This window comes from Rubritalea sp. (assembly GCF_051252225.1).
GTDB lineage: Bacteria > Verrucomicrobiota > Verrucomicrobiia > Verrucomicrobiales > Akkermansiaceae > Rubritalea.
In genome coordinates this window covers 1-57,671 of record NZ_JBPOGE010000002.1, presented here as the reverse complement: position 1 = coordinate 57,671, position 57,671 = coordinate 1, and the positions used below count along the sequence as shown (strand labels likewise).

Below are 57,671 nucleotides of genomic sequence, written 5' to 3'. Positions count from 1 at the left end.
AGTGAGGTATTTCTGGAAGGTATTCGTAGCTGCGAGCACGGACACCATAGTAGCTGATACCATTTTGTGGGTGGTAGGCTTGAGCGACTTCTCGCGCTTTACGTGAAACGAGTTTTTTGAGTGAGTCGAAGCCTTTTTGGGTTTCGACCTCTTTTAAACTATTAGGGTTTTCGGCTAATTGGGAGGCTAGTATTTTACCGATTTCACGTGCGCCGAGAGGATTTAAAGCTAATCCATCATAGGTGTACTTTTTGTCAGTTCCTTGGAAAAGCTGTTTTGTTGGTTGGTAGAGGTCAACGAAGGTGACTCCCTGACTTTCCGCAACGGATCTCATGATCGAGGAGTATTTTTCAAGCTGAGCATTGCGCTCTGTTAGATCTGGGAGCATGAGACTGCTCACTTGTTCTGCCGCGATGGGTGAGACGAGTATGTACTCGCTCTTCGGGTGGCGTTTCTTGATGAGCTCGATGTAGGAAGTGACTTGAGCTTCAAAGTCTTTGATCCCTTCTACACCGTCAAATGCCTCGTTTCCTCCAAATGCCATGATCACGCGATCTGCTGGCCATTGCTTCACAAGGTAGTCTAAATGGGTGCCGAAGCGGGATGCGCGGATACGGAAGTCCACTTGATCACCCATGTAGGCCAGTGAGCGAAACTGGATTTTTTGTCCTTCACTGGATGCCTGCATCAGTGCTTCAAAGGTACCTTCTTCCTGGAGTCTCTCGATGAGGGTGTTGCCGTACATGACAGTCATGCCATCATTGGCAATCTGGACATTAGGGAGGGTGTCCTTTGAGTTCTGAGAGGAGATAGGTGCTTTTTTGCCTTTAGGAGAAGCTTTCGCTGCCCATACTGAGTGGGAGCAGAGAAGCGTGGCAACGAGTGCGATGTTAAATAGTTTCATAGATGAATGGTGACAGGTTTTGCGAAAGATCGAGCCGAAGTACTGGTTGTGGGATGAGGAGCCTTCTACAGATCTTTGAGTCTTTGCTTGATGGTTCCTAAAATGACAAAGGAGTAGAGAATTGCCTATCCATCGTTTGGGGGATAGTACTTTAATCCATAGAGAGATATTTCATCTATAGGATGATGCGCTCTCAGCAGCCCAAACTTACCAACCTTTTAATGAACCTCGCACCCTTCATATTCATCGTTTGTTTACTCGGGAGCTGCGTGGGCTACTCAAGCCAAGATGAGGAGAGAAAGGCTGTGGAGATGATGTCTCTGCCTGAGCTTGAAGTTGAGGCTGTTAGTATACAGACGGAGCTTGGCGAGCTGGCTAACTACACTTTACGCGGGAGCGTGGGGTCGGTGGGGTATCGCTCATCTAGCTATGCGAGTGCTCATCGAAAGCTTTTACTGGAGGTAGATCTTGAGACCGAAGAGGTGATTGACCAGGTAGTTCTAGTGCCCTCTTTGTGGCGCGATACTCAGGTGGGAGTTCGTTCAGAGGGATTCCCAATTGCGTTTCGCGTCATAGTGGGGACTGAGGATGAAAGTCAGGAGGTGGCATCGTATTCAGTGGAAGATCAATTGCTGCCACGCATTGCTCCTTTGGTGGTCTCATTTTCTCCCCGAACTGCATCATGGGTGAGGATTGAAGTGACTGAGATGTCTTTGCTGATTTCAAAAGAAAAACATGTCTTCCAGTTGTCTGAAATCTTTGTCTTCAGTGGTGCAGAAAATGTGGCCCTCCAGAAAAAGGTGCTCGCGCAATTTAGCTCAAAAAGGGAGCAAGTGAGTTCCCTAACGGACGGGTTCACGCCATATCTTATGGATGCAGCAGGTGGAAGTCTGAGTAAGACACGAGTGATGTCGATTGCAGAGATTCCGCCTTTGCCTACTCTGACGTTAGATTTGGGTAAGGAGTATCCTATAAATCAGATTAATTTACATGCCGCCCACACCTCCCTATCGATCCCCATGAAAACACTAGGTACGTACAGTATGCCAAGCTATGTACGTATTTCAGGGGCGAAAGATGCTGAGTTTTCTGATGAAGTTTTTCTCTGTAAGTACGACCAGCGTAGTCCGTTCAACACAGGTCCAGTGATCATGCGGCGCTTTGATGAAAAAGTCTGCCGTTACATCAAACTGACGATTGTAGAGAGTCAACCTGTAGCTAGCTTTATGGGGGAAACGAGAGCTATCGCTTTCTCGGAAATTGAGGTTCTCTCTAGGGGAGGGACTGTGTCTTTCGGAGCTGAAGTGGTGGCGAGTGAAAACTTAAGGTATTGGGAGCAAGCTGTGGAGCTTATGACGGACGGTCTGAATTACTACGGTGAAATTCTGCCTACGAGAGTGTGGTTAGAGCAGCTTGCTAGGCGCCATGATTTGGAGGCTATTCAGCCGGTGATTTCAGCCGAGCTTACGCTACGCTATGAGCGCCAGAAAACCTATCTTCTATCAGCTATCTGGGTGGCTGTAGCTCTTGCTGTAGGGATTGCTTTTACTTTTATGATCGTGCGCTATCGTCATCTGAGAGAGCTTGCGGCATTTAAGGAACGATTTGCGGCTGACCTTCACGATGAACTCGGTGCGAACCTCCACACTATCGGCATGTTGAGTGATCTAGCAGATGCGTCTAAAGAATCTCCTGAGGAAATGTCGGGGTATTTGGAACGTATTCGTACTATGACAGAACGCTCCGGTCACGCTGTGCAATATGTGACGACTCTGAATGAGTCTAGCGAGTTGTTCTCTGAGCTTAAAACAGACATGCGGCGCACCTCTGAGAGGATCCTCACGCAGCTTGAGCACGATTTCTTAGTTGAAGGGGAAGAATATTTGTCACGCCTGAAGCCCCGAACGAGTGTGGATTTATTTCTCTTTTACAAGGAATGTTTGGTGAATACTTGTCGCCACTCGAATGCGACACAACTTAAGACTCGGCTTGTCGCCACTCCTCGAGAAGTGTGCTTGCGTATTGAAGATAATGGTAAGGGGATCGAGCAATCTAGTGGAGTGCCAAAGTCACTGAGAAGACGGGCACGGCTTTTGAAAGCGAAGCTTAATGTGGAGAGCTCTGCCGAAGGTGGCACGGCTATTTGCTTGAAGCTACGCAACGGAAAATAACTATCAAAAAGGAATATGAAGGATCTAATCAAAGTGATGTTAGTCGAAGATAGCCCAGAGTACCGAGAGGTGGTTGGTTTGGCTATGCAGCGAGAAAGTGACATTGAGTTGGTCAAGACATTCGGCACTGCTGAGGTGGCTCTAAGAACTCTACAAGGGCTCGCAGCTGGAGCGGTCCCGGATTTAATTTTGTTAGATTTAAACTTGCCCGGAATGAGTGGGTTGGAGGCGATTCCTTGGATACAGAAGTATTGTCCTCAAGTAAAAATCATTATGCTTACTCAGTCAGACCGTGAAGCTGATGTGCTCAAAGCTATAAACTTAGGGGCATCTGGATACTTGCTTAAAAAATCTAGGGTAGTTCAGCTGATGGAGGGGGTGCGCAGTGTGATAAGTGGGAACCACCTGTTAGATGGTGATGTGGCTCGTTATATAACGATGGCGCTGCAATCAAAACCTTCCGCGCTGCCTATAGAGAAGCCACTCTCTGAACGAGAAATGGAAATTCTTATTTTGTTAGGCGATGGACTAGTGAAGAAAGAAATAGCGAAGGAACTCGGGATCGGCTTTTCGACAGTCGCATCTCATATTCGTCATATCTATGAAAAGCTCCAGGTCGAGAATGCGCCGGCGGCTATATCTAAAGCTTACAAGAGTGGCTTGTTAGAGTGATCGAACCAGCTGTCTTTAGCCAAGCTCCACGATTGTTCTGCTGTTGGTGTTATTGAAGTCATTTTCTGCAATGCCAAACTTCTGAGCGATGGTGTAGTGGAGGTTTGAGAAATTGATGAGTAGATCGAGGATCCTCACAGTTTAACCGTGGCGGACTTTGATCAAGATGGGGACCTAGATGTAGCTAGTTGTGGTTTTGGAAGCGAGTGGGTTCGCTGGTATGAAAATGATGGGAAAGGGAACTTTTCCATCCACACGATTGATGAGTCGCAGCAAAGCTACGACTTACGCTCCGTCGATATGGATGGTGATGGGGACTTAGACTTGCTCAATGCAGGGAGAGCCTCAAACAATGTCGTGTGGTATGAGAATCTCTTGAAGTGAGACTATGTTGGAATGATCTAATGTTCAGGCTCTTTAAAGGGTGTGGGGGCTTTTGTCGTGAAACTTACGTGTTCGAAGTCATCGATCTTCGTGAACTTTAAGTCTGCGCCGACACCTCGGGGTTGAGACTTGCTCGACTGACTGAGCGTACGATTTTTTTTGTCCGTTAACTTCGCCTTCGTGTTCTGATTGACGATGGCGTTGGATTTGGAGTTTTTGAGAATAAAGAGGTTATTGAGTAACTCCATGGTGGCTGGAGGCTTCTTCCAGTTGCCGATGAGCACGCCATCGTCATTGGGGCTATCAAAGGTGTTGTTCTGAATGAGGTAGTGGTCGCCACCTTTCGTATTAATATACATGCCGGATTTACCCGGGTTTCTGACGAGGTTGTTTTCTATATTCACCTTACCATATCCAAAAACGACAAATCCATTTGATGGGCAGGTGTCGATGAGGTTGTCGTAGACCTTCGCCTGAGTGCCGGCTCCGATTTGCATGCCATTGTCTTGGTATTCAGCAAAGGGGCTGACGCCTGAATTAAGGATGGTATTGTTATAGATTTCACAGTCTTCGGATGCACTTCCTACTTGGATACCTTCGCATCCTGTGTCTTTACAAATGTTGTTATAGAGGCGAAGCCCTTCGATGAGGTGAGGCATGGTAGGCTTGCCAGTTTTCTTAGGATCGTAGCCATCGTAAAAAGTATGGCCGATGTAGAATCCTTCGCCTTTCACATCGTGCACGTAGTTATCGTGTAGTGCGATGTTACGCATGGTGAATTGGTCACGAGTGGTCTTGTGCTGCATACTCGGTTCGTCTTTGACGTTGAATCCTGCAAAACCTGCACCGAAGACTTCGATATGGTCGATTTCGATCGAGCTACTGCGACCTATGACATTTACCGCATGGGGTCCTTTCTTTCCACAAGCGGCTCGGATGCCGTAGCGGTTTTGTGTGTCGCCAGAGCCTGTGAGTCGGATGTGTTTACAGCCGGAAATAGTGAGGGCTGAGTTGCCTTTTTCACGACTATCAAACTCAGCAATGCCACCTGAGTTGATGAAGGTGATCGGGGCGTCTGCTGATCCTTGGAAGTTCTTGATGGTCAGTGACGAGTACTTGCCATCCTTGATTTTGAAAACATCACCAGGTCGATGCTTGATTTTCGAGCCATCGAGTGTGGTCGTTTCTTCGAGCCGCAGCGTTGTTTGCTTCGCTGATAAAGTACCGGCGTAGAGGAGTAGAAGACTAAGAGTGATGCAGAGTTTGCGGATAACCATGGTCATGGCATTTAGCAATTTGCATCACTCGAGTCAACGAGGCTCTGAAATGGGAGGACTACTTTAAGAGACCTATTTTTGATTGGTCGATAGGCTTGAAGCCCATTTTAAGCGCTGGAGAATCAGGCTGGAGTTGGAAGTTTCCATTGGCTGGATCTACAAACATTGGGTCTGCTGCGATACTTCCTTTTCCTGTTCCTAGGGATTCCAGCTCTGCGACTGCAGCCTGCGCTAACTCTGGAGTGGCTGCTGAGTAAAAGAGGTTTGCTCCTGTATCTGCATCTTGTACTCGCGCCACAGCTCTACCGCGACGATCCTCGGTGCCTCCAGCTCTTTTTCCATCGAGCTCATTGATGAAGTCGTCTACAGAGCTAGTGGAATAGAAGATGTTGTGCTTAATACTAGCACCAGTGAGTGGTCCCTCACGCAGTGAGAGGTAGTAGCCGCGGGGTGGGTAGATGACATCTGCAATGATGTTATTTTCAAATGTTGTATCGAGTTTGAGCATCATGCCCTGAGACGTACATTTGTAGATGATGTTTTCGTTAATGATCGTGCCGCGCTGACCACCGTCTGTGCGGATAGCGCACTGCATGATCATTGGGGTAACTAGGTGGTGCACGTAGTTGCGTCTGATGATATTGTTCGGGCCCGCACCACGGATGTAGATCGCATTTCCATCGCCGAGTTTCTGCATGGAATGGCTGATCTCGTTGTACTCAATGATGTTGTCATGTGAGTGCCAAAACGGGATGGCGTCTTCATCTGTTTTGATTTGCTTGGTGTTACCTATTTCATGCAGGCGTAGTGTTCTGCCGAGTTCGCGTCCTCTTTTTTGGAAGAAATCAATCATGCAGCCTGACAGGATAAGGCCGGTGTAGTTGGTGTGGTGAATGAAATTGTTTGAGATCTGATTCTCTCCACTTTGCCAAATGAAGAGGCCTGGCGAATGCCAGTAGATTTCTCCGACATGGTGGATGTGGTTGTTGGAAACGAAGTTCTTTCGGTTCACATCTTTGGTGCCTGGGCCATAGCCGCAGAGAAGGATGCCGCCACCACCGAGGTGCTCAATGTGGTTTCCTGAGATTTCGTTGAGCATGCCGTGGAGGTCGACTCGGATAGCACCGCTGCCGCTGTGGAGGAAATGCGAGTTCTTAATAGCACATTGTTCGGTTCCTCGGAAACGAACGAGAGCATTGTCTTTGTCTAGCATGTCCCAGTCGTGTTGAAGGCCTGCATCGTCTTTAGTGAGGGTATAGCGCTCGCCGTGCATGAACGTTAGACCGTCAAAGGTAAGGTTTGTGACTGGGGTGTCTTCAGGCCCCTTGAAATCGATGTCGCCTTCGACGCGAATGATTTCGTTGAGCTGTGGGTGGTAGACATTCGTGTCATTTCTAGGCCAGAGATAGAGTTTTCCTTCAGTAGGGTTGAGCACCCATTCACCTGGCTCATCGAGTTCTTCGATGGAGTTTTCGACCCAGCAGTTCGGTGTGTCCTTGAGGAAATGCAGTGGGTTGGTAACGTAGGATGCGTCAATCGATGTTTCGATCGTAGCCTTTTTATAATCAAGCTTAGTTACAGGTAGGACGTTTCTGATCCATGCGTGATGTGGTCTAACCATTACTTCTAGACCTTCTACGTTAGACCAATTTTTCAGAGCATCCTTTGGGATGAGTATTTTGTTGCGGCCACCGCCTTCACGGGTGATGAAGCCTTTAGAGCTCGCTCTAGGGAGAATGCCTTCAGCGTCATAAAGTGTTCGAAAGTCTGCTGTAACATCAGCGACGAGCACATTGCCTTGAGCTTGTGTTGGGAGTCCTTCGATTTCTGTTTGGGCGAGTTGCAAGTTGGTGATTTCATTTCCAGCACTCAAAATGGGAGTTTCACCAGGATAGGCGGCATAAGTGATCGTTCCGTCTGCTGAGCCTGAGTCGTCTAAGCTAAATACTAGGGTCTCGGAAAATTCGTAGCGACCGCCTCTAAGGAGAACCCGGATGTTTCCTGAATTTGTTTTCTTTAGCTCTCTTACGGCGTCTTTTGCTCGTTGAAGGCTTGCAAATGGAGCTGTAAACGTCCCAGTGTTTTTGTCATCACCATCGGGAGCAATGTAGAAATCAGCTTCTGCAATGACTTCCTGTGCTTTGGCTGGAGCTTCAGTTTCTTTTTTGACTTCTGGTGGATTGACCACTTCAGAGATCTTAGTAGCTAGCTGCTCATATGTCATCTGATCCTGAGTAAGGAAGTACACAGCTGCTACGATGAGCAGAGATGCGAAAATGCTAAATGTCCATTTCATGGGTATTGATTTTGAGTGGTGTTGAATGATTGAGATAACCAATATTTCTCATGCGATAGATCTAAGACTCTCTTCGCAAAGTCATGGTTAAATGTAATGTGTAGCTACCGATAGTGAGCGATGTTCCTATCAGTGAACAGTCACTATTTGTCGTTTCTTTTGAGTTTTTCAATCCTGATCTGCTCTTTAGTGATAGATCGAGTAATAATTTGCGTATTTAGGTGTCATTCTGCGTAGATGCACTCTGTATGTGTTATGAACAATTGTCTCTCAGCTCATCGATTTGTGGGTTCTGTAGGCTTCACTTCTAGATGATAAAATGAAAACGATCGTAAAAATAATTTTAGCGGCTGGGCTGTGTTCCCATATTTTCGCTGCCGAGAAGCCAAACGTAGTGGTGATTTTTACCGATGATCAAGGCTATGCTGACCTCGGATGTTTTGGTGGGAAGCAATTGCTAACGCCAAATATTGACCAAATGGCAAAAGAGGGTGCGAGGCTCACAAGTTTTTATGTGGCTGCTCCTGTCTGTACTCCATCTAGAGCGGCCTTGATGACGGGTTGCTATCCTCAACGCGTCGACATGGCCCCGGCATCAAGTCTCGAAGTGAAGTTATCGCACATTCCCGCTGGAACGAGATTTCCAGTGTGTCTGGCAGGTGATGGGCAAGGTCTCAATCCGGATGAATTTACCATCGCTGAAGCTGCACAGTCGGCTGGTTACAAGACTGGGATGTTTGGGAAATGGCACTTAGGGGATCAGCCTGAATTTTTACCAACACGACAGGGCTTCGAGGAATTTTTTGGCATACCCTATAGCCACGACATCACTCCGAAGCATAAAAATAATAAGGCGTTCAACTTCCCTCCATTACCGGTGTTAGAGGGTGAAGAAGTGATCGAGTTGAGCCCGGATCCACGTTACTTGACGCGTCGAATCACTGAGCGTGCAGTAGGTTTCATTAAGGAACATAAGGATGAAAACTTCTTCATGTACGTGGCTCACCCATTGCCGCACGGCCCAGTTGTCGCATCTCCTGAGATCTCAAAACAGTACGCAGAAGAACTGAAAAAGCCTGAGAATAAGAAAAAGTCATCGAAGATCTATCCGACAGCTATTCATGAGATTGATTGGTCGGTGGGTGAGATTCTTAATGCCTTAAAGGAACAGGGGATCGATGAGAACACGATTGTTCTCTTCACTAGTGACAATGGCCCCGCTTCTGGGTCGGCAAGACCTTTGAGTGGCAAAAAGACCAAAACGCTTGAAGGCGGGATGAGGGTGCCGACCGTGATTCGCTGGCCGAAAGGAATTAAAGCGGGAAGTGACAATGACACCTTAATGACAGCGATGGATGTATTACCGACCTTTGCCAAGCTGATGGGTGCCAAGCTGCCGGAAGATAAGACGATTGACGGCAAAGACATGATGCCGGTGCTGGTGGATGGAGCAGAAAGCCAACATGAATATTTCTTTTATAATTACTGGGGGACTACCGAGGCGGTGCGTTGGAAATCTTGGAAGCTACGTGAAGTCGATGGCAAGGTAGCTCTGTACAACCTTGCTGAAGATATCTCGGAGAAAAAGAATCTAGCGGCGCAGCACCCAGAGATCGTTCAAAGGCTTAAAGAGGCTGTTTCGCAATTTGATACTGAGATGGCCAAAGAAGTTCGCCCAGCTGGTCGTGTAGAAAATCCGAAAGAGCTCACTCTCAAGAACTAAGTCTTCTGGCCAAGAGTGGATTCTAATATGGGTATTGCGGAAAAGCAAAATGTTGCGAAGAATCCGCAAGCAATAGTGGGTGTAGAGAATCCACAAATTTTACTATTAGACCAATAAAAGGGTCTAATTCAAACCGCTATGAAAAAACTATTTACGATCCTTTCTTTTGTCGGCGTGTCACTTATGCCGATAAGTGCTGCAGAGAAACCTAATGTTGTCGTGTTTTTAGTCGATGACCTCGGCTACATGGACATCGGAGCCAATAATCCTAACTGTTTTTACGAGACTCCGAATATCGATGCGTTAGCAAAAAGCGGGATGTTATTTACGGATGGGTATGCAAGCTGCCCGGTATGTTCCCCATCACGCGTGAGTATGCTTACTGGCAAATACCCAACTCGTATCGGAACAACGCACCTTTTCCCTGGGAATAAAAAAAGTAAAGGGAAGAGCGGGACTTACAATCCAGCACCATTTCTTGCAGAACTTCCATTAGAGGAAACGACTCTAGCTGAGGCTCTTAAGTCTGAGGGGTACGCGACTTTTTTTGCTGGGAAGTGGCACCTCGGCTACGGCCCAGATTTTCGACCACAGAAGCAGGGATTTGATGTGAATATAGGAGGTCACGATAGAGGTGGTCCCTACACCGGTAAGAAGTACTTTGCTCCTTATAATAATCCTGAAATTAAAGAAGAGGGTCCAGCTGGTGAGCATCTTCCCGCGCGTTTGGGCAAAGAAACTTCTCAATTTATCATCGAGAATAAGGATACGCCATTTCTTGCCTATCTTTCATTTTACTCAGTCCATACGCCATTGATGGGTCGAAAGGATCTCATCGGTAAATATAAAGAGAAAGCGAAGACGCTCGGGATCAAGCCATCGAAGGAAGATGACTTAGCTCAGGTAATGGGGGCGAGTGGCAAGAAATCACAGATTCGTACCAAACAAACCCATTTCACATATGCGGCGATGGTCGAAGCGATGGACATAGCGATTGGTTCCGTGATCGATACGATCAAAGCTGAAGGACTCTGGGATAATACGATCATTGTTTTTACTTCTGACAACGGTGGTCTCTCGACTTCTGAAGGTCTTCCTACCAGTAATAAGCCTCTCAATGGTGGTAAAGGCTGGATGTTCGATGGCGGGATTCGTGAGCCTTGGATTATCCGTTATCCCTCTGTGACTACAGCTGGTAGCGTGTCAGATGTACCTATCTCAGGAATCGATCTTTATCCAACGATAGCCACAGCGGCTGGTTATAAAGTGGAGCCAGAAGTAGATGGAGTGGATCTGAAACCTCTTCTTGCAGGTGGAGAGCTCGAGCGTGATGCGATTTACTGGCATTACCCACATTACAGTAACCAAGGTGGAATTCCTGGTGGAGCGATCAGAATGGGCGACTTCAAGCTTCTCGAAAATTACGAAGATGGAAGTGTGGCACTTTACAATCTCAAGGATGACATTGGAGAGCTCAATGACCTGTCCAAGCTGTACCCAGAGAAGGTGGCCGAAATGAGAGCACAGCTCCATACTTGGTACGAATCTATGGATGCAAAGTTCCTCGAGTCAAAGGGTGGTAAAGAAGCCTGGAGACCAGCCTACTTCGATAAGAAGTAATCATTTTCCGTATTACCAAATAGTTATGAAAAAAATTCTATCCTTAGTTTTCGCCCTCTCTTCCTTTGCCGGTGCAGAAGAAAAACTTCCCAATATCGTCTACATTTTAGCTGATGATATGGGCTACGGAGATGTGAAAGCGCTCAATCCTGAGAATGGCAAGATCGCGACTCCTGCGATGGATAAGCTAGCGAAAGAGGGGATGATCTTCACAGATGCGCATACCTGTTCTTCTGTGTGCACACCTACTCGTTATGGCCTGCTTACAGGGCGCTATAATTGGCGCACGACAAAGCAGCGCGGTGTTTTAAATGGGACCTCGGGACCACTTATACCGACTTCTCGAACCACTGTTGCAAAGGTGCTGCAAGATGCTGGATACACCACCGCGATGGTGGGTAAATGGCATCTTGGATTAGGTCTTCCTAAAAAAGGGAAGAGTTTTGATTGGACGGGTGAAGTCACTAAAGGGCCGGTCGATCTTGGTTTTGATTACTGGTATGGCATTTCAGCTTCTTTGGATTTCCCTCCCTACATTTACATTCACAACAACAAGTTTGTGGGTGAAGCCACGGCTAAAAAAGCATTTCACCGCCCAGGGCCTGCGGAGCCAAGCTTCGAAGCTGTCGAGGTGCTCGATGAACTAGCGGAGAAGTCAGTCGAGTACATTCAGTCACAAAAAGATGGAGAGAAACCGTATTTCCTCTATGTGCCACTCACTTCACCACACACGCCGATTGTTCCTTCAGCGGAATGGCAGGGGAAGAGTGGACTTGGTGACTACGGTGACTTCATGATGCAGACTGATGCGATCATTGGTGAAATAATCGAGGCTGTTAATGAAAGTGGTAGTGCTGAGAATACGCTGGTCATTGTCTCCAGTGATAATGGCTGTTCGAATAAGGCAGATATCCCAGATCTTATCAGTAAGGGGCATTACCCAAATGCCCAGTATAGAGGGCATAAAATGGAACTATGGGACGGTGGGCACCGCGTGCCACACATCGTGCGTTGGCCAGCAGTAGTGAAAGCTGGCAGTTCCTCAGACGAGATTATTTGCTTAAATGACTTCATGGCGACTTGTAGCGAGATCACAGGCCGTAATCTAAAGGATACTGAAGGTGAAGACAGTGTGAGTTTCCTGCCAGCACTCAAGGGCGAGAAAATTGAGACCGAGCGTGCAGGCATAGTTCATCATTCCTTTACAGGGAAGTTCGCGTACCGCTCTGGTAAGTGGAAGTTGATTCTAGCGAAAGGTTCCGGAGGTCTCGATAAGGGGATCACTCAAGAAGAATGGGCTGCAGCTCCCAAAGGTCAGCTTTACGATATGGAAAGCGACGATGGCGAAACTAAAAACCTCTACACTGAGAAACCAGAGGTAGTTGAGCAGTTACTCGCTATGCTCGAGCAGGAAGTGCAGCAAGGGCGTAGCACGCCAGGCGAAGCTCAGAAGAATGATGCTAAGAAGGTCAAGATCTGGTAACTAGAGTTTATTTATACCGATGCCCCATTTCAGCGATTGTCTGGAATGGGGCATTTTTTATGCGTAATCAAGGGGGCGACCTAGCTATGATTTCTGGAACAGGAGATAGTTTGGAGCTGCCCAGCTTGACGTTTCATCCTCATGACTAGCATGCTACCCCTAATAATAGGGGGTTACCATTTTCGGTGATTTCATTTAATCGCATAGGAAGCATGTATAAAAAAATTCTAGTTTTTATAGCCCTAAGCATTTCTGCAGTCTCCGCATCGGAGCTTAGATTTTGGACCACTGACGATGGCACATTTTTCAAGGCTAAGTATGAAAGTTTTAGCAATGGAAACCTAAGTCTGACCAATGAAGCTGGGAAACAGGCTCGATTTTCTGTGAAGGACATGGGGGTGGCCGATCGTTTCTACCTTCATGAAGAGCATGACATCCCCTTGGCGGATCTAGAAGGCGGGGATATCCTTAGTGTCGAGGAAGATGTTTCGATCAGAGCGAGAGATTTTGAGGAAATCGATAGGATTGAACTTAAGGGTGATGGATACGAGGTCGTCTTGGATGGATATTTGACGCCTCGATACGTAGTGCTGTACGAAAAAGGGCTGAAGGTGGAAGAGTTTGTTGAAGCTCTTGAAAGGATACACTTCAGCCACTCTTATAGGCATCCCAGACAGAACGAACTCGTGTCAGGTCAGCGCAAAGCCTATCTCTTCATGGAGGATGGGGGGGTGTATGATGATCTGGGTACAGCCTATGTAGATGATTTACGGGAAAATGGTAAGTTGGAGGAACGTGAAATCCTGCAAATCGAAGCGGATTGGTCGATCCTTCGTGGGCATAAGCCTTGGCAGCTCCCTGAAGAATACCAAAAGAAGTTTAATACAAGTCCGCGTGCAGACATTCAATTTCCTGACTCAAAGAAGAGTGATAGAGAGTCGCAGGTGATTGGCTTTTATAACCAAAAATGGTGGATTGATTGGCCGCATAGGATGCGTATCCACGCACGTGTTCCTGGTTCCGGCGCTAAGCATATCAAGGATGATCGTGAGAACTCGATTGCTTTCTCTTTGACCACCGCGCTGCAAATGAATAACGACATTAGAACATTTGGGCGGAGTACTAAAACGTTTGGCTCAGCATTAGAAAACTCTACTGCACTTATCACTGGAAGGTTTGGTGATTCGAAGAAGTGGACATCAGAGCTCGCAGATAAAGTGAAGTCAGGAGATGTCACTGCGGACTTCAGTATCTTCTATAACGCTCCAGAAAACATCCCGCCGACGACAAAAGAGGAGTATCAAAACTTTGGTCTGCTAGTCGCGGGAGCTGGCCGATTTATGGAGCACGACCTCGAGCATATGTTTGGCGTATGTAGGCTTACAGAATACATGCATGCGCATAATAAACTTCCAGCGGAGTCGGAATTGCCTGCAATCTTAGGTTACGATTCTATGGAGGAACTGAATGCAGCTTTCACTGAGTTCTTGCTGAAAGAGAACCGAAAGATGAAGCCTTAGTTAAGAAGGCTCAGGAGATGCCGAGCCCCACTGCTCCTATCGATTTTTCATCAAATCGCTGAGGAGAACATCTCCTAGGAGATACATGAATTTGTAATTATGTGCTTTGGCATTGGCCGCCAGCTCTTTGACTATTTCATGGTCTTTACGGTTGAGCTTCCGGCCCTTTCCATACTCGGCGATTTTAACGATGAAGTTGTAGGCGAAAATGTCTTTGTCTTTTAGAAGTGCTTTCTTGAAGCCTCGAATGTCATCAAACTTGGTTCCAAGAAAGACTCCAGATGGATCAATTGTTGAGTTTTTACCGTAGCTATCCCTATAGCGACCAATGATATCAAAGCTCTCTAGAGCCAAACCGGGAGGGTCCATGTTCTTGTGACAGGCGAAGCATTTAGGATCTTCGCGGTGTTTCACTAATAGATCTCTTGGAGTGTTCACATTGTTTAGGTCTGGAACAATCGCGGGCACCTCTTCTGGTGGCGGTGGCGGCGGTGTTCCCATTAATTCATCAAGCACCCAATGACCGCGAGTTACCGGTAGAGTCTCTACTCCGTTAGAGGTAATAGCGTGGATGCTCGCTTGACCAAGTAGCCCACCTCTGACCGAGTCTCTGGGTAAGTTTACCATCACTAGCTCATTGCCTCCATCAAATGGAATCTCGTATAAATCCGCGAGAGCTTTGTTGAGGAACGTGTAGTCCGAGTCTAGAAAGTCAGTGATCGGCTGGTTTGTGAAGAGAATATGCTCAAAGAAGGATAGGGTCTCAGATCTCATCGCTTGTTCTAAATTATTTCGGAAGTAGATCGCATGTTGTTTGTCGTCTTCTGCTGGTCGCATAGTCCCGAGTTCATCGATGGATAACCATTGAAGAGCGAAGCCTTCGACAAAGTTTCTGGATTTTGGGTCTTTAAGCATGCGGCGCAGCTGATCTTTATAGACTTCAGGGTCGAGTAATTCACCTGAGTTTGCCAGCTTGAAGAGCTCCATATCCGGCATGCTACTCCAGAGTAGATAGGAAAGCCGGTTAGCTAGCTGGAACGGATTCAACTCTCCGACATCTTCTTTAATATAAAGGAAATCAGTGGAGGCCATGATAGCCGCAAATGTTCGGATAAACGCCTGATGCCAGCTGTTGCTCTCACTGTATTGGTCTTCTAAATATCTGGTGTAGCGAATTCTTTCTTCATTATTCACTTGGCGCCTGAACGCTCTGGAAATGAAGTTACGTAAAATCTGATCTCGCATCCCCCTTAACTCTAGGTCGGGCATTTCATTGACCTGGAATGCGGTTTTGTAGGTTCGAGGTGGCCATTCCAGTTTGAGTGGGCCTTCCATGGTGAATTTACCAACAGCCAAGCCTGGAGGGGTGATGGGTTTCAGATTTCGGCGCACTCTCATTCGGTTGATATTTCTTGGCTTTTTCGTACCGTTAATGAACTGAACGTAAGGTAGAGCTCCCTTTTCTAACCAAACGACACCTTCATAGTTCATCAACTTTTGATCTTTGATGTCAAACTCATGATAGATGTGAGAGACGCCATTGTAGAAAACTCCTATTCCCATCTGGAAGGGGCGGCCATCTGCGGGTGCACCTCCGTATTCGCCCTGAGATCGGTCAACCCCTGCAGCTGTTGCCGCGATTCGGTAGTATCCGGATGTCTTTACCTTATTGGCAATGTCTTTACCAAAAACCATGCCTTTCTTGACACGGCTGATGACATAATCAGGAGTTTTTCCATCGAGGTACGCTGTCACTTCAATATTTTTAGGGCCGTAACTGTCGGTATTACTTTCCGGCTTAGTATAGTCCTCGGTATACAAGGCCGCATTGAGGCTGAAGGACGCCGAGTTGAGATATTCTAACAGCAGTTCGTTGGAGATATAGAGGCTCTCACTATTTGTATCGAAACCTTTTTCTACTTCATCGTCGAAAATGTAAGTGCCCGGATTGAAGAGTTTATCTGAGAGTCCTAGTAAGTCTCTGACCGTATTTGTATACTCACGCTTATTCATACGGCGAAAGCCTGTCGCTATGGTAAAGCGTTCGTCACGCGAGATCGCATCAACGAGTTTGAGGATTTCAGCAGTGTGTTCTTTTGTCGGGTGAATGTCAGCCTCTTCTGGTGGCATGTCTCCGAATTCCATTTGCTCATAGATCTCGATCCAAAGGTCTGCACCTATGTCGGCCACGTCGTCGAGACGTACATCTCCCTTTTGCTTATCGGAGCCATGGCATTCGACACAGTATTTCTGCAGGAAGGGGACGATGGGCTTGTACTCGCCTTGTCCCATAAGCTGAGACGCAAAAGCGAGTATTAGTCCTAGAATAGGGAAAATTCTCATCATGTGTGGCTTAACTTAAGATGTGGTTGAGGTCCCCAGTCGCGGTATTGTATTTTTCCACTTCGAGTCCAAAGTTTTGCAGCATGGAGGTGTACAAATTGTTCAGAGGAGTCGAAGCTTTATTAAATTGTTGAGCATCATAGTGGCCTCTATGCTTAAAGCCTCCACCTGCTGCGATGATTGGGAGGTTTCTGTTAGAGTGTCTTGCTGCATCACTGAGCGCGCTGCCAAAGAGAATCATGGTGTCGTCAAGAAGGTTGCCCTGTTCGCCTTGGGTGTCTTGGAGCTTTTCCATGAATCTAGCCATCTGGTTGACATAAAATGACTCGATAATTTCGAGCTCTTTTAGCTTATCAGGTCTCTTCCCGTGATGGGATAATGTGTGGTAGCCTAGAGTTACTCCATCGAGGTCGATTCTTTTATTATGCATACCGTAAGCAACGGTGAACACACGGCTGGAGTTCGTTTGGATAGCTAGGTGGAATAAATCGAAGAGAAGTGAGCTTTCACCGAACAGGCCTTCTGGATCACCATGTCTGTCTGTAGCTTCGAGCTCGGGCATTTTCATGTTTGGCTTAGCCACGGATCTCCAGCGTTCTTGGCCTTGGAGTTGGATTTCGGCGTCTCGGATAGCAGTAAGGTACTCATCGAGTTTCGCTTTATCTACGTGATTCACCTTGCTCTCAATAGACTTTGCTTGGTCCTTAATGAGATCAAGAATACTGCCTTGTTGCTCGATCTCTACCTTTAAGGCATTTTTAGCAGCTTCGGAATCATTCACAAAGAGCTGCTTAAAGAGCTCCTGGCTGCTACCAGTCTCGCGGACTTTCGTGCCTGATAAACTGTAGGACGGGGAGCCTTTTCCGCCGAGAGAGCAATGGATGGATGGGTAACGTGTATCATAGCCTACAGCGCTGGCGGCGACTTGATCCACGGTGGTGAGAGTCCTGTCACCACGGCCAGAACCATTGAGGAAAGAAGCCAGCCCCCCGTGTCCGGAAAACACATTGGGATGATCCATGTTTGAGAAAACGGTGTATTTCCCCTGATGCTTCATCATCGACTTAAGTACAGGGCTGGCGGTGAAATTTAATCCAAAGTCTTTAGGGAAGAATTGGCCAGGATACATTCCTAAGCCAGTATTTATGAACACCATTCTCTTGCTAGAACTAGGAAGACTCCATTTTGCCTGCCCAAATGAGGGTAAAGAGTGCAAAAAAGGTAAGCCGATGCTTACTCCTGCTCCTTTTAGAAAATGGCGTCTAGTTAAACTCATAGGGTGGGGTTTTAGGTGAAAAGATAGAATGGAAGTTTGGGTGAACAGGGATCAATATTGAAACCTTAAGATGTTGATATTGAGTAGTTAAATGTGGATTTCATCCAGTATGGAAATACTGTGGATGAGGTGATTCTACCTTCACACTACGCTTAGCATAAACGCGTTCTTTCTTATAAAAACCGAGGTGAGCTCAGATCCTAGTATATTTCGCTAGACTGGTTTTTCTACTGCAGTGCTATTTTATGAGTGAAAGATCACCTAGTTTAGCTACGTTCCTATGGGCGGTCTTAGGTGCCCACTGTGAAACACAGAAACTTTTAAAACACACATTGTGAAAACCACTCTATTTAATAAATGTATCGGACTTTTGTTCATTGCTCCTGCTATCATGCAGGCCGACGATAAACGTCCAGAGAAGCCCAATGTCTTAGTTCTACTCACCGATGACCTCGGTTGGCAGGATGTTGATTGTTACGACATTGATGAGCCGAACGCGTACGTGACACCTAACATCGATGCTTTTTCTAAAAAAGGAGTGCAGTTCTGGAGAGCTTATTCGCCAGCGCCGACATGCGCGCCGTCGCGTTGTGCTATCGTAAGCGGAGTCCATCCTGCTCGAGCACAGAAAACACACATCAAAGGTGGGACACCACCTAAGCCTTTAGCTAAGGGAGCTCGGATGATGTCTCCATGGTTCAGTGCAAGGACACCAGTGGGCGATTACACAATGGCTTCTGCGATGAAGGATAATGGTTACGCTACTGGCCATGTTGGCAAATGGCATATTTCCTACTCTGAGCCTAAAGCTACTGAGCTAGGTTTCGATGTGAGCTACGGAAGTCGCATTTCAAAGGCATTGATGAAGGACCGGCTTAAAGACTTTGCCACGAACGATGTTAAGGATCCTTACAAGCTCGATGCAAATGGGTTTCCACACAACCAAACTACGGAAAACGCCCTCAAGTTTCTTGGTGACAATAAGGCGAAACCTTTTTTCCTCTATTACGCAACATGGCTTGTGCACGCACCTATTCAGACGCGTTCTGAGGAATTACTGAAAAAGTATGCTGCAGAAATGGGGATAGACCCTGCCGATAAGAAGAGCTTTGACGGGAACTCGATAGGCCAGAAGAACCCATTCTACGGGGCAATGGTTGAAGAACTCGATTACAACATCGGCCGCGTCTTTGATTATTTAGACAACACCGATGATCCGCGCTGGCCTGGGCACAAGCTGAGCGAGAATACTTTTGTCATTTTCACTTCCGATAATGGCGGGACTGAGGGGAAATCCTATGAACGTTATACGGATAACACACCACTAGACTTAGGTAAGACTTCGGTCAAAGAAGGTGGTGTTAGAGTACCATTCATCGTTGCTGGTCCTGGCATTCCAGCGGGTGTAGAAACTGACGTGTTAGTGAATGGTCTCGATATTTATCCTACCGTTCTCTCCATGGCTGGCGCTAAACAGCCAGACAAGCAGCTCGATGGTCTCGACCTCTATCCGCTCCTGACCAAAGACCCAACGAATCCTGAATTGGTGAAAGACGCTAACGGCGAGTCACGTGACGAAATGATGTGGCACTTCCCACACACAGCCTTGGAAAGCGCGATCATCGATGGCGACTTCAAGTTGGTTAAAAATTACGATTTCGTTAAAAATCCACAACAAAAGGAGTTCGAACTCTTTCAGCTCTATGTGAGTAAGGACGGCAAGAAGGAACGTCTAGACATAGAAGAATCCAAGAACCTCGCTGATTCCATGCCAGAGAAAGTGCAAGCGATGGATGCAAAACTCACAGCTCAGCTGACTGAGATGAAGGCGAGCTACCCTCACTACAATCCAGAGTCTTCTAACGAGTTACCTCACCAAGCGTCAGTGCCGACCGTGCTTAAGCATAAGCTCGACGGTAAAGTACTCACTGTGGATTTTAAAGAAAATGGAGCAAAGGTAACTAAGGCGAACCTTATCTACACCACCCAAGAAAAGAACGCCGGATATCAGGAGTGGTTTCCGGTTCCGATGAAACTTAGCGGGTCTACAGCTACTGTGAAGCTGCCTAAAGGTGCCAAGTATCTTTACGTGAACCTCATCGATGAAAATAACTTCCTCGTGAGTTACCCTAAGTCTAGTTCATCTGACAAGGCGGGCAAAGTGGGTAAGAAAAAGTCCTCACCCACTGACCTAGCTATTTCTGTTAAGTCTAAGTAAGGTTCTATCGCGTTCTACTTAGATATGTAGCTACTTAATTTTATAGGGCACTCTGTTGAAAAGCAGAGTTGCCCTATTTTTTTTACACTTCATCTCATTTACTGATGGGGGTGAACTGTTCATCTCTAGTATTGGTGTAGACTGGGATGAATTGTGAAAAATGTATTTTAGCTGTCCTCTTGGAGCTTAGGTCTCTGTATTGTATCGTATGATCAGCTTGCAAAAATATTTAACCAGATGCGCCATTGGGCTTTCTTTTGTCGGGGGAGTTATTGCGCAGGAGAAGAAGCCAAATTTCGTGGTTATTTTTACCGATGATCTAGGTTATCAGGATATTGGCTGCTTTGGGTCTCCAAAGATTAAGACTCCGAATATCGATAAAATGGCAGATGAAGGGATGAAGTTTACCTCATTTTATGCCCAGCCAGTTTGCGGTCCATCTAGAGCTGCTTTGATGACTGGCTGCTATCCACTGCGTCTATCGAGAAATGATAATGGGGAGATTCCTCACCCGAAGCTAGCATTGTCAGAAGTGACCGTAGCTGAGGTTTTGAAGGATGCTGGCTATAGAACAGGAGTTTTTGGTAAATGGGACCTCGCTGGTCATAGCCAGACTCAATTCAATTATGACTTAGCACCTACTAAGCAAGGCTTCGATACCGCTTTTTGGACTCCTGGAAGTAACGATTCTGTAGTGAATCTGCTACGGCAGGATGAGATGATCGAATCCGCAGCAGACATGAAACAAATCTCACGCAGATGGACTGATGAGGCCATTTCCTTTATTGATCAAAATTCTGAGAAACCCTTTTTCATCTACTTGGCCCACTCGATGCCGCACACAAAACTCGCGGCTGCTCCTCCTTTTTTAGGGAAGTCTGAGCGTGGTCTTTATGGTGATGTAGTTGAAGAGATCGATTTTCATGTGGGACGTTTGTTAGATAAGATTAATGAAGAAGGACTGGATGAGAATACCTACGTGATTTTCACCAGTGATAATGGCCCGTGGTGGATCAAAAAAGATGAGGGTGGGAGTGCTCTTCCTCTGCGTGGAGTAAAATGTTCATCCTATGAAGGTGGTTCTAGAGTGCCATTTGTAATCAGAGCGCCAGGGAAAGTGCCCGCTGGTAAAGTGAGTGAGCAGATTACTGCAACGATCGATATTCTGCCCACATTCGCTAAATTAGCAGGTGGAGAAGTGCCGTCTGATCGTGTCATCGATGGCGAGGACGTGAGCTCGCTTTGGCATGGAAGCGAGGATGAACTTGATCGGACATTTTATTACTATGAGCATACTAGGTTACGCGGTGTAAGACAGGGGAAGTGGAAACTTTTGGTTCCCCATACTGACACTGACAAGAAGGTAGAGTCTCTGAAGAAGTGGCCAAACATGATTCCACCTGCTGACCGTGGCTGGCAGACTGAAGTAGTACTGTATAATCTTGAGGAAGACATCTCAGAAGAGGTTAATGTCGCAAAGTCTCACCCAGAGGTAGTCGCTGAACTACAGAAACTCGTCGATTCGATTCGTGAAGATATCGGGGATAGTGCCAAGCGCGGAGTGAACGCGCGACCACTCGGAGATGAGCCCTATAAGACTCTAGGAAATGAACATGCTGTCCCCATTAAATCTGCGAAGGGCGGAAAGAGAGCCAAGAAATAAGCCCCCAATAGAAAACATAAAATTTATTATGAAACTTAAGAAAACATTTGTAGGACTTTTGCTTGGACTTGGGTCACCGCTATTGGTGGCGAATGACTTGCCAAACATTGTGCTCATCAACGCTGACGATCTAGGCTATGGAGACCTTTCGTGTTATGGCGCGACAAAAATACAGACGCCTAACATTGATAAGCTGGCTAAAGAAGGCACGCGCTTCACTGACGCGCATTCACCATCAGCTGTGTGTTCGCCATCGCGCTATGGTCTACTTACCGGCAACTATCCTACGAGGATCAATCTATGGGGGCCTACTACAGGCTTCTCGCCACTAACGATAAAGACTGATCAGCCAAACATGGCGAGTGTCTTGAAAAAGGCGGGATACTCCACAGCGATTATTGGGAAATGGCATTTGGGTCTCGGTGAGAAGGCAACCAACTACAACGAAACACCAGTCTCTCCTGGCCCAAATGATATCGGTTTTGATTATAGTTATGTGATTCCATCTGCTAATTCGGTTCCTCCTTTTATCTTTATGGAAAATGGCACCGTCGTTGGGCATGATCCTAATGACCCTATCAAGAATGGTGGTAAAGTGTGGGCAAAAGCTTTGCCACCAGGTAAAGGCGCTGGTCGCATCGGTGGAGGCAAGGTCGCGCATGAACTTTATGACGATTTCCAGATCGGAAATGAATTTGTCGCACTAACTACTAAGTGGCTCGGTGAGCAGAAAGAGGATAAGCCTTACTTTCTTTACCTAGCGACTAGCCATATTCATCATCCATTTACCCCTGATCCGCGTTTCAATGGCACAAGCGAGTGTGGGAAGTATGGTGATTTTGCTCATGAGCTCGACTGGATGGTCGGCGAAGTAGTGAAGGCTGTAGAAGCTTCAGAGGGAAAAAATGGGCGTGAGACGCTGATCATTTTCACCTCAGATAATGGCGGAATGCTGAATGATGGTGGACAGAAAGCATGGACAATGGGGCACAGATTAAACGGTGAGCTCCAGGGTTTTAAGTTTGGCGTTTGGGAAGGAGGGCACCGCGTCCCAATGATTGTAAAATGGGATGGAACTGTACCAGCAGGTAGAGAGTCTAGCAATCTGATGAGTCAGGTCGACTTGCTTGCTACCTTTGCTGAGATTACGGGGCAAGAGCTTCCAGATGACCTAGATAGCGTGAGCCAGCTCGATGAGCTGAAAGGTGAGGTGGAGAAACCAATTCGAGAGGAATTAGTAGTTCTTTCCAATAGCTCGAACCATGTGTCTATCCGCACCAAGAAGTGGCTCTACATTCCTGCGCGCGACACTGGTGGTTTCGTTCATGGCTGGGGGAAACACGCCGTGGGTGGTGTGAGAGTTTTCCCGCATACTGGGCAGCAGAATAGCGACGTGGTGAATGGGAAATATAAGAAAGACGCTCCAAAGGCTCAGCTCTACGACTTAGAGAATGACCTCGGTCAGACGAAAAATGTGATCAATGATTTCCCTGAAATAGCGAAGCAACTTAGCGACAAGGTGCTGGCACATAAGGCTGAGATCCCTAAAACTAAGAAGCTTGGCTGGATCGCCGATAAGGGTGGAAAGAAGAAATAACTTTCTGACTAGAAGATAGAAAAAGCCTAGGTGGATATCCATCTAGGCTTTTTTCTTGTCTATAAAGGTCGAGGAGTACGCTCACTAGTTAGTGAGAACTGGAGGATGACGTCGCTATGCCTCAACGCTTTCAGCTCTGTTGTTTTTTGTAGAGCAGCTTTCCTTAGAATAAGTCACCTGTGAAAGGTTGCGATTGAAGCTCGTCTTCTAATTCAGGAATTTCTAGTTCCTTTTTCTTATTTTCTCTGACTGGAGGATTTTTGGGAACCGCTGGTTTATCTTTAAGTACAGGAGCAGTTTGAGGTTCCACTCTTTCTTCTACCTTCAGAACTGGTGAGGACTCACTTTTCGGGAAACTAGCAAGAGGTGCTACGAGGTTTGCTGGGAGCGGGAATTGCTTTTGTTGGATTCCAGGAGCGAGTTCTGGCGCTGCATTGTAGGCCTGCTTGAACATCTCGTACTTAGCATCGAGGTTGTCGATGTAGTGGAGAGCGATTGCTTCAGGAGTACGCGGAAGCGTAGGCGAGCCAAATTCGTAGGTGCCGTGGTGACTTGCTATGAGATGCAGTAGGTGAATGCGAACATCGTCGTTAAGAGGATAGAGGTCGTTCCACATCTTAGGAGCGTTCTGCATCATTTCGCTCCAGAGTCTTCCGCAGAGGTCGATGCCTAGTGGGATGTGTCCAAGCATTTCACCTTGAATGTCGAAGGGCTGGGCGAAGCCAGTTTCTGGATAAGTATTTTCCCACATTTTCCCACTGTCGTGGAATAAGACACCAGAGACGAGAAGGTCGGTATTGAGATCAGTATAGACGCTAGAGATAGCAACGGCACTGCGCATCATTTGTGCAACGTGCTCCACCAACCCGCCGCGACGTGCATGGTGGTTTTTTCTAGCAGCAGCTGTGCGCTGGAAATGAAGTCCGTGCTTTTCGATGAAGAGTTGGCAGAGGGTGTGGAGGCGTGGGTCGGAAATATCGCCTGTGAGCTGTAGAATGGTTTCCCAATCTTTTTTCTGTTGAGCACTTGTTTCTGGGTCACCAGTAAGGAGGTCGGCGACTTCTCTCTCAGTGAGTGGGCGGAAGTCCCAGCGTTGGGCATCGAGTCCGTATTGGTTTTGAGTCCAATCACCAGCCAAGCGCAGGAAGGATTCAGTCGGGAGATCCTGAGCGAGCTTGAATTGCGGTAAGTTCTCCCAGATTTTTAGAGTAAATTGGTCAATCGAGTCAGCGAGCACGAGCTCGAGATAGGGTTTGCCCGACTTGGTCGTTTTAGTAATGCAGGACTGGAGTTGAACATCGACTGACGCTGTGACAGGGGAGTCGCCTGCAGTCTGTTTAAGTTGGGTAATAGTAAGCTGATCCACAGAGCTACTCTAAATCTGGTAGGTGGGATGTGGACAATAAAAAAGCGAGCCGGAGCTCGCTTTTTCTAAAGTAATATCTGATGGGATCAGTCTGGAGGAAGAATAAGTTCGTCACCTGGCTGAATGTCGACGGTGCCACCTAGGAAAGTACCAACCAGTGGATCAGCGATGCCTTGATTGCGGTCCGTCATCCCTATTGTTAGGCGACCGATGATGCCAGAGTTACGACGAATGCCGAGCGTGTCACCAGTGTTGACATTTCCTACGCGTTCAATGTGGATGCCTGCGACTTTATTCACGTTGTCGTATTCAGTGATACGAGCCATGACTAAGGCTGTATCGATCAAGTTGGAACGTTTTCTGTCGGGAGCTGGAGAGCTGTTAGCGAGCGCATCCGCGATGACTTCGCCAGCTTGTTCTTCTATAGAGTCACGTTCCTTTTTAAGGTGTTGAAGTTCAGCTCTTACTTTCTCAAGTTCATTGCGGTTTGGCTTTTGGGTAAACTGGTTAGGTGCTGTTTCGAACTGAGACGTGTAGCCTTGTTGTTCGGCTTGGCCTTTAATAAGTGCGGACTCGAGTTGAGCCTGACGTTTCTCGAGTTGGGCGATTTCTAAGGCTACAGGGTTCTCAGCAGACGTGTTTTTCATGCTGCTGTATGAAATAAATAGTCCAGCAACCAGGAGGGCAAAAGTCGACCCGATCATTACATTCATAACGTTCATGCACAGAGGTGTAGAGGAATTATGCAGGGACGAAAGGCAAAAATGAGAGATTCTGGTAACAATCTTGCTTGAGGAGCGAAGCGAAGTGATTAGGGTTTCGCCAGTGAGAATGCGGATGGCAGTATTAGGGAGTGGGAGTGGCGGAAATGCAACGTTACTAGAATGTGGAAAGACGCGTCTGTTAGTAGATGCAGGGCTGAGTGCCAAACAACTGACACAACGCCTTGAGCTGTTAGGAGTAGACCCAGATTCGCTTACTGGTATTTTACTGACGCATGAGCACAGTGATCACGCTAGGGGAGTGGATGTTCTTTTACGTAAAAGGTCTATCCCAGTCTACGCGAATGCGATGACTAAAGAAGCCTTACAATGGGGGATGAAATCTCAGGTGCAGTGGAAGGTGTTTCATACTGGACAAGATTTCGAGCTAGAGCAGTTTACTATTCATCCATTTCCTATTCCACACGATGCCGCTGAGCCTGTTGGTTTTACCTTAACTGCAGCTACGACAAAGTTTGGCCTAGTGACCGATGTGGGGTACATCACACAGGCCATGCGAGTGCACCTTCGCGATGCTGATGCGCTCTTTGTTGAATCGAATTATGATGAAGCTTTGCTAGAAGCTGACACCAAACGGCCGTGGTCGACTAAGCAACGCATCGCTTCACGCCATGGCCATTTATCGAATACTCAGGCAGGTGAATTGATTGCGGATGTGGGTTGCGAGCGTCTTGTTCATATAGTACTTGGGCACCTCAGCGGTGATTGTAATTGCCCCAAAGTAGCGACCCAAACAGTATCAGCTCTGCTGCAGAGTGGTGGACTAGATCAGGTCAATGTCTTCTGCGCGAAGCAGGATGCTCCGACGGAATGGGTCGAGTTTGGCGAGAGCCAGCCGAGAGCTGTGTTTGAAGGTCTCGCGGGTGAATTCAAACAGGAAGAGTTGTTTTAAGAGTTAGTGCATTGGGTTCCTATAAATAGGACCAATCCTCAAAAACTGCCGCCTGCCCATGGTAGCCGCCGGAGCTATCAATAAGGTTCCAAACCACAGCGTCTTTTATCAAGAACTTCTTACCAGAGGAGGAGATGCGAATGCCTGAGTAGTTATCGATGAAACCGTAAGTCGTGACTTGATCTAAGAGCGCCTTACGCTCCTCACGATTGATGGGTTCTGCTGATTTCCGTGAGGGTAATGCGGTGAGTTGTTCCCAGCTGAGTTCAAATAGGGAGAGCGCGGCATGGTTGCCAAAGTTGAAGATAGGATCTTCTTCTATTCCGTGAGAGAGCAAGACGAAGGGAGCATCTAGCAGAGCTGGAAGCTGGGAGTGAGAAGTGACCAGTGGGCGCTTCAAGAACCTTTCAAAGCTTTCACAAAGGAGAACAGCATGCGCTTGATACAGAGCATTTTCGTATGGTGGAGCTAGAGGTGATGGCATGAAAAGTAGATGACTGAGGATGAGAGCTTGGCAATGCGAGCTATGTTTGTCGATCTGTAGGTGCGGCTGAGGAAAAGAAGCATTTCATCAAGCCGCTGTCTTTTGTTAACCATGAACTGGCACACATTTCATAGGTGCTGGAATTTGAATGTGAGTGTCCACCCAGATCCTGGTCTATTCTTGTGAAGGAGCGTCGTTGCTTGCTGGTGATTCGAAGTAAAGCTGCCTCAAATAATCGTAAACTGCTACCATCTCCTGTTGGTCCAGCGCGGTTTCAAACATCAAAAGCCGAGCTAATTCACCATCAAAGGATTCTTTCCCCTGATGATTGATCGCATTTCTTTCGGTGCCTATCGCCATGCGGCTTGGCTCCACATCGGCTACGGGATAATCATGAGAGCTTGCCGCTTCCGACGGATCATTGATAAAGAGCTCTAATTGAACGATTCCCTGACCCGAACCCTGCCTGCCCATAATGATATGCCACTTATTTACTGCCGGAGCCGGGGCTTCGACTTCTGGCGTATTCACGGCATCACGCACCAGCTCACTGATGCCATTGCGAGAGCCCATGTAGACTCGGCCATCAGTATAGAATGAACCCCAGAAGCCTGCATACTGGCCTTGTTCTAATTGGGGTTTTGCGGTGTTTCGTAGGCAGCCGAAAAATGCGTTTGGGTATCTGGAATCGATTTTCCCTGGTCCACCCTGCTTATATGGCTTTATCACCGCAAACCAGGTATACCCGCCGCCGGTCATCATTCCGTGAAATGCTTCATCATTCTCGTTGATGAGCTCATTTTCTTCAAAAATCAGGCTGTGATGGCCGTTGATTTCATCCGCGTTCTTTTTGAGGATCGGCCGACCTGTGCCGAGTTCCTTCTGGGAGATGACGGTCTTTGTGCGGCCCTCTTCCGTGTGATTGAAATCGACAGCTTTGGCTTGGGGCGCCTGATTTCGCCATGTCGTGACCATTTCTTGATCCTCGACTGTGACGCCAAGATCAGCATTCAAATCGAGAACCAAATCCTTTAAAATAGGGCTGTGAGTGGTAATGTTTACTTTCTGAGCTAGCCCCTCTGCGGTGAAATAGAGCGATGCCATCGCTACACATAATAAACAGTTTTTCATATATTCTTCTTATTCTGATGATTGGTCTAATGCCAAAGATAGCATACGTCCTACAGCGTAAATTAATTACAGATAAACATATTCACGATAGATTGTCTGCAGCTTGGGATATTGCTGGCTTTCGATACTACGCGACGCAATGAACTTCTGGCGGAAGCATTATTTTTTGGGTGTCCTCTTCAATGAGGCAACCACGTAGATCGCTGACCAGGATGTGAAGGGATTTATAATCGCAGAGTGGTATTAGATCAGTCGGCCCACTGATAGACGCGGATGTAATCGATCTGTAGAGTTTGAGGGAAATCCGTAGGTGGTAGCGCGTCAGCACGTTGCGTGGTGTCCTTAAAAAAACCGCCGTCTACTGCGACGTTGATGATTAAGTGAAATGCTTGGTCGAATGGCGCGTGGGGGTTCTCCTTTGCCGCCTCGGAAAACCATTCCTCTTTCGTGCGTGTTTGGCAGAGTTTACCATCTACGAACCACTTAATGGCATCAGCGCTCCATTCTAGGGCGTATACATGAAATGCCTCGGAAGCATCTAGTTTTGGGAACTTATAGCTGTGAGAAAGGTAGGTGTTTTTCGGCCAAGCGCCGCCAAAGTGGAGCGCACCCGTGGTCTCGTGGACGGCACTTCCGCGGGATTCGATAATATCGATTTCACCACCCGCTGCCCAACCACCATATTTGGAATCGGTTGGTAGCATCCAAACTGCGGGCCAGATCCCTTGGCCCTTGGGCATTATCGCTCGAACCTCGAAGCGTCCATAGGTCCAGTCACCGCGCTTGAGAGTTCTGATTCGCACCGACGAGTACGGCTGGGTTTTGCCATCATTCGTCGTATGTGGATCGCGGAACACAGAGAGGTTAAGATTACCATCCTTCACAGAACAATATTTCGCGTCAGTCCGATACGCCTGCCTCTCGTTGTTTCCACCTCCGTAGTTATTTTCTTCCTTTGCCCATTTTGTAAGATCCAGAGCATTGCCATTGAACTCATCAGCCCACACCAAGACCCATTCTTTTGATGGGGAAATAACGCGATAATCGGCAGAAGGGTAGAGCCCTTTAAATGGAGCGCCTGTTCCTTTGACTGCATGTCCGACGTTTGACCAGTCAGCTCCTTTCTTGCTCTGGAGTTGGTAGAATTCACCTTTTTCCGTAGCATAGCTCAGCTCAAGCGCGGGTGAAGTATCCAGCTTTGTCTCAGCCCACCCGGTGGTGGTCGAAAGGAGCGGTAGCAAGGTGATGAGCCATGGCAGAGATTTCTTAGCTTTTGATCCGGTGGAGTGCATCGTATTTATAAAGTTCACCAAGCACGAACTCTGCCGTGAACAGGTGCTATGGGTGCGGAATGAGAAGTACTAGAAAAATGAGTGGCTCGCAAGATCGGTGAGGGATGGGAATCTGCCATAGTGGAAAGGTTTACTTCGCAGCTTTATGCTCCATCAGATCCGCGCATTAGTATTTCTGTGGTGATCAGTGCGTCAAGAATACGTAGTGCGAAGCGCTTAACAATCACTCAAAATTCTATAGTTAAATGAAATTGAAGAATCACCTGTTGGTCTCGCCATAATTAACAATGACGGCGGATCGAGCCGTAGTCCAGCAACTGTGGGACTTAGCTTGAAGCTTCGATCGCATAAGCTTCCAATAGTCCATAAACGGCTCGATACCTAAGACTTAGATCTCTTGGGAATTTATTGACCTATCATACAGTTTCCACTACTCAATTAGTGTCACTTCTAAAACTCCTGAAACACGATACCGATCATATGAAAATCTCCACAGCTGTAACTTTCATCCTGCCGTTAATAATGCCTTCAGTGGCTTCCGCAGCCTTGTTCGTCGACTTTACCTCCACCGGCGATGAAAGCACCGTGAACGCTGGCGGCTTAACGTTCTCCTCACAAGACTCGGGAGCCACGGGCGTATCATTCGATATCACAGTTTCAGCGGTAATTCCTGGAGGAGGGGGCGCAAATGGTGGAGATATCGTCAGGATTAACGGTGGTTTAGGGTCAACCGTTGAGAACACAGGAACCTTCCTCAATAATATTGCGACCGTCCCTGAAGTGCTGCGGTTCACTATTAGCAACGTGACCGGACTCGGAGCAGGCGAGACTCTACAGTTCGCCTCTTTGTGGTCCCAAAATACGAGATCAACAAGTGCTAACCAGAGTGGCGGCTACGGAGGAACATTTGGCAATGTGGCAGCCGATAGTGTCACACTTACTTCAGACAATGCTTCTTCTGTCGTGATCAACCAATCAGACACCGGGGACCTGGGTTCGATTTTTCTCAATGGAAATGATGGCAACGACACCAACACCGGAAACACTTTCAGCCATGCTGGAAGTAGTAATCTGAGCTTTACAAACTCTTTCGATGTCAGGCTGACTGATCTCACCGCTAACAACGCTGTTGTGATTCAGGGTGTTGAACTTGTTGTTGTTCCTGAGCCCTCCACCTCGTTATTGGTTCTCGGAGGTCTTGGTACCCTGCTCATTCGCAGACGCCGCGCCTGATATTTTTGCAATCTTATCTTTTAGAGCTCGGCACCTCGTGCCGGGCTTTTTTGTGGCCTCGTTTACCGCTATCATTCCCTCAGAAAGGCATTCTTCCCAGGATCCTAGTAATAACCCTATTGGGGCAAAAGCCCGTCAAGCCTCGCCCCCTTAGATGCCTCTGAGCGTTCTGAATAAACAAGAGGTTCTCTCTGAGCCTTTGCTTTTATCAAACGCATCGAGTGTGTTTTCTTGGCGTCATGGGCAATCAATGGCTATTGCTGGGAAAATGACGATTTTTTAGAATGAAGCTCTGAATGTTTATGCTGAAGCGAAGTGAGCTAGGTACCTGTTTTGGGTACCTAGCAGTGAGCTGCTAGTGAAGCCTACTTTACGTCCTTAACCTGGACCGTGATTTTATCGATAGAGCCTGTGAAGCGAGTTTCATCACGACCAACTCCGATTCCTTTAGCCACAGGAGTCTGGTTATCTAGACCAACATCTGCCGTCTCATCCGCAGAGAATATCAAAGGCTGGGTCTTCTCGACTCGGCCTTCAGCTACAACCGTGTCATTGACTAAGAGCGTTGCTTTGCCGCCTTTACCCGGTCCACCGCCATCGTATGCGAAGTCAAGTGTGATGGTGGCTGCGCCAGCAGGGATTTTGCTTTCAGATGCGATCGTAAAACGCTTCAGCCCAAGGAAGTTATAAGTATAGATTGGCTTGCCATCTTTCATATAGAGAGACCAGCCTCCGAATTTTCCACCTTGAGTCAGAATCACTCCATTCGCTCCTCCCTTAGGGATCTCGACTTTGGCTGTGATCGTTTTTGAACGATTTTTTACATTGATGAATGAGTTTTCCAACATGCCGTCCATACCAGGGTATAGTGTGAGTGAAGTTCGCCCGCCCATGATGTCGGGACGACCAGCGATGGCTGGGTTCATCCGCGCGATGACTCTGTCATCGATCGGCAGGGCGTGGTATTTTTCAGCCTCGCTCATGAAGAGCTTCTGAAGTTCTGCAAGCTTGTCTGGGTGATTGTCTGCAATATTGTTAGCGAGGCTAAAGTCCTCACGTACATTAAAGAGTTCCCATATGTCTGTTTCAAGAGGTGGCATATCAACCGCCTGCCATGGAGCCCGATGAATGGTCCGCGCAAACCATCCCTCATGGTAGATGGCTCTGTTACCAAACATCTCAAAATACTGGGTGGTGTGCTGTTCCTCGGCGTCTTTATCGTTAAAGGAATAAAACAGACTAGTGCCTTCGATCGGCGTCTGGGGTGTGCCATTCACACTAGTAGGTTCCGGAAGTCCGGCAGCTTCGAGAATGGTTGGGGCTATGTCGATACAATGAGAGAACTGCTTACGAATTCCTCCCTTTTCAGTGATTCCATCTGGCCAATGAACGATCATTCCATTGCGGGTGCCGCCGAAGTCGGATGCAACCTGTTTTGTCCATGTGAATGGAGCATCAAAGGCAACCGCCCATCCGGCAGCCATGTGTGGGAACGTCTCTGGGCCACCCCACTTGTCGATCAGAGGGAGGAGGTCTTCGACCTTCTCGGTGACGTTATTGAAGTAGGTCATCTCGTTGTACATACCTACGAACCCACCTTCGGCACTGGTGCCATTGTCACCGGCAATATAGAAAATGAGAGTGTTATCCATTTCACCGATTTCTTTGATCGCGGAAGTGAGTCGGCCAATTTCGTAATCTGTTTGTTCAAGGAATCCACCGAATACTTCAGCCTGGCGGATGAATAGGCGCTGTTCGTCAGCTGATAAAGCGTCCCAGTCCTTTATGTCTTTTGGCTTTGGCGGCATTTTTGTGTTTGAAGGGATCAGCCCCATCTCTTTCTGACGGGTAACTGTTTTTTTCGCACGTCATCCCAACCCGCGTCGAATCTGCCCTTGTATTTTGCTATCCACTCCTTTGGCACATGGTGTGGTGCGTGAACTGCACCAGTAGCAAAGTACATGAAGAAGGGCTTGTCGGGTGTCATCGACTGTTGTGCTTTAACCCACCCGATCGCTTGGTTCGTCATATCGGTAGTGAAGTGATAATTCTCCATCTTCGGTGGTGTGACCTTGGTGACACCATCGTAAACTAGAGGAAACCACTGATCTGTTTCTCCACCGATGAAACCATAAAACTTATCAAAGCCCTGATGGGTTGGCCAACGGTCGAAGGGACCCGATACGCTAGTTTCCCATGCTGCCGTTTCATGCCATTTACCAAATGCTCCGGTACTGTAGCCGTTCAGACGGAGCATCTCGGCAAGGGGGGCAACGCTATTAGGGACCTGTCCAGTATTTCCTGGAAACCCTGTAGATGATTCCATTATGGAACCGGTGTTAGTAGTGTGATGGTTTCGCCCCGTTTTTAGAGCGTTTCTAGTTGGCGAACAGAGGGCTGTGGTGTGGAAATTATTATATAGAATCCCCTCAGAGGCTAAATTATCGAGCGTTGGAGTCTGGATAGGTCCTCCGAAAGTGCTCGGTCCACCGAAACCAATGTCATCGATTAAAATGATGACAACGTTGGGAGCCTTTGCGGGAGCTGTAACCTTAAATAAGGGAGGTGCATCTTTAACATTACGTACATCAAGTTCACTGAAGGTGGGGCGTTTTGGTGCTTGGATTGGTAGGGACGAGCGGTCGAGCTCTACTTGCTCGGAAGCGCTGCTAGCAACACTTGTTAGAAATGCCGCGACGAGAACGGCAGCTTTATGTATTGGAAATTTCATGAGGGTGGCGACTTGTTGAAGTTCTAGTAGTGTGTATATCTGTTAGAGTCAAGGCTGCTAGACTACTCAAAATACTGATATTTGTCTAGATGCATTACAAATAGAGGTTTTACTATTCTAGTGAGCACCACTTCAAAGTTTACGTGAAATAGAGTGAGTTTTGCAACTATTTGTATAGATTGGAGTTCTACCTCATTACCTATGAAGACCTTTTTCATCCTGCTATTTCTGCTTTCTCCTCTCTCAGCAGAGCCACTTCTTAGCAGTTGGTTTACTCAAGAGGCGGACAAGTATGCGCGCATTTATAGGGACTCTGATGATCTGAATTCTCAGAATGCGGTCACGACTTGGAGCCGTGGTGCGGGGATCCAGCAGGCTCCTGTTTATGCGGGGGTGTATGCTGTTTCTTACACTCCAGATTGGGTCTATATCCGGACCACAAATATGGCGAGTTACGTTATGGGACCTTGGTATACTGATGTTGCTCGCGAGACGCTTGCTCAGAATTATCCCGGAAATCAAAATGCGATCCACCGTTTTCCTAGATCCATCACTGACCCGACGACTATTGCTCAAAAGAGTTACACGAGGCTTGGAGTTACTGGTTATATGGTGAATGGCGTCACTATCTATGATGGACGTGATGGTGCTTTTTATGACAGCGCGACAGACGCAGAGCTGAGTGGAGGTCCTGCTGAGCAGGCATGGACGCGGGTGGCGTATCCTGTAGAGGGAGTTTCCTTTGATGTAGGACTAGCGCACCAAGGAGGTTCACTTCACCACTACCATGCCAATGCCCCAGGTCTCAGACACCAGCTGGGTGATAGTGTGGATTTTGACTCGAGCACAAATACCTATACAGAGAGCTTTAATGGGAAGCACTCACCCATCATTGGTTGGATGAATGACGGATTACCTCTTTATGGTCCCTACGGATATTCTCAACCGCTCGATCCAGACAGTGGTATTAGGAGAATGGTCACAGGCTTTCAGCTCCGTCCCTTAGCTGTGGGCGATGCTCGTGATACATGGCCCATTTGGGTTTCTCGCATTCATGACGGCAGGGCGAGCTTTACTTCTGGGCCTGATGTCGAAGCAACTACCGTAGGGACGGATGACTTTAGGACTGATTTCTTTCTCGGTCGCTACTACGAAGACTATGATTATAAAGGGGATCTTGGATTCACTCAGTATGATTCATTGACCTCAGTAGCTTTCGATGAGGCTGTGCATTTTGACTTAAATGAGTGTAATGTGCGCTACTGTGTGACACCAGAATTTCCAAATGGAACATGGGCCTACTTCACTTGCATTGATGAGAATGGTACGCCCTCTTTTCCGTATAATATAGGACGAACCTACTTTGGCGAAATAGTGGGAGGGGCGCCAACTGCAGTTCCTGCGGCAGGGGATAATAGTGGAGATGTCGTGAACCATTTTAAAACCGACTATCTGGATACGGTGGGGTTCGGGGTGAGTGATGTCGACGCAGCTGCCGAAGAGCTCACTCTGAGTTGGGATCCTGCTGATGGTGGGAACTACCGTCTCCAATACTCATCAGATCTTAGCTCATGGTCTGATGTAGACACTTTATCCTCCTCGGAAGATATCGTCACATCCTTCATTCCAAATGAGGATCAAGGGTTCTATAGAGTCGCGTTAGATTCCGTCGCTCCTTATGATGTGCCTGAGGGGCAAACTGAGTTGATTCAGTCTCACTATTCCTCGGTTTCGGTTACTCTCGATTCCGCTCCATCTGACCTAGACATTCTTCCATCCTTCGTTTCTTTGGATGGACAGATTGTTCAGGTCGTTTCTCGGCCATCAGAAAATGAAATCATCATCCGAGGGGATTTAAGTGCTCTCACCTTAGATTCTGCATATGAAATAAAAGCCGAGTTCCCTGGTTATTCGGGCGTTTATACTGGTAGCTATTTTAATCAAAAGAAGACCAAGAATGTAATGATCGTGATTGTCGATGACTGGGGAGTTGATTCCAGTCCGGTTGATAATCCAACAGCGCCAAATCTTCCACTGATGCCCTATCTCGAGAATATGGTTTCAACGGGACTCCATTTTAAAAATGCCTACGCTCTCCCTATGTGTGCTCCTACGCGACATACCATTTTGACTGGTCGTTCTGCTTTCCTAACAGGAGTGGGGGATGTAGGAGGAGTGAATATAGCGGATGAAGAATACACCTTACCAGAAGTCATTGCTGATGCTGGATTAGGGATTCAGTTAGCCAGCTTTGGCAAGTGGCACCTTGGTAATGACCTCCAAGGCCCAAGAGATGCGGGCTGGCCTTACTTCATTGGTACGGAGGGGAATATTCAAACCTCCTATTCAGATTATGAGCAACTCGATGTGTTCGGAGATGTGAGTGATAATACGGTGTATGCCACTACTGAGGTGACTCAAAATGCCATCGATTGGATTTCGGACAAGGATCAAGAGGCTGCGCCTTGGCTTTGCTGGGTTGCTTATCATGGGGTGCACTCACCCTTCGAGCAAGCGCCCGCTGTTGTCTCTGGGGAGTCTCGCCCCGCACGGTTTGATACGACGGCCACTGCACGCGAAGAATATGAATCCATGCTCTGGGCATTAGACGTGGAGCTGAACCGCCTTATTGCTTCATTGGATCTCACGGAGACCACAGTGATCATTATCGGGGATAACGGAACACCCGGGCCGATGATTGATTTCCCTTATACTTCAGATCACGCTAAGGGAACGCTCTACGACGGAGGGACACATGTGCCGCTCTATGTACTGGGCGCTGCGGTGGAAGCTCCTGGAATAGATGAATCCATGGTGATCTCGGCTGATCTCTTTTCAACAGCACTGGAGCTTCTTGGGATCAACCCCAGCAGCGCTGGAGTCTTACTCGATAGTAAAAGCCTAGTCCCTATCTTCGACGGTTCTGATGTCGAGGAGCGTGTCGCCATTGTCGAAGCCTTTAGTAACACCTTCGTAAACCCAGGCAGAGCTCTGCGCTATGAGGAGTACAAATTGTTTATCTTTGATGATCCCCTTATCGATACCGATACGGCTCGCGTTGAATTTTACGACCTCAGCGAGGATCCGAATGAGGAATCTAATCTTCTCGATTCTGGAGTGAATCCTTCAGGGCTAGACTCTACTGAGCAAGCAGCTTTTGATTTCCTCCTCGCTAAGAACTTTGAAAAAGGGGGAGCCTACAATTACACTGCAAATCCGATTACTGTATCGGTCGAGCTAGATTCCTCTGACTCCGATATCCCAGTCCGAACAAGAACGAACAATCTAGGTGCGGTGGTCGAAGTCAGTCCACGTGAGATCAATTTTATCCCTTCAGGTATGGTCACGCAGTTGGTAGCTACCTATGTGACTCGGCAGGACTCAGGGGGGAATCCCTCGCGCTATTGGGTGGAGTGCACTTTCGATCCACAACTTTATGGTCTCGAGTCAGGAACGGTCATGGATATCGACGTTATTTTCGCTGGTAATACTTTCCGCGCATTGACGCAATTTGTAGTGCCTTAGTCTGAAGAAGGAAGCGATGGATTGTAGAGCGAGCAAGGCTATGATCCATGTGAGAAATTACTTAACTCTTATTTCGGAGATGAGTCGATCAAGTCTCTAGGGGATACTTTGATTTCGTAGATGAGCTCGATCACTCCGTTCCCTAGATCTAGTTCCTCAGAGAGTACTCCGAAGCGATCAAGAAGAAGTCTCATCGCTGTGTTGTTGTCGAGCATGACGGCAAACCAACGGTGAATCCCGACCTTTGTCGCAGCAGCGGAAAGAGAACGCATAAGTTCGACGGCGGCACCGTTGCTCTGCCATAAATCTGCGGTGACGAAGGCGATCTCGGCGAGATCCTTTTGATGTTTGTCTCGAAAACAGCGCGCGACGGCGATGGGTTCTCGCTCCGTATCCTCCTCTAAACTAACAGCTAATCCATAGGCGATATGGTCGATGCCGTCCGGGGTGGTTAACTTGGTTAACTCGCTTTCGGAAAGTTTCGCTTTGTTGAAGAAAAAACGCCGATTACGGCTCTCCGGATCGAGCTCCTCTAGCGCAGTGGCAAGTGCATCTCTATCCGACGGAATGATGGGTCTCACTATCCCGGGAGTGCCGTCCAACAGGGTCACATGTCTCTCTGTTGTTGAGCTATGTCTGTAGTGCTGCATATTCATGTCAGACTAACGTAAAGTTCACTCACAGCGATAAAAGCGTCGTTGAACGCTTAATATTTCGATCATGTAGAAGAAATTTTAAATCTGTCTCGTCAGTTTTTATTTTTTACAACTAAGCGGCTACCATCTTCGGAAGTGTAAAAAAACGAATCAACACACCGACCAACACAAGAAACGCCACACTCGCAATTCCTATACCCCATATGGTAGTAAGCAATGACCCAGAGATATCTCCAGCCAACGCTTCAGGGTCAGCTTCACCTGTGTCCGAAAGCTCACCGAAAGCGCCCACCATTCCAAAAATCGTGCCAATCAATCCGAATAGCAGAGGGCTGATGATGGCTGCGATAGAAATCCAAATGGCTCGGAACCAAAACCTTCTTCTTTGCTTCACTTCATTAATGTCGATCACTCTATCAGGTGTTACTTTGGTAGTATGCATTTTTCTATTGGGGTTGTATTAACTATTCTTAAGGTATCGTATACTCTATGGGGTATAGCTATGACAATCCGTGACTCTAATTATATTAGCTGAACGTCAAAGTGAGGCGCGGCGTTCGCCCTTGATGGCTCCAAAAGCGGCAAAGCATGAATTCTTGTGTAAAATCTCAGTTTTCTGGAACCCAACCTTCTTTAATAATTCAAGCTGGAAGGTCACAGAACGTGGAGAATCTTCCAACTCAATGTATGTGAATACCTTTTCTTGATATTCCTTTCCTCCCAAGGTGATTAGATAGTCCGCATACCTCTGCCACATCAACGCGTGAACTTTTTCGTTCTCGTGTGTAACCAAGTCAGTAATCCAAATAGAACCACCTGGGCGTAGAAGTTTATAAATCTTACTGAAGGTCGATTCCCAATCTGGCTCTTCCCTCAGGTGGTGTAGCACCGCCGCTGCTAGAATGACGTCATATACTTCTTCTGGCAGGGGAAGCACTCTAATATCACCGTGAAATCTTCGGATGGCACCTGACGTCTCAGAAGAAATTCGCCCTTCTGCTCTTAGCAACATCGGCTCGCTGAGGTCGCAAATGTCGCAATCAAAATCACCTTAATACTCTCTCAGCCATTTGATTGTGTTATTTCCTGCGCCACATCCGATGTCTAAACATCGTTTTATAACGGGTGTGGCTGAGATTGCGGCTTGAGTGATAAGCTCCATGGCCAGCGGTGCATCAATCGTAGCAGCTTGGCCCGTCTCCATATTCGAGAAACGCTCAACGTCGTTGTCAAAGCGGATCCGGATATCTTCGTTCGTAGATTTATTTTTCAGGGACATTTTAATTTTTTGGGGGAACGTCAGAGTGCTGCCACCCGCTACTGGGTGCGCGCCTCCGATTCTGGTTTAGGTTTCTCCTTACCCTGCGGCTTCGACTCCAGGGCTGCAGCGGGTTGGTCAGCGCCGACTTGTTCTCCGTTGAGTAGTTTGGCTTCAAGGTCAAACATCTTCAAGGCTTCCTTATACTCTTCGTCGGTATCGAAGTCTATCGATCTAACGCGGCCAGCTGATGCGGCTCCGACTGCTACCGGATGAGATCCAGTCAAATCGAAAAGATGGTGTGTCCGCATCGCTCCTGTCCCAGAGAATTCCAGCGAGGCGACATAACCGATCCGTATAGAATCGCTCGAAACGAACAGTCCACTAAAGAGTTCAGGTTGAGCTACGAAAAATGGTGCGAACCATCCAGATTTTGGCGCGGTCTCCATGGCTAGCATCACACATTCAATGTCTCGACCGAACTTTCCGTCTATCGGGTAGTCAACCCGAAGCACAATTCGACCATCGACTCTAGCGATCTGCGAAATCGTAGGTGCGACTGTCCTGTCAATCCAAGTAAGCGCGTCCGGAGTGGGGTCGAAATATCGATCATCGACATACGGCTGCTTTAAATTCAGGTAGTGACGGTGAAACTCAATGGGAACACCCGTCTTCCAGTTTGGTCCCTTGCCCCACGAAAAGAGAAAACAGCTTCGGGGCTCAGCCCTCCGGATAAGCTCATCGGCAGCGAACGCGGGTGTAGCGAGAATCGTAATTAGTACAAGGAGTCGTGCGAGCATTTTTTTCGGTGAACGTAGAGGTGAAGCGCTGCGTTAGCTGTTGCCTCCGCTGCCTTGTTATGCGATTTCCACAAGAAATTATGAGCTAGTTCACTTTCGTTGGGGTTGGCAGTTTGTATTGATCCAGTTTTTCCAGCTTTGGCTCATACACTCGCATAAGAAAGTTCCAGCCATCCTCTATGGGAAGATTGTTCTTCACCTCTCCGCCAGAGTTGGCGCACTCGCCAAAGTGCACGTCAAAGGTGCCGTCTTCGTTAAACTTGATATTGTATTCGTTCAGGATGGCTCTCTCGCTAAACATCCAGCCGTCGGCGTTATACATCGTGATGGAGAAGAAGCCTCCCTCGTTAAACGGAGGAACCTTGTAAGTGGCCTTATAGCAGCCTTGGCCATCCTCCTGTCCATAAGAGAGGTAACGCGCATTGGCGTCCGGCAACAGCCCCCATCCGGCGGCAGTCCCCAGCAGGTGCATGTGCTCATCAACGGTTCCACGCGCTCCCTGCATATTGTTCAACGAACCAAACTCAGCTGCCTCGGCGGCAAGCTTGTCACGAAGCGCAACGAGCTGCTCCATATCATAATTAGGCATCACGTGAGCTTTGGTCGCTTTGGAGGAAATCTTCGTAGCCTCTTGCAGGGCTTTGACCTTTTCCTTGTCTGCCGGATCATTCATATTGATGCGGGTACGCAGGGCGACGAGCACAAAGTCAGTGTCGGCCTTGATTTCGTGTGTCCCAGGGGTCTTAAAAACCTGATCAATGTAATGATCGTTCTGCACAACCATCGCAGACATGTAGCGGCCGTTGGTCTCGGGCAGTGTGATGCTTGCTCCCTCTGAAACGTTGAGGACGGCTCCACTGTAGACCGTATCCTGATTCATCCGAACAACGGTTTGGTTTTCCAGATCGAACTCTTCCACTGGGAAGTGGAAAAACTTACCGGTTCCCGCCAGTTTGGTGATGTTGTGAAAAGCCAGATCAGATTCAGCTATCTTGTAATTCTCAAGTGTGACCGGTACGATCTCGCTTTTAGCGTCTGCCGAGACGTCGTTTTCAGCGGCTTCTGATACTTGTTTCGAGGCTGAATTACACCCGGAAATTGTTAGTAATAGTGTAGGTAGTAGATAAATGGCTGTTTTCATGAGTTTTGGTATTTTGTTAGGTCTAACGTCAACGTGTGGCGACGGCGTTAGCTGTTGCCTTCACCGTCTTGTTCTGCATTTTTGTGCTTTTCGATACGTTCAGAGAATGCGACCCCAAAAGCTTTGCACATCTTCATAATGGATAGGTGTGGTTCTTCATTAATTCTAGTTCCCATATCTTTCATAGCTTTCCCGAAATCTGCTTGTGTCTTATAGTTAGCGGTAAAATGGTAATCCATAAGATCAGGGAATGCTGCTTTATTAGTGAATCTGAATAATTGGTAATGTTCTAAAAAATTATTGTTCATTTCATGGTCAGCGAAACGCTCAATAATATCAGACACTTCTTCATGACTGAGGTTTTCTTTTGGAGTGAAATAGACGTGGTAGGTGAACATTATACTTTTAGAAATTGAGGAAGGGATCAGACGATCAGCTTATATAGTTCAACCGTCCAGTTACTTTTTAAGGTTATAAGGGCGGGTTATCTGCGGCGACCGGTTCAGCTTTTAGCCTAAAGGCTGTAACTATACGCATAGTATTCTGTGTCCTTAACGAAACCGATCTTATCGTATAAACCCTGAGCTGTAATGTTGGTTTTGGCTGTTCCAAGGTCTACACGAACCGCTCCTAGCTCTCTGGCGAGTTCAAAAGTGCGTTCGATTAACCTCTGGCCGATTCCCTTTTTTCTCTTTGCTTCACTGACGTATAGATCGTTCAGCACGATAACCTTGCCTAGAGCTGTAGATGAAAACGAATAATAGTTTAATGCAAAACCTATAGGCAGATCATCTTCGTCATACGCAATGAACACAGACGCTTCGTTCTTTTCGATTCTATCTCGTAAATACGCTTCATACTTTTGGGGATTTGATTCCTTTTCGTAGAAGACCATGTATTGGTCAAAAAGTGGGACTAGCTGAGATAGGTTCTCGATTCGTATTTGTTGGATCATAATTTAGAAGAACGTCATAACACAGACGAACGCAGATGGGAACCGAACGTCAATAACATGGGTTAATGGCTAATAATCGTAAAGCTTACTGAGCTGGCGGCGTGGTCTGGGATTGTCCTGCGACGAATGGTTCTACCTACTTTAATTTATTAGCTTGTGATACGTGAGTAGACAAGATGTCATTCAGAACTGCAGAATTACGAGTGATTTTTTGTGCTATCTTTTGCTCCAAAAATAAGTCCACCAACAACCATCATAATCCCTGAAATCAAACAGGTGAGGCTGGTGTAGTCAGGGAAATCCGATTTTAGGTTCACGGTTTTATTTAAGGCTATCATGGTGTCACTCACTTGTTTCATCATGATTGCATTATGTATATATGGAGCCGCGATGAGAGCTGATCCACAGATTATCGTGGTTACTATTATTATTGGTTTCACTGATTTATTATTTTACAGAACATTATAGGTTGGCCAGAGCGAAGCGAACCAGCGGCGTTATTTGTGCTTGGCATCACCGGCTTTTTCGATCGAGATAGATGGTAGCGCGACTGCTTCCCTTCGCGACTCACGAGGCAACTTCCTCATACCAAATTGAGATCATCCAAAGGGAGTTATTGAGTGATCCGCCGCTTGCGCTTTGCTCGATGCGAATCACCTCGATCCCAGGCTGTTCTTTGAGCCATGCATTGATCTCATCTTCAAAAAGCTGCTGGTTGGGTTGTTTCCCATCCTCGGTCTTCGTCTGTTTCATCGGCTCATTACTGCTGAATATCTTTACTTTCATAGGCATTTCGATGTTGTGATCTCTATGTTAGAAAATCCCACTCGATCAGTCAGTTACAAATCCGCCTTGATGTTGGAATCGAATATGTGCGAGTGCACCGACGTTTCACGGACGAACGTCGAAGTCATCCTAAGCCTGACCGACGATGCGCTCCGACTTCTGGGCTGATGGTTGAATGGTCATGACGGTTTGAACTCTCAGCGGGTCAGGCGTTAGGATCGACGCTTTGTTCGGCTATTGAGCGATTTGTGGTGAGTTTCGCTAGTAGCACTATCACAATCAAAGCCGCACATGCACCAACCCCAATCAAAAGAGGCTTCATTTGCGTTGGGAAAAGGAGAAAGAATCCCTGGCCCTTGATGAGAGCTGAATAGCTGGATACGCAAAAAGGGAATATGTAGAGGCGAATCACCACCCATTTGTCGCGAGTCTGACCTCTTTGTGAGGCTGCAATATTTAGGGCAATCCCAATTAATACTGCGATACCAACTGAAGACAGCCATAGATTCAGTGCGGGATCAAAGTATTGGAAAACGATCGCAAAATACCAACAGAGGTAGCACCACAAGGTAATCTTTGGAGCTTCAAGCTCAGCTAGGTAACGTTTCATTTTCTGTGAGCCGAACAATTGATTAGTTTGACGATGGGAATATGCTCAAAATATTTATGTCAGTCTAGATGAAAGATAATTAGCGAGAAATGCACGATGGGAAATTAAGCTAGATGTTAGTATGTATTTAGGGTGGCTAAATAGGGGGGGCTTGAGGGCGGATTTTTTTCGTAAGATAGAGAGCTTAGGCTTATCTCGTGTAACGGAGAAAGCGTATGTTCTTTGGTGCGATAATTCTGTTAGTTTTCACGAGTATAAAGGACACATCGCTGTAGGCCTCTGCTAATTTAGAAATGAAAAAGCCCCGCTCTGGAGTGAGCGAGGCTTTGAATGAAATTTAGAGAAGGCTCGAGCGGGTGCTCGGCTTTGTTGGCTTAAGAAGCTGAATTCTCGAGGATGCCGAAGAAGCTGTCTGCTTCTAGGGCTGCGCCACCGACGAGTGCACCGTCGATGTCTGCTTGGCCGAGGAGTTCACCAGCATTGCCAGGCTTTACGGAGCCGCCGTACTGGATCTGTACTGCGTCTGCAGTGGTTTGGTCGTAGAGGTCAGCGATGACGGAACGAACGAACTTCTGTGTGTCCTGTGCTTGCTCTGCTGATGCTGTGACACCTGTGCCGATTGCCCAAACTGGCTCGTAAGCGACAACGACGTCTTCGAGTGAAGCGATGTCCTTGAGGCCTTCAGTGATCTGAGTGCGGAGAACGGACTCGAGCTTGCCGCCTTCGCGCTCCTCGAGAGTTTCACCGATACAGAAGATCGGCTTGAGGCCTTCAGCGAGGATCTTCTTGTTCTTCGCGTTGATGACGGCATCGCTTTCACCGTAGATAGAACGACGCTCGGAGTGACCAGTAATGATGTACTGAACGCCAACTTCCTTGAGCATCGCTGTGCTGATTTCGCCAGTGAATGCACCGGACTCTTGCTCAGAACAGTTCTGCGCAGCGACTGCGATGCGGCTGTTTCCAGCGAGCTTAGCTACTACGGATGGAATAGTGACGAATGGAGCTGCGATGACGATTTCAGCAGAGCCTGTGAATGCTTCTACTTTAGGAACGAAGGCGTCGAGAAATGCTGCTGCTTCAGCTGGGCCTTTGTTGAGCTTCCAGTTAGCTGCAACGATAAGATTACGTGACATGATATTAGTTAGTATGTGTTAGATTAAAATTATTTGTCTGTGAGAGCTGCTACACCAGGAAGGGTCTTGCCTTCGAGAAGCTCAAGTGATGCTCCGCCACCAGTGGAGAGGAAGCTAAAGTCGGCTGGGTTAGCGAACTTGTTCGCCGCAGTGACTGAGTCGCCACCACCAACGATGGTGAGAGCGTCTGACTTGGCTACTGCTGCAGTAAGCGCCTTAGTGCCGGCTGCGAAGTTGTCCATTTCGAACACGCCCATTGGGCCGTTCCAAAGGATGGTGCCAGCACGGGAAACGACTTCTTCGAACTGTGGGATAGCGACATCGCCGATGTCGATACCTTCCCAGCCATCTTCTATGCCACCGCCGTCTGCGTATGGAGCAGTCACTTTTGTTTCAGCTGTTGGGCTGAATTCTTGGGTGATGCGCGTGTCAGCAGGAAGGTGGAATTTTATTCCCTTTGCTTCCGCTTGTTCGAGGATTTCTTTAGCGAGTTCTACGAAGTCAGGCTCAACGAGTGAGTCGCCAACCTTGTAGCCCTGAGCGAGACGGAATGTGTATGCCATGGCGCCGCCGATGATGAACTCGTCAGCCTTGTCCATCATGGACTTGATGACTTGAATCTTATCGGAAACTTTAGCGCCACCCATGATTGCGAGGAATGGTTTCGCTGGGCTTTCGAGTTTTACCTGAAGGAACTCGAGTTCTTTTTCGATGAGGAAACCAGAGGCGGATTTCTCGACGAAGTGTGTGACTCCTTCGGTGGAGGCGTGCGCACGGTGTGCTGTGCCGAATGCGTCGTTTACGAAGATCTCAGCATTTCCTGCGAGTGCTTTTGCGAACTCAGCGTCATTTGCTGTCTCGCGGTTATCGAAGCGTGTGTTCTCAAGAACCATGGCGTGGCCAGCTTCGAGAGTGGAGCGAAGAGTGGCTGCGTGCTCACCGACTGTGTCGTCAGCAAATGCAACAGGTGCTCCGAGGTGCTCTGAAAGGCGCTTGGCTACTGGACGAAGTGAGTACTTTTCCTGTGGCTCACCCTTCGGGCGGCCGAGGTGGGAACAGAGAACGAGCTTTGCGCCGCCTTCGAGGAGGTGCTTGATGGATGGAAGCGCGCCGAGGATACGCGTATCGTCAGTGATCTGAAGTTCGTCGTTGAGTGGGACATTGAAGTCCACACGCATGAGGACTTCTTTGCCCTGCACGTCGATGTCGCGGATGGTTAGTTTGGACATAGTTAGAAAATTTATCGGTTAGGAATAGTGGTGAAGTAAAGAAAACAGGGGAGACCTGTTAGAGCCTCCCCTGTTGGAAATGATTTCCATCAAGAATGATAGACTAGAGACCTGTAGCGAGAAGTGCTAAGCCTTCTGCTGCACGGTTGGAGTAACCCCACTCGTTGTCGTACCATGAAGCCATCTTGACCATTGTGCCATCAACGATGGTACAACCTGAGTCGTAGATTGAGCTGTGTGGGTCAGAAACGATGTCCTGAAGAACGATTGGTTCGTCAGTGTAAGCGAGAATGCCTTTCATTGGGCCTTCTGCTGCTGCTTTGAATGCTGCGTTTACTTCTTCAAGTGTCACTTCACGCTCGAGAGTACAAACGAAGTCAGTGATAGAACCTGTAGGAGTTGGTACGCGGTAGGAGTTACCGTTGAGCTTACCAGCGAGTTCAGGAATTACTTTGCCGATTGCTTTAGCAGCACCGGTAGAAGTAGGAATGATGTTCACTGCTGCTGCACGTGAGCGACGAAGGTCACTGTGTGGAAGGTCAAGGATGCGCTGGTCGTTTGTGTAGGAGTGGATGGTAGCCATCATTCCTTGTACGAGACCGAATGAATCGTTGAGAACCTTCACCATTGGTGCAAGGCAGTTAGTGGTGCATGACGCGTTAGAAACAATGTGGTGAGTTGCTGCGTCATATTTGTCATCGTTGATTCCGATACACATCATGAGATCTGGATCTGGAGCTGGTGCGGAGATAAGAACTTTCTTAGCGCCTGCGTCGATGTGCTTCTGTGAACCTGCTTGTGAAGCGAAGAATCCTGTGGACTCGAGCACTACGTCTACAGAAAGTTCTTTCCATGGAAGTTCTGCTGGGTCGCGCTGAGCGAGAGCTACGATCTTATGACCGTTAACGATGATGTGTTTCTCGTCGAAAGAAACTTCTGCATCGAGCTTGCCCTGTGAAGAGTCGTACTTAAGAAGGTGAGCAAGTGTCTTGTTGTCAGTGAGGTCGTTGATAGCGACTACTTTTTCAAGTTCACCTTTCTCTATTAGAGAGCGAAGGACGTTACGTCCGATGCGTCCGAAACCGTTGATTGCGTAATTGGCCATAATTGTATTATGAGTTGAAATCTGAAATTTCACCTCGGCTGAGGTGCTATTTTGTTCAGTTGCACTAGGTGCGCGCGGATTATGGAGGAGAAATATGATCCGTCAATACTAGCCTTGGTGAAAGGTCGGCGTCCTGTGAATGAATAGATTTCACAGTAGCTCAGAAGTTAATCAGTCCTATGTTTTAGAGCTGCGTAGGGTGAGTATCACAAGCTCTGGAGGGCAGGCAAATCGAACGCGGAGACCGGATGTTCCTATGCCGCGTGAAACGAAAAGCTGGGAGCTGTCCTTTGCAAAATGGCCATAGACATACTTTTCGCCGTAGCGCACCTTGACGGGTGCGTAGCCGATGAAGGGAACACGGCATTGGCCGCCGTGAGTGTGACCAGAAAGCTGGAGGTCTATTCTTCTGACGGCTCGCATATCATCAAAATAGTCTGGCTCGTGGACCAGAGCTAGAACGGTGGCGTCTTTATGAATGCCCTTGAGTGTTTGTTGGGCATCTGGGTATCCATCCCAGACGTAGTCGGTGCCTGCAATGACGAGCGAGGAGTTTCCTATCTCGAGCTTGGTGTTCTGATTGATCAAAAAGGGGATGCCTGCGTTTTCGAAGCGGCGTTTGTAGAAGGTTCTCGGTGCGCTCCATCCATCATGGTTTCCCAAAGTAGCAAAAATTCCATGCTGCGCTTTGAGCTGCTTAAAATAATCTAATAAGGGATAGAGTACTTCACTTTCGTCTGTGACGTAGTCACCAGTGAGCGCGATGAGGTCAACATTTTCTGCGTTCACCGCAGTGATGGTATCTTCAACGAGCTTGTCATCAGTCCCGGGCTTGAAGTGGAAATCAGTAAGCTGAGCGATAGTGAATCCGTCGAGCGCAGGCGGTAATGACTTGAGCCAGATGTCTCGGCGAGTGATGCTGAGGGTTTTTGGTTCAATGATGAATGCATTTGCGCACGCTGCGATAGGCGCGGCGGCGAGAAGAAGTTTGAGAGATTTCCTACGTGTGAACATTACAGCTAGTATTCATGCTAAAGTGAAGAGGTTGTGAAGCCAATGTGAAAAAGAGCGCTTGAAGTAGAAGCTAGGTCAGCCTCTCAGAAAAGTATTGAGAGATTTCACTGTGCCATGTTCTATGCAGGTATGAGCAGCGAACGACTTTCTATTCCGCAATACGCAATGGCTTTGGCGCATGTCGCGAGTTTACGCAGTGAAGACCCTTTTCGTAAGGTGGGTGCCGCGGCTCTCGATTTTGATAATCGGGTAATAGGAACTGCTTATAATGGTTTGGCTCCAGGTTTCGATGCTCCTAGTGGTTTCTGGGATGACCGTGAAGGTCGCCAGAAATTCATGCTTCATGCTGAGGTGAACTTGTGCAGTCTTTTTAAAAGAGGGGAAGCGAAGGTGATCGCGACGACGACTATGCCCTGTACCGCATGTATGCAAACCTTGTGCGCTTATGGGGTGAAAGAGATTTACTATCGTGATGTCTACAAGAAGTCAGATGCACCCGAAATAGCGAAGGTTTACGGTATTATATTAGAGCAAGTCTCAGAATACCCCTTGCAGCCATAGGTGTAATAACGTAACTGGTAGGGATCTCTACTTGCATTCCCCGGTGCATATGGAAACTATGGGCTCGAAGCGATGGATGCAATTCAGATAGATGGGGTAAAGAAAAGCTATAGCAAAGGTGCTGTAGTGTTAGATAATGTGAACCTCCATGTAGGGGAGGGTGAGTTGTTCTTTTTGTTAGGCTCAAGCGGATGTGGCAAAACAACGCTATTAAGGACTATTGCAGGTTTAGAAGAGCCCGATGACGGCACGATTTATTTTGGTGATCGAGATGTGACGCAAGTGCCGACGCATAAGCGCGAAGCCGCGATGGTGTTTCAGTCATACGCATTATGGCCGCATATGTCAGTGGGTGATAATGTGGCATTCGGTCTTGAGGAACGCGGTGTAGATGGTGACGAACTGGTAGATCGCACAGTAGAAGCACTGAAAGGTGTGCATCTGGAAGGATTCGAGGACCGACGTGTGGATTCTCTCTCAGGAGGACAACAGCAACGTGTCGCACTAGCGAGAGCATTAGTAGTTCGACCAAAGTGCCTTTTGTTAGATGAACCGCTTTCTAATCTAGACGCCCAATTACGCTTAGAAATGCGCACGGAGATTCGCCGCATTGTGAAAGAGTTCGGGCTAACTGCTGTTTATGTAACTCACGATCAAGAGGAGGCTCTTTCTGTGGCTGATAAGATCGCTATCATGCGCGACGGGCATATTGCTCAAGTGGGCACTCCAGAAGAAATTTATAGAGCTCCGCGCAGTAAGCATGTGGCTCAGTTCATGGGAGAAGTAAACTTTCTCAGTGGTAAGGTGGACTGGATTGTTCGCGATGATGCTGTTGGCTATGTGGTGCGTGTCGTTTCCCGTGCGGGTGAGATTTTCCAAGGCTTCGTGACTGAACCTGGTTGGAAGCCAGAGGTTGATGATCACGTGGCTATTGCAATACGCCCAGAGGCCTTACGTTTTGATGAAAGTGGGGATATGATTAATCAGATCCATGGGGAAGTGGTGGAGCGTGTCTATCAAGGGGCTACTATCCAGTATCTGGTGCAGAGTGATGATGGGCACTATTTGCAGGTTTCCGAGCTTAACCCACGCACACTGCGTGAGCCTAATGAGCGCATCGCGTTGACTGCTCGACAGCAAGATGTAGTGATGTTGAAGCCATAGTAGGAGATGAAAAAGTACTGGAATAAACGTCTTTGGGTGGTGGGATTGTTACTGATAGTGGCGATATCCCCATTGCTGTTACAGCGCCCAGAAGCTATCAGTCGTTCTAAAGCGGATGAAGTGTTAGTGGTTATCACCCCTCATAACGAGACTATCCGAGGTGAGTTCGCACGTGCGTTCGATAGCTATTGGCAAGAGAAGACGGGTAAGAATGTTTATATCGACTGGCGGACACCGGGAGGTGCTTCAGAGATTCGGATGGTGATAGACCGCAAGTTTGATGCCGCTGCTGAAGGTGAAGGTGTTGGGCTTGATGTGTTTTGGGGTGGTGGCGATTTCATTTTTGAGAAAATGGCGCAAGCGGGTCGGTTTGAAGAGTTAGAGGTTTTTCAGAAGCAGCCAACATGGTTCGAGGGTGAGCAGGGGATTCCGCAGAACTATACTGGACAGACATTTTATGATGATGAGAAATATTGGGTAGGTGTGTGCCTAGCGCAGTTTGGGATTTGTTACAATGTGGACGGCCTACAGCGTATCGGCGTGGAGCCGCCTAAGAGCTGGGATGACCTAGCTGATCCGAAATATTTTGGTGAGATAGCTCTAGCTGACCCGGTAAAGAGTGGTTCAGTAGCTCGAGCTTTTGAAATGTTAGTGCAGCAGAAAATTCAATTGGCACTGGCGAACACGAGCAAAGCTCCAGGGGAAGATGAGAGCATGCGGAGGCTCAGGGCAATACGTACTGGTTGGGCTCAGGGCTTAAACCTTATCCAGAGAATTTCTGCCAATGCGCGTTACTTTACGAATTCGGCTACAAAAATCCCACACGATGTATCGCAAGGCGATGCAGTGGCTGGAATGTGCATCGATTTCTATGGGAGAGCTTACAATGAGAAATTGAAAAAAGCGGATGGGAGTTCGCGGCTGCAATGGGTAGCGCCAGAAGGCGGGACTTCGATAGGAGTCGATCCGGTAGCGGTTTTCCGTGGAGCTCCTAACAGAGCACTTGCCCAAGGCTTTGTTGAGTTTTTATTAACAGAGGAGGGGCAGGTTCTGTGGAATAAAAAAGTGGGGACTCCGGGGGGACCAGAGCGCCGGACCTTGAGAAGATTACCAGTGCGACCATCTGTGTATACCGAGGGAAATATGCGAGATTTTGAGGATCAGATAAATCTATACGCTCAGACAACTCTCTTTGAGTACCAAGGTGAGATTACCGGCCCTGTTTTTGATTCGTTACGGATCATCATCAAGAGTATATGTATTGACGCTCACGCAGAGCTGCAAGCTGCTTGGGTTTCTCTTGCAGAGAATAATTTCCCTGAGAGGGCTGTGGAGCATTTTAATGATGTTTCCTACGCTTCCTACGATAAGGCTCGAGGTGAAATCCAGGGGCAGCTGCGCTCCGAGTCTAAGCTAGAAGTGGTGGAGATGTTGAAACGTATGACTGGTGTTTTTCGAAGATTGTATAATGAAACTAGGGATTTAGAGGGGGGAGTGAGTAATGAAAAATAGTCGTGCAGCTCTGATTACATTGGGCGTAGTTTTATTCTTTGGGGTCTTCTTTTTGATTCCTGTAGGTGATGTCTTGACGCAGGCATTTCTGGATGAAAACGGGAAATTCTCCATCGACTACATATGGGCGGTGTTTTCTAACCCAATATACCTAGAAGGTCTATGGAATGCGTTCGCGCTCGGTGTGGTGAGTACCGTTATTACCTTCTTGGTCGCGCTACCATTGGCATTAGCTTCTTACCGTTGGGCCTTTCCTGGGAAGAAATGGCTGAGTATTCTGGTGCTAGCACCGCTAGTTCTCCCTCCTTTTGTCGGAGCTGTAGGGGTTCGGCAAATTCTAGGGGTGGAGGGTGCTCTCAATGCCTTATTAATCGATCTAGGCATGATGTCTGCGGCGCAGCCGTTTGATTGGTTAGGCGAGTGGAAATTCTTAGGTGTGGTAATGATGAATGCTCTGCATTTGTACCCGATCCTCTATATTAACATTCTCGCTGCTCTGGGGAATCTGGATCCAGCAATGGAGCAAGCGGCTCAAAATCTGGGAGCTTCACCCTGGAAGAGGTTTAAGCGGATTACTCTGCCGCTGTGCATGCCAGGTATTTTCGCAGGAGCAGCGATTGTCTTTATATGGGCATTCACGGAACTGGGAGTCCCGCTGGTGTTTGATTATAACCGTGTGGCTCCAGTGCAGATTTTTGATGGAATAATGGAGTTAGGGAATAATCCAATCCCCTATGCGTTGGTCGCGATAATGCTTACTATTTCACTGGTTGTTTTTTCCTTTTCTAAGCTCTTACTCGGTCGTAATAAACTTACGAATGCTACCAAACCTAAGGGTAGTGTCACTGAGAAGAAGTTAGATGGGCTTAAGGGATGGGGTGTTTCCTTTGGGTTTTTGGCAGTTTTCTCGATCGCCTGCATTCCTCATTTTGGAGTGCTCTTTTTATCAGTATCAACTGATTGGTACGGCACTATATTGCCGGAATCCTTAACCTTAGCTCACTATGGTGAGGGGTTGAGTCATCCATTGGTGGTGGGATCTATAAAAAATAGCCTGTTGTACGCTTCAGGTGCGACTTTGTTAGATGTTGTGCTGGGAGTTGGTATTGCCTGGGTTGTGGTGCGGAGTAAACTGTGGGGCCGCAGTATTTTGGATGCGCTAATGATGTTGCCTTTAGCCGTGCCTGGCTTGGTCTTGGCTTTTGGCTACCTTTCGCTGAGTGAGAGTGGTGGCATATTTAGCTTTTTAGTGGGGCCAAATGGGAATCCAGCGATATTACTGATAGTAGCCTATGGCGTGAGGCGTCTGCCATTTGTGGTGCGTGCTGCAGTGTCAGGCTTGGAGCAAAGTAATGTGCAGCTAGAGGAGGCCGCGCTCACTGTGGGTGCTTCTCCTGCCCGAGCATTCTGGCGTATTGGGCTACCGCTCATTGGGTCAAGCTTGATCGCGGGGGCTATTTTGGCCTTTGCTTTCGCAATGCTTGAGGTCTCAGATAGTTTGATTCTCGCACAGCAAGCCGAACACTACCCAGTAACAAAAGCGATTTATGCATTGTTGAGTACCTTGGGTGATGGTCATGAAATTGCTTCAGCGCTCGGAGTCTGGGCAATGATTTTCCTTGGCGTGGCAATCGCAGGCGCGTTTGTCTTGGTCGGTCGCAGAGGCGGAAACCTCTTTAGATTCTAACGCTAACTGGCTTGTTGAGGGGATTTGCAGATTGATGGCTTGATTTCCGTTGGATACGGGCTATGGATTTTCGCCGTAATGAAATCTTTTATTTTAAGCGTAAGCGTAGTCGCTGTTTTCGTGGGGCTTTCCTCCTGTGAGAAGCACGACTGGGACAAAACCAAGCAACTCTATGAATCACATGATGACCATGGTCATAGTGATAATGCTGATCATGGCCACGAAGGTCATGACCATAAGCAAGAGGAGACCGCTACTCATTAAATTCTCCTCTCGGAGGACCTTTTTATGACTAAGCGCCCTCCAGCCTGGATGCTTCCAAACCTGTTGAGCCTCGACGCTCCTCTGGTAGCGCTAGTCTGGATGTGGATGCTGGCTCGTGCAATGCGAGTTCAGTATGTAGAGTCATCTTCCTATGCCGTTCTTGCTGGTGCAGTCTGGTGTGTGTACGTTTTAGATAGGATCCGCGATGTTAAACGCGGAAAGCACCCCTTAGAGGGTGAGATGCCGTGGAGGCATCGTTTTCATTGGCAGAGCCGTTGGGTGCTACTGTCCTTGGTTGCTTTGGTTGTGGCCTATTGTGGCTACGCCTCACTGTTTATCCTCTCAATGGATTTGTTGACCATTGGCATTGTTGGCGGCTTTCTTGTCGCAATTTATTGCTTGGTCTCAGTCTTTGATAAGGGAGATGTAGCATATTGGAAAAATTTTGTAGCTGGCATGACATTTGCGTTTGGTGTGGCTGCTCCGATTGCCGTAGCTTCTCAACCACTGCCAATCGTCATTTCAGACGTGATAGAGCCATTTTATAGAGCTGCTGGAAATGGGGGCTATGTGACTGCTTTTTTTGACTCTTTAACGCAATTCATTGGGATGGTGCTTACCAGCCTCCATCAAGTCTTGTTGTCCGTGCACGTGCTTTTGTTCGCTTTGCTTTGCGTGATGAATATAAACGCAATCGACTTATGGGAGCGCTCGAGGCGTTCTGACGATGTGCTGGTGAAGCAAGAGAGTGAATTGTCTTTGGCTGTGGGCTTAATGACTCTCATTGTTGGGAGTGTCCTAGCCGCTGCTTTTTGGGTAGATGATTATAGTGCTCCTCTGTGTTATGCAGTAATGGTTTCAGGAGCTTTATTGCAATTCATCAATCGTAAGCGCTCGCGTTTTTCCTTGGATGCATTGCGGGTGTTGGCTGATTTGGCGCTGATTATTCCTGCTCCATTGCTGTTGTGGCTGGCATAGATTATTCAAAATCTGCTAGATTTTATTGCGCATTGGAGCGTCTTATTTTTGGTAGGAAATTAGAGTGCGTTCGAGCTTGGTGTTTAGGTCATGTTTGCTTGCAGCCTAATGCAAAGGTGCTTCTGGTCGGTGGAGGTGATGGGAGGTTTTTAGAGGGAATGTTAGGGCGCCTCGGAGATGTTGATATCGACTATGTAGAGCCTAGTGGGGCTATGCTCGTTTTAGCAAAGAAGAGGGTGTCTAGTGACTCTCGTGTGAGTTGGTGTCAGAGTTCTATCGAAGACTGGAGGGGAGGTGCATATGATCTCATTGTAGCTCATTTTGTTCTAGATGCATTCGAGCCGAGTTCCCGGAGTCGAGTCATAGAAGCGCTTGTTGGAAAAGTGGTGGCTAAGGGGGAGATCGTGGTAAGCGACTTTAGTAGGCCTGTGGATAGAGTCTCTCAAGTACTTATGTGGCTTATGCAGTGGTTCTTTTACGTGTTAGTAAAACATCCGATGTGGGAAGTTAGAAAGGATGACACACCTTTTTTTGAGAATGGAGCGGAGCTAAGCTGCGAAGAATCATGGAATAAGGGGTGGATCTATTCCCAGATTTGGAAGATCTAGTAACTCGCTATTGCAATGCGCTTAAAATCTGATGAGCTTAACGCCCTAAATTCAATTTACACATGACTCTGAACAGCCAACACCCCACGTATGTTATTGGACACCTTAATCCAGATACTGATGCAATTTGTGCAGCTATCGGCCAAGCTGAATATCTTAGGAAAGCAGAAAGCGTAGATGCTGTAGCGATCCGCTGTGGAGATGTTCCGTCACGTGTGGCATGGGTGTTAGAGCAAGCTGGTATGGAGGCTCCTGAATTGGTGACTGATGTCCGTACCACTGCTGAACTGATTTGTGATAAGGACTATGTTTCTGTTTCTGAGGATGACACGTTCTTCTCAGTGTATTTGGCAATGCAGAAGTCTGAAGTAAAGTCGATCCCAGTGGTGAGCTCGAATGGTGAGATTCGTGGAATTTTACGATTTACTGATTTGATGCAGCTTCTCATGCCTGTTGCGATCGAAACTCGCGCTGGTGTGAAGTCCGTTAATGCTTCGTTACAGCGGATCATGGAAACTTTACGAGGCCAATCAGTGGCTGGTGACTTGAGTGCTGAGGAAGAGGAACTTGTTATGTTTGTCGGTGCCTCTAGTCCAAATTCAGTCATCGAAAGCATTGAAGCCTCAGAGAAAAAGGGCTTGGCAAATAAGCAGGTTGTCATCTGTGGGGACAGAGAGGATATTCATGCTGCGGCTATCCGCAGTGGAGTTCGTGTCCTTATTGTAACAGGTGGTTTCGGTGTTTCTGATTCTTTAGTAGCAGCTGCGAAGGAGAAAGGTGTCGCAGTGATTTGTTCAAAGTACGACACAGCAACAACAGTGCAGCTCGTTCGTTGTTCACGTTCGGTCAAGAATGCACTAGGTGATGACTTTCTTTGTGTGAATGCAGATGATGCAGTTTCTGATATGCGCAAGCGTCTTAGCGCTGCTCCGCAAGATCTGTTCCCTGTTATCGTTAAAGGTTCTCGTAAACTTGTGGGAGTATTCCGCAAATCGGCATTAGTCGACCCGCCTTCTACAAAGTTGGTGTTGGTGGATCACAATGAATTCGCTCAAGCTGTTAAAGGTATAGAAGAAGCTAACATAGTTGAGGTGATCGATCACCATAGACTAGGTGGAGACATCATGTCGCGTGAGCCGATCCGCTTTCTAAACGAGCCAGTGGGATCATCTTGTACTTTGGTGGCACGCAAGTTTCAGCAGCTTGGAACTGAATTGTCTAAGGGGGTAGCGATGTGCCTATGTGCGGGTTTGATTTCCGATACGCTGAATCTTACTTCTCCAACGACCACTGACTTAGATCGCCAAATCTTGGCCTGGTTGAGTGATATTGCAGGTATTGATGCGACTCAGTTTACACATGACTTTTTTGCTTCTGGCTCCCTCCTACTTAAAGGTAGTGTTGTAGAGCTGATCGGAACTGATCGCAAAGAGTTCAAAGAAGGTGGCAAATTTGTAAGTATTTCTCAGGTGGAAGAAATGGATCTCGCTACTTTTGATGATCGTGCGCTTGAAATTAAAGAAGGTCTTCAAGAACTTTTGGAGCAAAAAGGTTTCGATCTAGCTCTGTTAGCTGTGACTGATATCACAAAGCATTTTAGTAAGGTGTTAGCTGTGGGTGAACAGCACATTATTGATGCCTTACCTTTCGAATCTTGTGGATCTAATATTTTTGATGCGGCTGGTGTAGTGAGTCGTAAAAAGCAGATCTTCCCAGCGGTTGCCACTGCTATTCATGAAGCCGCTGCAACTTCATTAGAAACCGTATGAATAAAGTAGTCATTAAGATAGGAACTGGAGTTCTCACACGTGAGAGTGACGGGTTGTTAGATCGTGCAGCTCTGACTCGTCTAGTGACAGCTGTGGCTGATCTAGTGACGTCCGGTGTTTCTTGTGTTCTTGTGTCGAGCGGTGCTGTCGGCGCTGGTATTTCACAGTTAGGTCTTAGTGACTATCCCTCTGATGTGCGTACTCGACAGGCGTGTGCTGCAGTAGGGCAGACTCGCCTTATGCATGCTTACGAGAGTCTCTTTAATAATTTTGAGTTAAATGTGGCTCAACTACTTTTAACTGCTGATGACTTCCGTGACCCATCGCGTTTAGGTCGTGTTGAGGACACTTTAAACCGTTTAGCTGAATGCTCTCATGTGATTCCAATCATTAATGAGAATGATTCGGTGGCTGTGGAGGAAATTAGTATGGGGGATAATGATATGCTGTCAGCGAGAGTCGCTGGAGTAATCGGCGCGTCTCAATTGATTTTACTCTCTAATATCGATGGCCTTTATGCTCCTAATTCAGATGAGGTGATCAGCGATGTTGAAAACCTTGACGATGTCTTAGGTTTTATCCGTACAGATAAAGGCAAGTTTTCCATTGGAGGAATGGCTTCCAAGCTTAAGGCTGTCCAAGTGGCGCTTGATTCAGGTATTCCAACAGTGATCGCGCACGGTAAGCATCCTGAGCGATTGCTCAATATTACACAGGGGACGGGGCTTTGTACTCGTTTTCATCCATAGTAGCATCGAGCTTCTGTTGTCTTTCTCTTTCTAATATAGCTGTGAATTCAGCGCTGTAGAGAATGACCTGCATGACAAAATAGATCCAAAGTAGGAGTAGTACTAAGGTGAGGGCTCCACCAAAGACATTAGTGATGTTAGTATGCTTAAGGAAAATAATCAGCCCGTATTTTAAGATGACGAGTAGGGCTGAGCATACTAATGCTCCTTTAAATGCTTCACGTAATTTGGGGGGGCGCTTGGGGAGCCAGCGCATGACGACTGTTCCCAAAAATGTTGTTCCTATAAGAGTTGTTAATGGTCCGATGTATTGCACTGCTAGTTTGAGGTAGGGGATGTCCGTCAACAGCTGTGAAAGGTGTTGAAGGATAGACTCAATTACAACGGTGCTGGCGATCACTAGGCCGAGTGCTAAGATGACCGCTAGTGAGAGCGCTCGACCAATTAATAGAGAGAGTGCCGCTTGTCTCTTTTTTGTGTACTCAGGATTGCCGAAAATGTTGCTAAGAGCGCGCCTTAGTTCGCTGACTACTTTTGTCGCGGAAAATGCCAAGATGAGTCCACCAATAAGCGGGGGGTATTTACTATCTACCCATTTTAAGTCACCAGCGAGAGCGTGAGTTAGGTAATCGCTAGTGCTGAAGCCGGTCATGTTATTTGTTTGCTGTAGTAGACTTGCTGTAGCTGTATCTTTGCCGACTAGCCAAGAAGCGACGAAAAGCCCAATCAGCAGCATCGGTATCAACGAAAATAGGGAGTAAAATGCTAAAGCAGCAGCTTCGTTGGCATGCTTGCGAGTCCACCAATAGTAACCTGCAGTCGTGAGGCGCTTGCACCACGTTTGTAAAATGTCCCAAACTGGAGTCATGAACTGATACTAACAGATCAAATTTAAGGCGAAATGCTTAAATTTTCGTAAACCCTTAGACTGAATCAGGCTCTCAGTCACTTCGTTTATGTTCATCTAGAACGAAATTATTTAAAAAGATAATGACTGAATCATTGTGTTTTCAGTGCCTTGCGAGAAGAGGTGAAAAGAAAGTGACAGAAAAGTGTCGAAAGGACTTGCGTGGAGCTCTGGAATATGTAGATTGCGCCCCGCCTCA

The 57,671-nt window shown here is 47.5% G+C and carries 47 protein-coding genes and 2 pseudogenes (1 of these 49 running past the window's edge); 22 read left to right on the top strand and 27 right to left on the bottom strand.

Annotated features, from left to right (window positions below; genetic code table 11):
• Positions 1-904: the start of a DUF7133 domain-containing protein gene (locus tag ACSHX2_RS02675; RefSeq protein WP_435690310.1), read on the bottom strand. It extends 2,420 nt beyond the left edge of the window; 904 of the gene's 3,324 nt are visible here — the first part of the coding sequence; it begins with the start codon at positions 902-904; its stop codon lies beyond the left edge, outside the window.
• Between the two features lie 221 nt (positions 905-1,125).
• Between ACSHX2_RS02675 and ACSHX2_RS02670 the strand changes: the two genes are divergently transcribed.
• Both ACSHX2_RS02670 and ACSHX2_RS02665 read left to right on the top strand, forming a co-directional pair.
• Entirely contained in the window at positions 1,126-3,075 is a 1,950-nt protein-coding gene (locus ACSHX2_RS02670) for a sensor histidine kinase (protein ID WP_435690308.1), read from the top strand.
• A gap of 15 nt (positions 3,076-3,090) precedes the next feature.
• Complete coding sequence (locus tag ACSHX2_RS02665) at positions 3,091-3,747, top strand: response regulator (protein ID WP_435690306.1); 657 nt, start codon at positions 3,091-3,093, stop codon at positions 3,745-3,747.
• A gap of 15 nt (positions 3,748-3,762) precedes the next feature.
• On the opposite strand, the gene ACSHX2_RS02660 is transcribed toward ACSHX2_RS02665, so the two are convergent.
• On the bottom strand, positions 3,763-3,885 hold the full coding sequence (locus ACSHX2_RS02660; RefSeq protein WP_435690304.1) for a hypothetical protein: 123 nt from the start codon (positions 3,883-3,885) through the stop codon (positions 3,763-3,765).
• A 9-nt stretch (positions 3,886-3,894) separates the two neighbouring features.
• Between ACSHX2_RS02660 and ACSHX2_RS02655 the strand changes: the two genes are divergently transcribed.
• Positions 3,895-4,131 (top strand): FG-GAP repeat domain-containing protein, encoded by a 237-nt coding sequence (locus tag ACSHX2_RS02655; protein WP_435690303.1) that lies wholly within the window; start codon positions 3,895-3,897, stop codon positions 4,129-4,131.
• A 17-nt stretch (positions 4,132-4,148) separates the two neighbouring features.
• Here ACSHX2_RS02655 and ACSHX2_RS02650 read toward each other — a convergent pair whose 3' ends face one another.
• Both ACSHX2_RS02650 and ACSHX2_RS02645 read right to left on the bottom strand, forming a co-directional pair.
• On the bottom strand, positions 4,149-5,414 hold the full coding sequence (locus tag ACSHX2_RS02650) for a right-handed parallel beta-helix repeat-containing protein (protein ID WP_435690301.1): 1,266 nt from the start codon (positions 5,412-5,414) through the stop codon (positions 4,149-4,151).
• A 52-nt stretch (positions 5,415-5,466) separates the two neighbouring features.
• Positions 5,467-7,704 carry a right-handed parallel beta-helix repeat-containing protein gene (locus ACSHX2_RS02645; RefSeq protein WP_435690299.1) on the bottom strand — a complete coding sequence of 746 codons (2,238 nt, stop codon included), beginning with the start codon at positions 7,702-7,704 and terminating at the stop codon, positions 5,467-5,469.
• Positions 7,705-8,023: 319 nt separating this feature from the next.
• Here ACSHX2_RS02645 and ACSHX2_RS02640 point away from each other — a divergent pair, with 319 nt between their 5' ends.
• The 4 genes from ACSHX2_RS02640 to ACSHX2_RS02625 all read left to right on the top strand — a co-directional run bounded on the left by ACSHX2_RS02640 (position 8,024) and on the right by ACSHX2_RS02625 (position 14,050).
• Positions 8,024-9,427, top strand: coding sequence for a sulfatase family protein (locus ACSHX2_RS02640; protein WP_435690297.1), 1,404 nt, complete (start codon positions 8,024-8,026; stop codon positions 9,425-9,427).
• Between the two features lie 138 nt (positions 9,428-9,565).
• Positions 9,566-11,047, top strand: a complete 1,482-nt coding sequence (locus tag ACSHX2_RS02635) for a sulfatase (RefSeq protein WP_435690295.1) — start codon at positions 9,566-9,568, stop codon at positions 11,045-11,047.
• A gap of 25 nt (positions 11,048-11,072) precedes the next feature.
• Positions 11,073-12,530, top strand: coding sequence for a sulfatase family protein (locus tag ACSHX2_RS02630; RefSeq protein WP_435690294.1), 1,458 nt, complete (start codon positions 11,073-11,075; stop codon positions 12,528-12,530).
• Between the two features lie 212 nt (positions 12,531-12,742).
• Complete coding sequence (locus ACSHX2_RS02625) at positions 12,743-14,050, top strand: hypothetical protein (RefSeq protein ID WP_435690292.1); 1,308 nt, start codon at positions 12,743-12,745, stop codon at positions 14,048-14,050.
• 36 nt (positions 14,051-14,086) lie between these two features.
• Here ACSHX2_RS02625 and ACSHX2_RS02620 read toward each other — a convergent pair whose 3' ends face one another.
• Both ACSHX2_RS02620 and ACSHX2_RS02615 read right to left on the bottom strand, forming a co-directional pair.
• Positions 14,087-16,396: a DUF1592 domain-containing protein gene (locus tag ACSHX2_RS02620; RefSeq protein ID WP_435690290.1), complete on the bottom strand. Its 2,310-nt coding sequence runs from the start codon at positions 16,394-16,396 to the stop codon at positions 14,087-14,089.
• Between the two features lie 7 nt (positions 16,397-16,403).
• Positions 16,404-17,609 (bottom strand): DUF1552 domain-containing protein, encoded by a 1,206-nt coding sequence (locus ACSHX2_RS02615; protein WP_435690288.1) that lies wholly within the window; start codon positions 17,607-17,609, stop codon positions 16,404-16,406.
• 394 nt (positions 17,610-18,003) lie between these two features.
• Between ACSHX2_RS02615 and ACSHX2_RS02610 the strand changes: the two genes are divergently transcribed.
• The 3 genes from ACSHX2_RS02610 (at position 18,004) to ACSHX2_RS02600 (ending at position 23,147) form a co-directional block, all read left to right on the top strand.
• The gene (locus tag ACSHX2_RS02610) at positions 18,004-19,887 is read left to right on the top strand and encodes a sulfatase (protein ID WP_435690286.1); all 1,884 of its coding nucleotides are present in this window, start codon (positions 18,004-18,006) and stop codon (positions 19,885-19,887) included.
• A gap of 208 nt (positions 19,888-20,095) precedes the next feature.
• Complete coding sequence (locus ACSHX2_RS02605; protein ID WP_435690284.1) at positions 20,096-21,550, top strand: sulfatase family protein; 1,455 nt, start codon at positions 20,096-20,098, stop codon at positions 21,548-21,550.
• A 28-nt stretch (positions 21,551-21,578) separates the two neighbouring features.
• On the top strand, positions 21,579-23,147 hold the full coding sequence (locus ACSHX2_RS02600; protein ID WP_435690282.1) for a sulfatase family protein: 1,569 nt from the start codon (positions 21,579-21,581) through the stop codon (positions 23,145-23,147).
• 163 nt (positions 23,148-23,310) lie between these two features.
• Here ACSHX2_RS02600 and ACSHX2_RS02595 read toward each other — a convergent pair whose 3' ends face one another.
• Positions 23,311-24,513 (bottom strand): HD domain-containing protein, encoded by a 1,203-nt coding sequence (locus ACSHX2_RS02595; protein WP_435690280.1) that lies wholly within the window; start codon positions 24,511-24,513, stop codon positions 23,311-23,313.
• 86 nt (positions 24,514-24,599) lie between these two features.
• On the bottom strand, positions 24,600-25,160 hold the full coding sequence (locus ACSHX2_RS02590; RefSeq protein ID WP_435690279.1) for a hypothetical protein: 561 nt from the start codon (positions 25,158-25,160) through the stop codon (positions 24,600-24,602).
• A 190-nt stretch (positions 25,161-25,350) separates the two neighbouring features.
• Between ACSHX2_RS02590 and ACSHX2_RS02585 the strand changes: the two genes are divergently transcribed.
• Positions 25,351-26,187, top strand: a complete 837-nt coding sequence (locus ACSHX2_RS02585; RefSeq protein ID WP_435690277.1) for an MBL fold metallo-hydrolase — start codon at positions 25,351-25,353, stop codon at positions 26,185-26,187.
• A 19-nt stretch (positions 26,188-26,206) separates the two neighbouring features.
• Here ACSHX2_RS02585 and ACSHX2_RS02580 read toward each other — a convergent pair whose 3' ends face one another.
• The 3 genes from ACSHX2_RS02580 to ACSHX2_RS02570 all read right to left on the bottom strand — a co-directional run bounded on the left by ACSHX2_RS02580 (position 26,207) and on the right by ACSHX2_RS02570 (position 29,094).
• The gene (locus ACSHX2_RS02580; RefSeq protein WP_435690275.1) at positions 26,207-26,671 is read right to left on the bottom strand and encodes an MEKHLA domain-containing protein; all 465 of its coding nucleotides are present in this window, start codon (positions 26,669-26,671) and stop codon (positions 26,207-26,209) included.
• A gap of 174 nt (positions 26,672-26,845) precedes the next feature.
• Positions 26,846-27,802 (bottom strand): hypothetical protein, encoded by a 957-nt coding sequence (locus tag ACSHX2_RS02575; RefSeq protein WP_435690273.1) that lies wholly within the window; start codon positions 27,800-27,802, stop codon positions 26,846-26,848.
• A 248-nt stretch (positions 27,803-28,050) separates the two neighbouring features.
• Complete coding sequence (locus ACSHX2_RS02570; protein WP_435690271.1) at positions 28,051-29,094, bottom strand: glycoside hydrolase family 16 protein; 1,044 nt, start codon at positions 29,092-29,094, stop codon at positions 28,051-28,053.
• A gap of 480 nt (positions 29,095-29,574) precedes the next feature.
• Between ACSHX2_RS02570 and ACSHX2_RS02565 the strand changes: the two genes are divergently transcribed.
• A complete protein-coding gene (locus ACSHX2_RS02565; protein WP_435690269.1) occupies positions 29,575-30,327 on the top strand; it encodes a PEP-CTERM sorting domain-containing protein in 753 nt (250 codons plus the stop codon).
• A gap of 365 nt (positions 30,328-30,692) precedes the next feature.
• Here the strand turns inward: ACSHX2_RS02565 and ACSHX2_RS02560 are convergent.
• Positions 30,693-33,058 (bottom strand): annotated as a pseudogene (locus tag ACSHX2_RS02560) (arylsulfatase).
• Positions 33,059-33,259: 201 nt separating this feature from the next.
• Here ACSHX2_RS02560 and ACSHX2_RS02555 point away from each other — a divergent pair.
• Positions 33,260-36,583, top strand: coding sequence for a sulfatase-like hydrolase/transferase (locus ACSHX2_RS02555; RefSeq protein WP_435690267.1), 3,324 nt, complete (start codon positions 33,260-33,262; stop codon positions 36,581-36,583).
• 68 nt (positions 36,584-36,651) lie between these two features.
• Here ACSHX2_RS02555 and ACSHX2_RS02550 read toward each other — a convergent pair whose 3' ends face one another.
• From ACSHX2_RS02550 to ACSHX2_RS02485, 14 genes and pseudogenes are all read right to left on the bottom strand, one after another.
• Positions 36,652-37,233, bottom strand: a complete 582-nt coding sequence (locus tag ACSHX2_RS02550) for a GNAT family N-acetyltransferase (protein WP_435690265.1) — start codon at positions 37,231-37,233, stop codon at positions 36,652-36,654.
• Between the two features lie 118 nt (positions 37,234-37,351).
• Positions 37,352-37,681, bottom strand: a complete 330-nt coding sequence (locus ACSHX2_RS02545) for a MotA/TolQ/ExbB proton channel family protein (RefSeq protein WP_435690263.1) — start codon at positions 37,679-37,681, stop codon at positions 37,352-37,354.
• A gap of 96 nt (positions 37,682-37,777) precedes the next feature.
• Positions 37,778-38,518, bottom strand: a pseudogene (locus ACSHX2_RS02540) (class I SAM-dependent methyltransferase).
• Positions 38,519-38,556: 38 nt separating this feature from the next.
• Positions 38,557-39,297: a hypothetical protein gene (locus ACSHX2_RS02535; protein ID WP_435690261.1), complete on the bottom strand. Its 741-nt coding sequence runs from the start codon at positions 39,295-39,297 to the stop codon at positions 38,557-38,559.
• A gap of 85 nt (positions 39,298-39,382) precedes the next feature.
• The gene (locus tag ACSHX2_RS02530; RefSeq protein WP_435690259.1) at positions 39,383-40,438 is read right to left on the bottom strand and encodes a DUF1254 domain-containing protein; all 1,056 of its coding nucleotides are present in this window, start codon (positions 40,436-40,438) and stop codon (positions 39,383-39,385) included.
• Between the two features lie 47 nt (positions 40,439-40,485).
• Complete coding sequence (locus tag ACSHX2_RS02525; protein WP_435690257.1) at positions 40,486-40,836, bottom strand: hypothetical protein; 351 nt, start codon at positions 40,834-40,836, stop codon at positions 40,486-40,488.
• A 116-nt stretch (positions 40,837-40,952) separates the two neighbouring features.
• Complete coding sequence (locus tag ACSHX2_RS02520) at positions 40,953-41,393, bottom strand: N-acetyltransferase family protein (protein WP_435690256.1); 441 nt, start codon at positions 41,391-41,393, stop codon at positions 40,953-40,955.
• A gap of 197 nt (positions 41,394-41,590) precedes the next feature.
• Positions 41,591-41,755 carry a hypothetical protein gene (locus ACSHX2_RS02515; RefSeq protein ID WP_435690254.1) on the bottom strand — a complete coding sequence of 55 codons (165 nt, stop codon included), beginning with the start codon at positions 41,753-41,755 and terminating at the stop codon, positions 41,591-41,593.
• Between the two features lie 205 nt (positions 41,756-41,960).
• The gene (locus tag ACSHX2_RS02510; RefSeq protein ID WP_435690252.1) at positions 41,961-42,179 is read right to left on the bottom strand and encodes a hypothetical protein; all 219 of its coding nucleotides are present in this window, start codon (positions 42,177-42,179) and stop codon (positions 41,961-41,963) included.
• A 205-nt stretch (positions 42,180-42,384) separates the two neighbouring features.
• Positions 42,385-42,789: a hypothetical protein gene (locus tag ACSHX2_RS02505; protein WP_435690250.1), complete on the bottom strand. Its 405-nt coding sequence runs from the start codon at positions 42,787-42,789 to the stop codon at positions 42,385-42,387.
• 374 nt (positions 42,790-43,163) lie between these two features.
• On the bottom strand, positions 43,164-43,925 hold the full coding sequence (gene tpiA, locus ACSHX2_RS02500) for a triose-phosphate isomerase (protein ID WP_435690248.1): 762 nt from the start codon (positions 43,923-43,925) through the stop codon (positions 43,164-43,166).
• Between the two features lie 29 nt (positions 43,926-43,954).
• A complete protein-coding gene (locus tag ACSHX2_RS02495; protein ID WP_435690246.1) occupies positions 43,955-45,154 on the bottom strand; it encodes a phosphoglycerate kinase in 1,200 nt (399 codons plus the stop codon).
• Between the two features lie 103 nt (positions 45,155-45,257).
• On the bottom strand, positions 45,258-46,262 hold the full coding sequence (gap, locus tag ACSHX2_RS02490; protein WP_435690838.1) for a type I glyceraldehyde-3-phosphate dehydrogenase: 1,005 nt from the start codon (positions 46,260-46,262) through the stop codon (positions 45,258-45,260).
• Between the two features lie 174 nt (positions 46,263-46,436).
• On the bottom strand, positions 46,437-47,273 hold the full coding sequence (locus ACSHX2_RS02485) for a metallophosphoesterase (protein WP_435690244.1): 837 nt from the start codon (positions 47,271-47,273) through the stop codon (positions 46,437-46,439).
• Positions 47,274-47,402: 129 nt separating this feature from the next.
• Here ACSHX2_RS02485 and ACSHX2_RS02480 point away from each other — a divergent pair, with 129 nt between their 5' ends.
• From ACSHX2_RS02480 to proB, 9 genes are all read left to right on the top strand, one after another.
• Positions 47,403-47,834, top strand: coding sequence for a deoxycytidylate deaminase (locus ACSHX2_RS02480; protein ID WP_435690242.1), 432 nt, complete (start codon positions 47,403-47,405; stop codon positions 47,832-47,834).
• Between the two features lie 72 nt (positions 47,835-47,906).
• Complete coding sequence (locus ACSHX2_RS02475; RefSeq protein WP_435690241.1) at positions 47,907-48,998, top strand: ABC transporter ATP-binding protein; 1,092 nt, start codon at positions 47,907-47,909, stop codon at positions 48,996-48,998.
• Positions 48,999-49,004: 6 nt separating this feature from the next.
• Positions 49,005-50,510, top strand: a complete 1,506-nt coding sequence (locus tag ACSHX2_RS02470) for an ABC transporter substrate-binding protein (protein ID WP_435690239.1) — start codon at positions 49,005-49,007, stop codon at positions 50,508-50,510.
• Complete coding sequence (locus ACSHX2_RS02465; RefSeq protein WP_435690237.1) at positions 50,500-52,197, top strand: ABC transporter permease; 1,698 nt, start codon at positions 50,500-50,502, stop codon at positions 52,195-52,197. Before ACSHX2_RS02470 ends, ACSHX2_RS02465 begins: the two co-directional genes overlap by 11 nt.
• Positions 52,198-52,275: 78 nt before the next feature.
• The gene (locus ACSHX2_RS02460; RefSeq protein ID WP_435690235.1) at positions 52,276-52,461 is read left to right on the top strand and encodes a hypothetical protein; all 186 of its coding nucleotides are present in this window, start codon (positions 52,276-52,278) and stop codon (positions 52,459-52,461) included.
• Positions 52,462-52,485: 24 nt separating this feature from the next.
• Positions 52,486-53,439, top strand: coding sequence for a hypothetical protein (locus ACSHX2_RS02455; RefSeq protein ID WP_435690233.1), 954 nt, complete (start codon positions 52,486-52,488; stop codon positions 53,437-53,439).
• Positions 53,440-53,537: 98 nt separating this feature from the next.
• Positions 53,538-54,047: a class I SAM-dependent methyltransferase gene (locus ACSHX2_RS02450; protein WP_435690232.1), complete on the top strand. Its 510-nt coding sequence runs from the start codon at positions 53,538-53,540 to the stop codon at positions 54,045-54,047.
• 62 nt (positions 54,048-54,109) lie between these two features.
• Complete coding sequence (locus tag ACSHX2_RS02445) at positions 54,110-55,816, top strand: putative manganese-dependent inorganic diphosphatase (RefSeq protein ID WP_435690230.1); 1,707 nt, start codon at positions 54,110-54,112, stop codon at positions 55,814-55,816.
• Positions 55,813-56,565, top strand: a complete 753-nt coding sequence (proB, locus tag ACSHX2_RS02440) for a glutamate 5-kinase (protein WP_435690228.1) — start codon at positions 55,813-55,815, stop codon at positions 56,563-56,565. Before ACSHX2_RS02445 ends, proB begins: the two co-directional genes overlap by 4 nt.
• Here proB and ACSHX2_RS02435 read toward each other — a convergent pair.
• Positions 56,525-57,433 (bottom strand): YihY/virulence factor BrkB family protein, encoded by a 909-nt coding sequence (locus tag ACSHX2_RS02435; RefSeq protein WP_435690226.1) that lies wholly within the window; start codon positions 57,431-57,433, stop codon positions 56,525-56,527. The genes proB and ACSHX2_RS02435 overlap by 41 nt on opposite strands.
• Between the last annotated feature and the right edge of the window lie 238 nt (positions 57,434-57,671).

What these genes read in the sequence shown, in the direction of transcription:
- ACSHX2_RS02670 (WP_435690308.1), top strand. Translation starts at nt 1,126, where the DNA reads ATGAACCTCGCACCCTTCATATTCATCGTTTGTTTACTCGGGAGCTGC.
- ACSHX2_RS02665 (WP_435690306.1), top strand. Translation starts at nt 3,091, where the DNA reads ATGAAGGATCTAATCAAAGTGATGTTAGTCGAAGATAGCCCAGAGTAC.
- ACSHX2_RS02650 (WP_435690301.1), bottom strand. Translation starts at nt 5,414, where the DNA reads ATGACCATGGTTATCCGCAAACTCTGCATCACTCTTAGTCTTCTACTC.
- ACSHX2_RS02645 (WP_435690299.1), bottom strand. Translation starts at nt 7,704, where the DNA reads ATGAAATGGACATTTAGCATTTTCGCATCTCTGCTCATCGTAGCAGCT.
- ACSHX2_RS02640 (WP_435690297.1), top strand. Translation starts at nt 8,024, where the DNA reads ATGAAAACGATCGTAAAAATAATTTTAGCGGCTGGGCTGTGTTCCCAT.
- ACSHX2_RS02635 (WP_435690295.1), top strand. Translation starts at nt 9,566, where the DNA reads ATGAAAAAACTATTTACGATCCTTTCTTTTGTCGGCGTGTCACTTATG.
- ACSHX2_RS02630 (WP_435690294.1), top strand. Translation starts at nt 11,073, where the DNA reads ATGAAAAAAATTCTATCCTTAGTTTTCGCCCTCTCTTCCTTTGCCGGT.
- ACSHX2_RS02625 (WP_435690292.1), top strand. Translation starts at nt 12,743, where the DNA reads ATGTATAAAAAAATTCTAGTTTTTATAGCCCTAAGCATTTCTGCAGTC.
- ACSHX2_RS02620 (WP_435690290.1), bottom strand. Translation starts at nt 16,396, where the DNA reads ATGATGAGAATTTTCCCTATTCTAGGACTAATACTCGCTTTTGCGTCT.
- ACSHX2_RS02605 (WP_435690284.1), top strand. Translation starts at nt 20,096, where the DNA reads ATGATCAGCTTGCAAAAATATTTAACCAGATGCGCCATTGGGCTTTCT.
- ACSHX2_RS02600 (WP_435690282.1), top strand. Translation starts at nt 21,579, where the DNA reads ATGAAACTTAAGAAAACATTTGTAGGACTTTTGCTTGGACTTGGGTCA.
- ACSHX2_RS02590 (WP_435690279.1), bottom strand. Translation starts at nt 25,160, where the DNA reads ATGAAAAACACGTCTGCTGAGAACCCTGTAGCCTTAGAAATCGCCCAA.
- ACSHX2_RS02585 (WP_435690277.1), top strand. Translation starts at nt 25,351, where the DNA reads ATGGCAGTATTAGGGAGTGGGAGTGGCGGAAATGCAACGTTACTAGAA.
- ACSHX2_RS02580 (WP_435690275.1), bottom strand. Translation starts at nt 26,671, where the DNA reads ATGCCATCACCTCTAGCTCCACCATACGAAAATGCTCTGTATCAAGCG.
- ACSHX2_RS02575 (WP_435690273.1), bottom strand. Translation starts at nt 27,802, where the DNA reads ATGAAAAACTGTTTATTATGTGTAGCGATGGCATCGCTCTATTTCACC.
- ACSHX2_RS02570 (WP_435690271.1), bottom strand. Translation starts at nt 29,094, where the DNA reads ATGCACTCCACCGGATCAAAAGCTAAGAAATCTCTGCCATGGCTCATC.
- ACSHX2_RS02565 (WP_435690269.1), top strand. Translation starts at nt 29,575, where the DNA reads ATGAAAATCTCCACAGCTGTAACTTTCATCCTGCCGTTAATAATGCCT.
- ACSHX2_RS02555 (WP_435690267.1), top strand. Translation starts at nt 33,260, where the DNA reads ATGAAGACCTTTTTCATCCTGCTATTTCTGCTTTCTCCTCTCTCAGCA.
- ACSHX2_RS02550 (WP_435690265.1), bottom strand. Translation starts at nt 37,233, where the DNA reads ATGCAGCACTACAGACATAGCTCAACAACAGAGAGACATGTGACCCTG.
- ACSHX2_RS02545 (WP_435690263.1), bottom strand. Translation starts at nt 37,681, where the DNA reads ATGCATACTACCAAAGTAACACCTGATAGAGTGATCGACATTAATGAA.
- ACSHX2_RS02535 (WP_435690261.1), bottom strand. Translation starts at nt 39,297, where the DNA reads ATGCTCGCACGACTCCTTGTACTAATTACGATTCTCGCTACACCCGCG.
- ACSHX2_RS02530 (WP_435690259.1), bottom strand. Translation starts at nt 40,438, where the DNA reads ATGAAAACAGCCATTTATCTACTACCTACACTATTACTAACAATTTCC.
- ACSHX2_RS02525 (WP_435690257.1), bottom strand. Translation starts at nt 40,836, where the DNA reads ATGTTCACCTACCACGTCTATTTCACTCCAAAAGAAAACCTCAGTCAT.
- ACSHX2_RS02520 (WP_435690256.1), bottom strand. Translation starts at nt 41,393, where the DNA reads ATGATCCAACAAATACGAATCGAGAACCTATCTCAGCTAGTCCCACTT.
- ACSHX2_RS02515 (WP_435690254.1), bottom strand. Translation starts at nt 41,755, where the DNA reads ATGATGAAACAAGTGAGTGACACCATGATAGCCTTAAATAAAACCGTG.
- ACSHX2_RS02510 (WP_435690252.1), bottom strand. Translation starts at nt 42,179, where the DNA reads ATGAAAGTAAAGATATTCAGCAGTAATGAGCCGATGAAACAGACGAAG.
- ACSHX2_RS02505 (WP_435690250.1), bottom strand. Translation starts at nt 42,789, where the DNA reads ATGAAACGTTACCTAGCTGAGCTTGAAGCTCCAAAGATTACCTTGTGG.
- tpiA (WP_435690248.1), bottom strand. Translation starts at nt 43,925, where the DNA reads ATGTCACGTAATCTTATCGTTGCAGCTAACTGGAAGCTCAACAAAGGC.
- ACSHX2_RS02495 (WP_435690246.1), bottom strand. Translation starts at nt 45,154, where the DNA reads ATGTCCAAACTAACCATCCGCGACATCGACGTGCAGGGCAAAGAAGTC.
- ACSHX2_RS02485 (WP_435690244.1), bottom strand. Translation starts at nt 47,273, where the DNA reads ATGTTCACACGTAGGAAATCTCTCAAACTTCTTCTCGCCGCCGCGCCT.
- ACSHX2_RS02480 (WP_435690242.1), top strand. Translation starts at nt 47,403, where the DNA reads ATGAGCAGCGAACGACTTTCTATTCCGCAATACGCAATGGCTTTGGCG.
- ACSHX2_RS02475 (WP_435690241.1), top strand. Translation starts at nt 47,907, where the DNA reads ATGGATGCAATTCAGATAGATGGGGTAAAGAAAAGCTATAGCAAAGGT.
- ACSHX2_RS02470 (WP_435690239.1), top strand. Translation starts at nt 49,005, where the DNA reads ATGAAAAAGTACTGGAATAAACGTCTTTGGGTGGTGGGATTGTTACTG.
- ACSHX2_RS02465 (WP_435690237.1), top strand. Translation starts at nt 50,500, where the DNA reads ATGAAAAATAGTCGTGCAGCTCTGATTACATTGGGCGTAGTTTTATTC.
- ACSHX2_RS02460 (WP_435690235.1), top strand. Translation starts at nt 52,276, where the DNA reads ATGAAATCTTTTATTTTAAGCGTAAGCGTAGTCGCTGTTTTCGTGGGG.
- ACSHX2_RS02455 (WP_435690233.1), top strand. Translation starts at nt 52,486, where the DNA reads ATGACTAAGCGCCCTCCAGCCTGGATGCTTCCAAACCTGTTGAGCCTC.
- ACSHX2_RS02445 (WP_435690230.1), top strand. Translation starts at nt 54,110, where the DNA reads ATGACTCTGAACAGCCAACACCCCACGTATGTTATTGGACACCTTAAT.
- proB (WP_435690228.1), top strand. Translation starts at nt 55,813, where the DNA reads ATGAATAAAGTAGTCATTAAGATAGGAACTGGAGTTCTCACACGTGAG.
- ACSHX2_RS02435 (WP_435690226.1), bottom strand. Translation starts at nt 57,433, where the DNA reads ATGACTCCAGTTTGGGACATTTTACAAACGTGGTGCAAGCGCCTCACG.